General features: G+C 47.7%; 30 protein-coding genes and 3 tRNA genes. 21 read left to right on the forward strand and 12 right to left on the reverse strand.

Annotated elements, in window-relative coordinates:
- Both J0895_RS15945 and J0895_RS15950 read left to right on the forward strand, forming a co-directional pair.
- Window positions 1-2,006, forward strand: a 2,006-nt coding sequence (locus J0895_RS15945) for a CHAT domain-containing protein (RefSeq protein ID WP_207089032.1), incomplete at its 5' end; no start/stop codon positions are given.
- Window positions 2,007-2,194: 188 nt separating this feature from the next.
- Window positions 2,195-3,535 carry an adenylate/guanylate cyclase domain-containing protein gene (locus J0895_RS15950; protein WP_207089033.1) on the forward strand — a complete coding sequence of 447 codons (1,341 nt, stop codon included), beginning with the start codon at window positions 2,195-2,197 and terminating at the stop codon, window positions 3,533-3,535.
- 32 nt (window positions 3,536-3,567) lie between these two features.
- Here the strand turns inward: J0895_RS15950 and J0895_RS15955 are convergent, their stop codons facing one another.
- Both J0895_RS15955 and J0895_RS15960 read right to left on the reverse strand, forming a co-directional pair.
- A complete protein-coding gene (locus J0895_RS15955; protein ID WP_207089034.1) occupies window positions 3,568-7,476 on the reverse strand; it encodes a PAS domain-containing protein in 3,909 nt (1,302 codons plus the stop codon).
- Window positions 7,477-7,772: 296 nt separating this feature from the next.
- Entirely contained in the window at window positions 7,773-8,564 is a 792-nt protein-coding gene (locus tag J0895_RS15960; protein ID WP_207089035.1) for a class I SAM-dependent methyltransferase, read from the reverse strand.
- Window positions 8,565-9,290: 726 nt separating this feature from the next.
- Here J0895_RS15960 and J0895_RS15965 point away from each other — a divergent pair.
- On the forward strand, window positions 9,291-12,434 hold the full coding sequence (locus J0895_RS15965) for a two-partner secretion domain-containing protein (RefSeq protein ID WP_207089036.1): 3,144 nt from the start codon (window positions 9,291-9,293) through the stop codon (window positions 12,432-12,434).
- Between the two features lie 378 nt (window positions 12,435-12,812).
- Here the strand turns inward: J0895_RS15965 and J0895_RS15970 are convergent, their stop codons facing one another.
- The 4 genes from J0895_RS15970 to J0895_RS26435 form a co-directional block, all read right to left on the reverse strand.
- On the reverse strand, window positions 12,813-14,267 hold the full coding sequence (locus J0895_RS15970) for a DEAD/DEAH box helicase (RefSeq protein ID WP_207089037.1): 1,455 nt from the start codon (window positions 14,265-14,267) through the stop codon (window positions 12,813-12,815).
- Between the two features lie 372 nt (window positions 14,268-14,639).
- Window positions 14,640-15,995, reverse strand: a complete 1,356-nt coding sequence (rimO, locus tag J0895_RS15975) for a 30S ribosomal protein S12 methylthiotransferase RimO (RefSeq protein ID WP_207089038.1) — start codon at window positions 15,993-15,995, stop codon at window positions 14,640-14,642.
- 519 nt (window positions 15,996-16,514) lie between these two features.
- Window positions 16,515-16,694, reverse strand: coding sequence for a hypothetical protein (locus tag J0895_RS15980; RefSeq protein ID WP_207089039.1), 180 nt, complete (start codon window positions 16,692-16,694; stop codon window positions 16,515-16,517).
- 184 nt (window positions 16,695-16,878) lie between these two features.
- Window positions 16,879-17,007, reverse strand: a complete 129-nt coding sequence (locus J0895_RS26435; RefSeq protein ID WP_277989851.1) for a hypothetical protein — start codon at window positions 17,005-17,007, stop codon at window positions 16,879-16,881.
- Window positions 17,008-17,419: 412 nt separating this feature from the next.
- Here J0895_RS26435 and J0895_RS15985 point away from each other — a divergent pair, with 412 nt between their 5' ends.
- The 4 genes from J0895_RS15985 to J0895_RS16000 all read left to right on the forward strand — a co-directional run bounded on the left by J0895_RS15985 (window position 17,420) and on the right by J0895_RS16000 (window position 19,455).
- Complete coding sequence (locus J0895_RS15985) at window positions 17,420-17,560, forward strand: hypothetical protein (protein WP_207089040.1); 141 nt, start codon at window positions 17,420-17,422, stop codon at window positions 17,558-17,560.
- Between the two features lie 420 nt (window positions 17,561-17,980).
- Complete coding sequence (locus J0895_RS15990) at window positions 17,981-19,123, forward strand: hemolysin family protein (protein WP_340643534.1); 1,143 nt, start codon at window positions 17,981-17,983, stop codon at window positions 19,121-19,123.
- Between the two features lie 100 nt (window positions 19,124-19,223).
- Window positions 19,224-19,308: transfer RNA gene (locus J0895_RS15995), tRNA-Tyr, on the forward strand.
- 75 nt (window positions 19,309-19,383) lie between these two features.
- A tRNA-Thr gene (locus J0895_RS16000) sits at window positions 19,384-19,455 on the forward strand.
- 143 nt (window positions 19,456-19,598) lie between these two features.
- Here J0895_RS16000 and J0895_RS16005 read toward each other — a convergent pair.
- A tRNA-Arg gene (locus J0895_RS16005) sits at window positions 19,599-19,672 on the reverse strand.
- Window positions 19,673-20,736: 1,064 nt separating this feature from the next.
- On the opposite strand from J0895_RS16005, the gene J0895_RS16010 reads away from it, so the two are divergent.
- The 3 genes from J0895_RS16010 (at window position 20,737) to J0895_RS16020 (ending at window position 23,581) form a co-directional block, all read left to right on the forward strand.
- Window positions 20,737-21,405: an Npun_F0813 family protein gene (locus tag J0895_RS16010; RefSeq protein ID WP_207089042.1), complete on the forward strand. Its 669-nt coding sequence runs from the start codon at window positions 20,737-20,739 to the stop codon at window positions 21,403-21,405.
- A 135-nt stretch (window positions 21,406-21,540) separates the two neighbouring features.
- Window positions 21,541-22,530 (forward strand): hypothetical protein, encoded by a 990-nt coding sequence (locus J0895_RS16015; protein ID WP_207089043.1) that lies wholly within the window; start codon window positions 21,541-21,543, stop codon window positions 22,528-22,530.
- A 208-nt stretch (window positions 22,531-22,738) separates the two neighbouring features.
- Window positions 22,739-23,581: a transposase gene (locus J0895_RS16020; protein WP_207089044.1), complete on the forward strand. Its 843-nt coding sequence runs from the start codon at window positions 22,739-22,741 to the stop codon at window positions 23,579-23,581.
- A gap of 20 nt (window positions 23,582-23,601) precedes the next feature.
- Here the strand turns inward: J0895_RS16020 and rsmI are convergent, their stop codons facing one another.
- Window positions 23,602-24,471, reverse strand: a complete 870-nt coding sequence (gene rsmI / locus J0895_RS16025) for a 16S rRNA (cytidine(1402)-2'-O)-methyltransferase (RefSeq protein WP_207089045.1) — start codon at window positions 24,469-24,471, stop codon at window positions 23,602-23,604.
- A 133-nt stretch (window positions 24,472-24,604) separates the two neighbouring features.
- Between rsmI and J0895_RS16030 the strand changes: the two genes are divergently transcribed.
- From J0895_RS16030 to J0895_RS16040, 3 genes are all read left to right on the forward strand, one after another.
- Window positions 24,605-25,504 (forward strand): sugar kinase, encoded by a 900-nt coding sequence (locus tag J0895_RS16030; protein WP_207089046.1) that lies wholly within the window; start codon window positions 24,605-24,607, stop codon window positions 25,502-25,504.
- A gap of 90 nt (window positions 25,505-25,594) precedes the next feature.
- Window positions 25,595-26,074 carry a hypothetical protein gene (locus tag J0895_RS16035; protein ID WP_207089047.1) on the forward strand — a complete coding sequence of 160 codons (480 nt, stop codon included), beginning with the start codon at window positions 25,595-25,597 and terminating at the stop codon, window positions 26,072-26,074.
- Window positions 26,075-26,589: 515 nt separating this feature from the next.
- The gene (locus J0895_RS16040; protein WP_242541360.1) at window positions 26,590-27,483 is read left to right on the forward strand and encodes a 3'(2'),5'-bisphosphate nucleotidase CysQ family protein; all 894 of its coding nucleotides are present in this window, start codon (window positions 26,590-26,592) and stop codon (window positions 27,481-27,483) included.
- A gap of 78 nt (window positions 27,484-27,561) precedes the next feature.
- On the opposite strand, the gene J0895_RS16045 is transcribed toward J0895_RS16040, so the two are convergent.
- Together J0895_RS16045 and cdf31 are read right to left on the reverse strand one after the other, a co-directional pair.
- Complete coding sequence (locus J0895_RS16045) at window positions 27,562-28,212, reverse strand: class I SAM-dependent methyltransferase (protein ID WP_207089048.1); 651 nt, start codon at window positions 28,210-28,212, stop codon at window positions 27,562-27,564.
- Between the two features lie 488 nt (window positions 28,213-28,700).
- Window positions 28,701-29,633, reverse strand: a complete 933-nt coding sequence (gene cdf31, locus J0895_RS16050) for a CDF family zinc efflux transporter Cdf31 (RefSeq protein WP_207089049.1) — start codon at window positions 29,631-29,633, stop codon at window positions 28,701-28,703.
- Between the two features lie 123 nt (window positions 29,634-29,756).
- Between cdf31 and J0895_RS16055 the strand changes: the two genes are divergently transcribed.
- The 8 genes from J0895_RS16055 to J0895_RS16090 all read left to right on the forward strand — a co-directional run bounded on the left by J0895_RS16055 (window position 29,757) and on the right by J0895_RS16090 (window position 41,029).
- Window positions 29,757-30,116, forward strand: a complete 360-nt coding sequence (locus tag J0895_RS16055; protein WP_207089050.1) for a hypothetical protein — start codon at window positions 29,757-29,759, stop codon at window positions 30,114-30,116.
- Window positions 30,117-30,246: 130 nt separating this feature from the next.
- A complete protein-coding gene (gene rfbF / locus J0895_RS16060) occupies window positions 30,247-31,017 on the forward strand; it encodes a glucose-1-phosphate cytidylyltransferase (RefSeq protein ID WP_207089060.1) in 771 nt (256 codons plus the stop codon).
- Entirely contained in the window at window positions 31,008-32,009 is a 1,002-nt protein-coding gene (locus tag J0895_RS16065) for a GDP-mannose 4,6-dehydratase (protein ID WP_207089051.1), read from the forward strand. Before rfbF ends, J0895_RS16065 begins: the two co-directional genes overlap by 10 nt.
- Complete coding sequence (locus tag J0895_RS16070) at window positions 32,006-33,247, forward strand: class I SAM-dependent methyltransferase (protein ID WP_207089052.1); 1,242 nt, start codon at window positions 32,006-32,008, stop codon at window positions 33,245-33,247. The genes J0895_RS16065 and J0895_RS16070 overlap by 4 nt, the downstream gene beginning before the upstream one ends.
- A 32-nt stretch (window positions 33,248-33,279) precedes the next feature.
- Window positions 33,280-33,813, forward strand: coding sequence for a dTDP-4-dehydrorhamnose 3,5-epimerase (gene rfbC / locus J0895_RS16075; protein WP_207089053.1), 534 nt, complete (start codon window positions 33,280-33,282; stop codon window positions 33,811-33,813).
- Window positions 33,810-34,718: an NAD-dependent epimerase/dehydratase family protein gene (locus J0895_RS16080; protein WP_207089054.1), complete on the forward strand. Its 909-nt coding sequence runs from the start codon at window positions 33,810-33,812 to the stop codon at window positions 34,716-34,718. Before rfbC ends, J0895_RS16080 begins: the two co-directional genes overlap by 4 nt.
- Window positions 34,719-34,732: 14 nt before the next feature.
- Complete coding sequence (locus tag J0895_RS16085) at window positions 34,733-35,506, forward strand: cephalosporin hydroxylase family protein (protein WP_207089055.1); 774 nt, start codon at window positions 34,733-34,735, stop codon at window positions 35,504-35,506.
- Window positions 35,507-35,524: 18 nt separating this feature from the next.
- Window positions 35,525-41,029, forward strand: coding sequence for a glycosyltransferase (locus J0895_RS16090; RefSeq protein ID WP_207089056.1), 5,505 nt, complete (start codon window positions 35,525-35,527; stop codon window positions 41,027-41,029).
- 380 nt (window positions 41,030-41,409) lie between these two features.
- On the opposite strand, the gene J0895_RS16095 is transcribed toward J0895_RS16090, so the two are convergent.
- A complete protein-coding gene (locus tag J0895_RS16095) occupies window positions 41,410-41,697 on the reverse strand; it encodes a DUF3288 family protein (protein ID WP_207089057.1) in 288 nt (95 codons plus the stop codon).
- 26 nt (window positions 41,698-41,723) lie between these two features.
- A complete protein-coding gene (locus J0895_RS16100; RefSeq protein ID WP_207089058.1) occupies window positions 41,724-44,117 on the reverse strand; it encodes a tetratricopeptide repeat protein in 2,394 nt (797 codons plus the stop codon).
- Window positions 44,118-44,245: the final 128 nt, after the last annotated feature.

The following is a 44,245-nucleotide window of genomic DNA, read 5'->3' on the forward strand; positions in this document are numbered from 1 at the left end:
AGGCGAACCCAATTACAAACCGGATTATTGGGGAAATCTTATCGATTAGCAGCGATCGCCAGCGTCTGGAATATATGCAACAAAACTATTGGCAGTTAGAGGCATTTCTCTCTCTCATCACTCAATACTTTCCCCAGGATGCCCCTGCGAAACAAGCGGGGTTGGATTTGGTGTTGCGGCGCAAGGGGTTGGCGACGGAGGCGGGGTTATTGATGAGAACCCTGATTCTATCCGGACGGTACTCTCACCTCAAATCTGAATTGGAGAAACTCGGACAATTAATTCAGCAAGTGGGTGCTTTTACGTTGAAAGTACCGTCACAACCCGCACAATACTCCGCTTATCAGCAACAATTGGCCCGGTTTAAGCAAGAACAAGAGGATGTGGAACGATCGCTGAGTCGTCAAATTCCCGAAATGAATCTGCAATCTCAATTAGATTCTGCCAGTCGTGAGGCGATCGCTCAATGCCTGCCGGAAGGTGCAACTCTGGTGGAGTTTGTGCGGGTGAAGGTCTGTAATTTCCATGCAGTGAGAGCGAATGGAGATAAACTATGGTTTCCGGCGCGGTATCTGGCGTTTGTGTTGTCCTCCGGGGAGTCTGATTCGGTGGAAATGATTGATTTAGGGGAGGCGGAGGAAATCGATCGCCTCTGTCGGATATTCCGTCAGTCGGTTTCGGGAGAGGAACAGTCTAACTCGGATCGGGATATTGCTTTGCCCACCTCGAAGGCCAAAACCCCCGTGGAGGAAGCACCTAGCCCGGTCCTCCCCCTCATCTACACCACCCCGGAAGGGCAGGATTTGTATCAAAAACTGATTGCCCCCCTGAAACCCTATCTGCAACCTCACCAAACCCTATATATTGCTCCCGATGGGGAGTTGAACACCCTACCGTTTGGGATTTTATCCGAGAATGGTTCAGCATATTTGATGGCAGAATATGCGTTGCGGTATGTGAATGTGGGACGGGATTTGCTGCGCTTCCAGGTCCAGATTCCGGTGCAATATACAGAATCTTTGGTCATTGCCAATCCGGATTATAATTTACAGGGGGATGATGTGGCGAGTCCCCCTGGCAATGATGAAGTGCGATCGCTCTCTCGGGAGTTGGGACGCGGTTCGGGGGACGCATTCGAACCGTTGCCAGGGACGCAAATTGAGGGCAGTCGCATTGCCAAATTGTTGGGGGTTCCTGTATATACCCAGGCGCAAGCGGTGAAGTCGTTGCTGTCTCGATGCCACTCCCCGGAAATTGTCCATATTGCCACCCACGGCTATTTTCTACCCATTGACCAAACTCCCCCGGATGTCAGGGGTTTTGGGGGTTTGCCGACCATTGAGATGGTGGGAGTCGAATCCGATGGAATGGCGATGCAACAGGGGAGACGCTTACATTTACAGGGATTACAGGACCCGATGAGGCGATCGGGGTTGGCGTTTGCTGGGGCGAATACGGTGTTGCAAGAACGGTTGTTGCCGGGAGATGCGGAGGATGGGTTGTTGACGGCACAAAATACCGTTAAGGTGGATTTGACGGGGACGCGGTTGGTGGTGATGTCTGCTTGTGATACGGCGTTGGGAGATCAGTCCATTGGCGAGGGGGTACTGGGTTTACGGCGATCGTTCATTCTGGCGGGTGCAGAAACGGTGGTGATGAGTCTGTGGAAGGTTCCCGATGTGCCAACGGCGATTTTAATGGAACGATTTTATCACAATTTGTTCGAGACGGATTTGGGTCGCACTGTGGCATTGGAGGAGGCACAAGAGTATCTCAAAACTATCCAAGTTTCACAATTGCGGCAGGAGTGGTTAACTCCGGAGGCGATCGAGCAAGTTGAACAAGTGAGTTATGACAGTGCACAAGAGTTACAGGAATTAACCACAAAACCGGATGATTTTATGCCCTTTACAGGAACAAAATATTGGGCGGCATTTGTTTGTATTGGGAATCCGAGTCCCTTTCCTAAATCCACATCCCTTTCCCTACCTCTGAACCCAATTTAAGTGGGATGTTTGTACGGTTTGTGTCCCGAATCCCGTTGTTTTTCCTGTAGAATCCTCCACCTCGAATCCGTGAGGAAGGGTCGGTTCAGAATAATGCTACACTCAGAGATTAATCACTGGGAGCAAAATGTGGCAAACTCAGGAGAACCGATTGGCATTCAAGTCTCTAAACCGGATGGCAAACACCCATGCAGCACGACTTTCTTGAAAACAACCCGGTAGCGTCCCTGCTGACCAAGGTGTTCAAGTCCCCCCTCTCTCGCGATGCCTCCCACAATGCTGAATATGAGGCATGGCGGGACCGTTTCATGCGGAAGCGTCTGGATGTGGGATTGTGGATTGGATTGATGGCTTTTTTGAGTTCCAGTCTGCTGCAAGTGAGCAATTGGTTCTTCCGTCCAGAGGAATTTCAGGCGGCATGGTTGCGATCGCAGGTGAGCATCGAACTCAGTTTACTGTTATGCCTCTTACTTCAGCATAGCAAATTAGGTCGCCGCTATCCCAGTTTAGTCTTTCTTGCCTTTTATTGGTCGGTGACGATTGTTTCCCAAGTTCAGGGTACTTTGTCCGGAGTTGCTAAACCGGATATCTTAGTTTGGACAATTATGTTTTTTGGTCAAGCAACATTTACTCCGGTGCGTTGGTATCTCCATCTGATGGCTCAATTAGGAGTATTTTTGTACTATCTGGGGGTGAATTCTGCATTCGGCGTAACCTTAAGTACCCCAAGCAATTGGTTGACCCCTTCCGTGATTATCTTGTATTTTTTCTGGGTTTGTTTTATTGGTACGTTGTCAGTTTATTTATATGAACAATTACAAAAGGCTGAATTTAAAGCCCGGTGGGATTTAGAGGATGCTTATGCTCAACTAGAGGAAGAACAAAAACTATCAGAGAGTTTATTACTGAATGTTTTACCCCACTCGATCGCCACTCGGTTGAAACAAAATCCCAAAAATTTGGCGGATAGTTATACCAATGTTTCAGTTTTGTTTGCGGATATTGTCGGGTTTACGGAACTTTCTTCCCATATTTCTCCTTGGGAGTTAGTGGAATTGCTCAATCAAATTTTTTCAGCTTTTGATGCCTTGGCGGAGTTGCATCAGTTGGAGAAGATTAAAACCATTGGTGATGCCTATATGGTAGTTTCTGGACTGCCAGAACCTCGGGATGATCATGCTCAAGCGATCGCAAATATGGCCTTGGATATGCAGCGGGCGATCGCCACTTTTAATGACAAAACTGGGCAGAATTTTCGCATCCGCATTGGCATCGCCACGGGTCCGGTGATTGCCGGGGTAATTGGCATTAAAAAATTTATTTATGATTTGTGGGGAGATACGGTTAATCTGGCCTCTCGCATGGAATCTCATGGGATTCCCGGGGCGATTCAAGTGACTCGGGAAACCTATCTCTTCCTGAAAGATGAGTATTTGTTTCAGGAACGGGGGAAGGTTTTTATTAAGGGCAAAGGAGAAATGACGACCTATTTATTGATGGAGAAAAACCGTAACCCTTCCCATTCTTAGTTATTCCAGAGTTGGGGGATTTATCCCAATTATTAAGTCTTCCAAAGTTGTCCTACGACTTCTATCAAATGTCTGGGGTCAATGGGTTTGGGAATATGCATCTGAAATCCGGCAGCGAGGGCGAGAATGCGGTCTTCGGTGCGAGTATAAGCGGTGAGGGCGGCAGCGGGAATGTTTCCGCCTTGTTCTGGGGGTAAGGTGCGGATTTGGCGAATTAAGGTATAGCCATCTTCTCCAGGCATTCCAATATCACTCAGGAGAATGTGAGGTTGCATTTCTTGGAGGAGGGCGATCGCCTCAGCGGTAGAAGCAGCGGCAAATACCTTGACACCATACTGTTCTAAGGCGGCGATTAAAAACTCCCGAGTGTCGAATTCATCATCCACAACCAAGATTTTTAACCCCGAGAGTTCCGAGGTTGACCGATCGCACTCAATGGATGAAGACTCAAAACAGGGGTCGGCGATCGCATCGTTGGTATCTTGTAAGCAGAGAAATTGCACCACAAAGGTGGAACCCTTTCCAAGTCCGGGACTATCGGCAAAAATATGGCCGCCATGCAGTTCGACGAGGTTACGAACGATCGCCAACCCGAGTCCTAATCCCCCATGCGATCGCGTGGTTTTACTATCCGCCTGCCGGAACCGTTCAAACATATAAGGCAAAAATTCCGGTTCAATGCCGATTCCCGTATCAATAATCCGGATTTGTATCCAGTTTTCCACCCGTTCTAGGCAAATCTCCACTCCTCCGCCTTCTGGGGTGAATTTTACCGCATTTGACAGCAGATTCCAGACCACTTGTTGGAGGCGATCGCCATCTCCCGACACCAATCCCACTCCTGAATCCAGGGTCGTAATCAGCTTGATTTTTTTAATCTCTGCCGTAGGACGCACCGTATTGATGGCCGCTTCAAGTGGGGAGATTAATTGCAATGGACGCAGGTAGAGGCGAATTTTGCCGCGAATGATGCGCGAAATATCCAGGAGGTCTTCGATTAACTGGGTTTGTATTTCGGCATTACGTTCGATAGATTCGAGGGCCTGAGCCATTTTTTCCGGGTTGAGTTTGCGGCGACGCAGCAGCCGAGACCAGCCTAAAATCGCATTCAAGGGCGATCGCAACTCGTGAGATACAATCGCCAAAAATTCATCTTTCATGCGACTGGCGGCTTCTGCCTGCTTGCGGGCTTCCTGTTCGCGCAGGAGCAACTCCTCGCGCTGGCGTTCGGCTAACTTGCGATCGCTAATATCATAGAACATCACCACCCCCGCGACAATTCGTCCTGCTAAATTTTTCACGGGTTTAGCACTCAGGCACAAAATCTGAGAGTGACCATTAGTGAGAGGAATTTCGATTTCTTCATCAATCACCGTCTCATCCAAGGCGATCGCCCGAGACAGGGGAAATTCTTGCAGTTGATAGGGTCGTCCATCGGGATGCAGTCCTTGGAACAGGCGATAATCTTCTAGGTTATGTTCTTCGGCGATCGTCTCATTCCAAATCGCTTGTGCTTGCTTGTTACTCAGTAGAACTTTCCCGGAAGGCGCTTCAGCAACGATCGCACCGGCAGGCATTTGTTGCAGGACTGCTTTTAACAGTTGTTGCTCAAATTCTAGTTGTTTGAGGAGGCGATCGCGTTCTTCCTCGGCCTTTTTCCGTTCGGTGATATCCAGCAGTACGCCCCCCATCCGAACTGCGGTCCCCTGATCATCATAAAAACCTCGACCTTTAGCTGCAATCCAACGTACCGATTTTTCCGTTCGGATAATCCGATACTCGATGTCATAATCCGCCTGATCGGTAATCGCACGTTGTACGGCCCGATCCACCCGGTCCCGGTCCTCGGGATGCACGCATTCAATAAACCGAGCATATTGAATCACCGTCGCGGGTAGGTCCAGTCCAAATATGTCAAAAAATCGCCGGGATACAGAAATTTCTTCCGTGTCTAAATCGTAATCCCACAAGCCTAATTTTGCAGATTCCAAAGCGAGTCGTAGTCGTTCCTGGTTGCGATCGGATGTGGCCCGAGCGATTTTATATTCCGTGATATCACGACTGAGAGACAGGACCGATTCTACGGCACCATCTCGATCAAATTCCGGAACTAAGCGAGACTGATAAGATCGAGTTACCCCTTTGACATCAGTTAAGTCACATTCGATTTCCCCTTCCTCTCCTGTGGCAAAGACTTGGGCGATCGCCCCTTGGCACTCTGCCGACTGGGTTCCGGGAAAGGCGAGTTCCGAGTTACTGGTGCTGAGAAACTCTTCTGGCGATCGCCCAGTGACTCTATATATAGCTTGGTTGACATACAAAGGACGCATTTTGCGGTCAAATCGGGCAATGATATCCGGTGAATTTTCCGCCAATGCTGTAAATTCTCGTTCCCGTCGGTAGAGTTCATCTTCCACTTGTTTGCGTTCAGTGATATCGCACCAAGTTGCCATAAATCCATCTCTAAATGCCACGCTTCGGATATCAAATGCTTTGGTGACTCCCGTTGTTGTCGTGAGATTTTCGTCCACAAAGGTAAAGGAATTTTTGACCAAGGGTTGTCTGGTTTCAACGACTTGGCAATATTCGTCGAAAAGTCCGGTGGTTCGGTGTCCAGGAAATAAATCGCACAGTCTTTTTCCTTCTTGTTCTTCCCGAGTCAATCCATTGTTGGCACAGGTTGCGGCATTCACATATTCAATACAAAAGTCTATAATTTTTCCCGATTCATCCCGGACTGACGTATAGATTCCAAAACAATCCAGCAAGTTTTCCACCGAAGTCCGGAAGAGTTCTTCGCGTTTTTGTAATTCGGTTTCGGCTTTTTTGCGATCGCTGATATCAATGGTTGTCCCAATCACGCGCACCGCTTTCCCCGATTCATCCCGCAGAATCCCCCCGCGATCGCATACATTCAAATATCTACCATCTTGGTGCCGAATGCGATATTCTATATCAAACCGATTGTCATGTTCTAACGCCTTATTCATAGCAATCCAGGCCGGTTCCCGGTCCTCGGGATGCATCAAAGAAAGCCACCAGTCCGCATCTTGTCCCTCAGAAGCTAAGGGATAGCCTAAGAGTTGGCTGATGCTTTCACTCAGAACCACCTGCTGAGTCTCCAAATGCCAGTAATAAATTACACAATTGACCGCATTTGAAGCCCGTTGATACCGCTCATTAGCCTGTACAAACTCCTGTTCTATCTGCTTGCGTTCAGTGATATCTTCAACAATTCCGGCAACTCGATACACCTCTGCTGTGCGATGTTTGCGAATTGGAAACGTCCGCGATCGCACCCAGCGAACAGTTCCGTCCGGATGAATCATGCGATATTCTTGATGATATTCCCCGCTTGAGTAGTTGGCTAAAGCCGTTGTGACGCGATCGCGGTCCTCGGGATGTATTCCCTCCAAAAACGAGGACGGTTCCTGATACAAACTCTCTAGCGATCGCCCCCACATATTTTCATATTGAGGACTGACATAAAAAATTTCGGTTTTCTCCGGGTCACTCATCCAAATCAGGCAATCCGTATTTTCAGCAATTTGTCGGAATTCTTCCTGAGTATTTTCTAACCCATGAGCAGACAATTCGGCATTTTTTCGGGCGGTATAAAGTGCCGCAATTAGCCAACTAATTGCTCCTCCTTCTATCAAAAATATCCCCAAGGCTAAAATTTGCCCGGGACTATGTCCTCCGAAGGAATAAAACGGGAATAAAAAGAAATATTCACCGCAAGCTGCGGCTAAGATTGTAGCCAATAATCCAGCCCGAAATCCTCCATACCAAGCACTCACTGCCACCGTAGCGCTAAACAACAAAAATGGGTTGTTTGTCATGAGTTCTGAAGAAATTAACCACTTCAGTATCAAAGACAAAACTACCGTTGCCACAGCAAAACTATAGCGCCGGATCGGAGAGCGTGATTGTTCCAACATTGATTTCCTCGCTAAGGGGACACGAGTCTTTTGAATTAAGACCCCATTGCTTTAATTAGATGACTCTCTAAATATTTTACCGACTCGGAAAATCAAGAGAAATCCTGATATAACAGGCGTGACTGGGGTGAGTCCCCATCGCCACCTATTTTGGCAATTATAGCGGCTTTTACTCCCATCTAGGACTGATTCCGACTCAGAATTTCCCAGGCATGAACCGGGTGATTACCACTGGGGTTCTGATCCGCTTCTCCTAACGGGGTCTCTCCCTAGCCTAGTCCCTCTCTTCTGTCGCCTTAAATGGATTGACAAATCCCCCCAAATACTGCAAGTCCATAGTGCTTCCAAGGGATAGCTACGGTGGCAAAATCTGCCGATTTCAATAAGTCCACCTGTTCTAACACCGTCGCCAAGCAATCGGGACCAGAGTATCCCTGGGGAACGGTTTTACCACATTTAGCTCGTACTTTTTCCAAGGTGATTCCCTGTGCCGTGACCCCCTCCTCTCTGACTGCCTGATAAACGGCCTCTAATGCTGGAGTTTCCGATAGTACCGGGTCAGCATTCCAAAAACATCCCCCTGGGGACAGATTTTGACGCACCCATTTAAATAGTTTTAATTTGACGGGATCACTCAGATGATGAATCGCTAACGAAGAGGCACAGACATCAAATCCCTGATGCGGTGCAATTCGCACATTTAAGGTCGCTAAATTTCCAAAATCTGCCTCAATCCATCGCACCCGTTCCCCATAGCCTGCTGCTTCAATTTTATCTTGACAAGCACCCAACATTCGGGGGGAATAATCCACCGCCACTAACTCCGCATCGGGACAATGAGCCAACAGTTTCAGGCTGAGTTCTCCGGTTCCACAACCTAATTCTAAAATTCGTTGGCTGGTAACCGGAATGCAACGCAATAACGCTGCTAACAATTCATCATAAATCGGTAAGAGTTGGCGAATGCCACTATCAAAATCAGCAGTATTCGCAAAAACTTCCCCGGGATAAATTTCCGGTCTAGGGTCAAGAGTTTCTAAACTAATCTCACTGGGGTTTTCTTCTGAAAGGGGAGTCTCAGAACTCATTAAGGGTTTCCTACTTATAAAGTTAGATAATTCCCACAATTTTATCATGATGTTGCCCCAGTTGTGGACAAAGCATTTTTAGAGGCGATCGCCTCTAAAAATGGGAGATTTGGGGAATTTAAGAAAGCGGTATCCTAACCGGAACTCCCGAGGACAAGGTACAGTAAAAGTGACACCGGACAAAAACCCAGTTTGTATTCCCCAGACTGTACCGATGCCCTAGAGTGAATCCGGGCGGGCGATCGCCTAGCTTCCCTCTGGGCTCCAGTGATTCTACGGAGTCGTTACAGTCTGGGGAAAACAACCGGGTTTCTTGCTATAGCAATCCTTGCGTGCCGTTGTGGAATGCCCTCACCCCTTTCTCGTCGGCGGCCCAAAGGGGGAGAGGGGAGCTATATATGTCATAAATCATTTAGGATTGCTATATATAGAGCGTCTCAAATCATTCGGCCCCTAAAATTAATCCGTTGGATCATCTGGCGACTAACTACTTATCCCTCGCCAAATGCTTCCACTCCTTTGCTCTTTTATCCAATTCCTACAAGACTCGCTAGATCTCGACTTGCTTTGCACCAGATCAGGGCCAGAAACTGGGTAACAGTCCCCTGGATTGAATCCGGTAGCGGCATCCTCTTCAGCCATCCCAAAACTAACCCGTTCCCACACCTTGCACCCAACTTGTGATACCCTAGAGCATAACATCTGGCCTGTCACTTTTGGATCATTATGTTGTCTGCAATTCGGCTGGTTAAACCCACCCAACACTGGCAAATTAAATGGTTGCTCTTACCGTTTTCCCTTGGCCTCTTCTCCTCCCCCAGCAGCGCTCAAATTGTTCCCGATACAACGCTTCCGGTGAATTCTATCGTCACCCCAAACGGCAGTCGCCAGGTGATTACGGGCGGCACCCCTGCCGGGTCCAATTTGTTCCATAGTTTTACTGAATTTAGCGTACCCACAGGCGGGACCGCCTATTTTAATCAGGGGAATAGTCTTCAAAATATCTTCACCCGAATCACCGGAATTAACCCCTCGAATATCGATGGAATTCTCCAAGCCAATGGCAGTGCTAATCTATTTTTATTAAACCCTAATGGAATAATATTCGGAACGAATGCTCAATTAAATATTGGGGGTTCGTTTTTTGCCAGTGCCGGGGACCGGATCCAATTTAGCGATCGCACGGAATTTCCGGCCAATCCCGGGGACAACCCCCCCTTATTAACCGTGAGTTCACCGATTGGGTTGCAACTCGGCACCGACCCGGGGAACATTACCCTAAACGGGACGCGCCTAGAAGTCCACCCCGGCCAAAACTTAGCCGTAGTCGGGGGCAACTTGGCGATCGCCGGCGCGCAACTGACGGCACCCAGTGGCACAATCGACCTCACCGCCCAAAATATCGCACTTTCAGCCGGTGCATTGCTAGATGTGAGTGGCGAAGCTGGAGGAAAAATCCAAATCAGGAGTGGAGAACTCACTCTCACAAACCAATCCCGGATTGTAGCCGATACCTTGGGGAACGGAACCGGCAGAGGCATCGAAATCACCACAGACCGACTGCAATTGAGCGATCGCGCCTTCATTTCCGCCTCCACCTTTGGCAGTGGCAGCGGAGGTAACCTCACCATCCAGGCTACGGAGTCAGTCACCCTCACGGGCAATGATAACTATGAAACCAGTCTGAATCAGATTTTTAACCAAGAAATCACCAAACCCAGCGATATTGGCACCGGACTGTTTGCCCTCACTTTTAGTCAGGGACGCGGGGGCAACTTAACCGTAACCACTCCTATTGTCAACCTCTCTAACAATGCCTATTTTTCTACCGCTACCTTCGGGTCCGGTCCCGGGGGGAATTTCACCGTGAATGCCCGGAACATTCACCTAATAGAATCCCAGTTTTTGGCGGATAACTTTGGGGATGGGGATGCCAGTCAAGTGCGGGTGAATGCAGAAACCCTCCGCCTAGAAAATGGCGGGGCGATCGGCACTTCCACCTTGGGTGAAGGGGTAGGTGGAACCATTGATCTGAATATCTCGGACTCCTTTGAAGCCACCGGAACCACTGCCACGGGTCGATTTAACAGCGGCATCTTTGCCAAAGCCTATGCCAATGCCACCCACCCGGCTGGAAATATTAATATTCAAACCGGACGCTTAACCCTGGGTGGCGGTGCACATATCACCGCCACCACATTTGCCGTCGTTGATGGGGGAATTGTGAACATTAACGCCTCAGCAATAGAACTGAGGGGAATCAGTCCCGATGGCGCTTATATTACCAGTATCGAAACCCAAAGCCAAAATGCGGGTGGTGCTGGGGACCTAACGATTCAGACTGATTCCTTGATTGTCGCAGATGGGGCGATGATTTCCACCTCTGCCTTAAAAACTGGAGATGGCGGAAACCTAACCCTGCAAGCCTCAGACTTTGTAGAACTCACTGGGTCCGGAACCTTCAACTTAACAGAACGAATTCTCGAACAAGCCTTTGAACCTTCACAATTACAGGATGGATTATTTACAGCCAGTGCCGGTAGTGGAAATGCCGGAAATCTCACCTTAAGAACGGGGAGACTCAGCCTCACGAATCAAGCTCACATTGCTACCAGTACCCTCAATCAGGGAAGCGGAGGGACTCTCACTATCCAGGCCCGCGATCGCATTTCTCTCCAGGAGGCTTACTTAGTCACGGGGACCGCCGGGACCGGGCAAGCGGGGGATATCTTAATTGAAACCAGTGAGCTAATCCTGCTCGATCGCTCGGAAATTATCGCCTCAACCATCGCCACCGGATCCGGGGGAAATATTCAGGTCAACGCATCAGAGTCGGTGCAACTCCAAAACCAATCCTCAATCATTTCCACCAGTGAAGGACCCGGAAATGCTGGTTATGTCCTCATCCAAACTGGTCAATTCCGGGCAGAAAATCAATCCTTTATCTCCACCTTCACAGATCAAGAGGGAAATGCCGGTTTTTTGGGAATTGTCGCCGGTGAGTCTGTGGAACTCCTCAATAATAGTGCCTTAGAAACCACAACTGGAGGAATCGGTGATGCCGGATTCTTGCAAATTCAGACGCGATCGCTCACCCTGGACAACAGTAGCATCACCGTCAGCGCTCAAGGGACGGGAGAGGCTGGTAATCTTAACATTGCCACCGATCGCATGAGTCTGAATAATTCAGTTTTGTTGGGAATTGCCGCATCCGGTCGCGGCGGTAATGTTCAATTAGAGGTTAACGAACTCCTGACTCTGCGACAAGGGTCTGCTATTTCTGCCGAAGCGTTAGGGACTGGGGATGGCGGCAATGTGGCAGTCATCACCGATGCGATCGCCTTACTAGAAAATAGTCGCATCAGCGCCAATGCGGTACAAGGCATGGGCGGGAATATCCAAATCTTCAGCCAAGCTCTGTTTGAGAGTCCCGAGAGTCAAATTACCGCCAGTTCTAACCAAGGCATCGATGGCGTGGTTTCAGTCAACACCCCGGATCTCCAACCCACCCAAGGGTTAATTGCTCTCCCCTCAGAAATTGTCAACATCACCAATCTGGTCTTTGAAAAGTGTGGGATTGGCACATCCCAGAATGAGTTTATTGTCACGGGACGCGGAGGATTACCCCCCAATCCCACGGACCCCTTCAATGGCGATCGCGTCCTGGAAGATTTGGGAACCCTGCAAAGCTATCCGGATTTACCCCGACAGCAGTCTACCGGCGCGAAGATTCCTCCAACTCCTCCCTTAGTAGAGGCCAATACCTGGGCGATCGCCCCCGATGGTCAACTCATCCTCACCACTGCACCCACTCCTCACCACCCCGGCGATCGCTGGGATACCCCCGCGCATTGTCATCCCCGTTCCTAAAAGGGCGATCGCCTCTACTAGCGTATCCCGTTCCCTACTTAACAACTTCCAACCTGGAAACCACTTCCGGGGTGAGATTCAACTGCCCCAAAACCTTTGAGTCCTGACCTTTCAATTAGGATGGCAAGGGGTGCATCCCTTTGCCTGGGAGGGTCAAAAGCCGCCATCAACCCCCGGGATGGGGACGGCCCTAAAAAAAAATATGGCCGGTTGCATTCTCAAAATGCTCACCAGCCAGTCAGGTTCTATTAAACTGTGGAGAGGGGTTGCTCCGGCGATCGCCAGATAATCCCCTCATTAACGTTAGCATTGAATCGCTGGCTAGAGGGAGACCCAGACCAATGGTCCCGGTTCATTCCCCCTGAGCAGCACTACCCTCTACTGACGTTCGCCAATTGGCTCACGGGAAGAAGAGTTACGAGGTTTTGAGCGCTTGACCGGCTTCGTGTAGGACCGCGATGAGCGATCGCGGTTGTCATAGCGCTTGTCAGAATAGCTATCCATTTCCTCCGGCGCATCTTCCGTCATATTGTCCGCCCAATTGGGACGAGTGCGATCGTAAGCCATTTGCAGGGCTGCCGCGGCGATCGTGTGGGGGTCATATTCTTCGCTCAGTTGAGCGACGATGGGCAGGAACGAAGCAAGACGCTCGCCACTGAGGATTTCCCGCACTTGAGATTGCAGTTTTTCCAGATGCCGCGCCTCAATTTGAGAGCGGGTAGGAATCGAGCGAATCTTCAGAGTTTGACGCAGATGCCGCTCAATTTGTTGGAGCTTGCGCCGGTCAAACGGCTGAATCAGGGAAATAGCAGTCCCTTCGCGACCGGCGCGGCCCGTGCGTCCGATCCGGTGGACGTAGCTTTCCACTTGATCCGGCAAATCGTAGTTAATGACATGGGTCAGGTGATCCACATCTAAACCCCGTGCAGCAATATCCGTAGCGACAATCCAGCGCACCTGTTGCTTGCGGAAGCGATCGATTAAGCGTTCCCGCTGGGACTGGTTGAGGTCGCCGTGGTATTCATCCACGCTGTGACCGGCCCCTTGCAGTTGGCTAGTCAGTTCAGCAGCGGCCCGACGGGTGCGGACGAAGACGATCGCCGTTTCCGGGTCTTCCAATTCTAAAATTGGCAGTAAGGCCCGAGATTTCGACCAGCCGCGAGGGACCATGTAGATTACTTGGTCAATCTGCTTCGGCGTCGATTTCTGTTGGTCAATCCTCACCGTGACCGGATCGCGCATGAACTTATTCATCAGCTTACGAATGGAGGGTTCCATCGTAGCGGAAAAGAAAGCCGTCTGACGGTCCTTCGGGGCGCGATCGAGGATTTTTTCCACATCGTCAATAAAGCCCATACTCAGCATTTTGTCCGCTTCATCCAGGACGAGATGGGTGAGGGTGTCCAGTTTGAGATGTCCACGGTTGAGCAAATCCAGAACCCGTCCGGGAGTGCCGACGACAATCTGAACTCCCCGTTCCAAGCGCTGAATTTGGCGCTCAATGGAGGAACCACCGTAAACCGCAAAGATCCGGACCCGGCGATCGTCGGTTAAGTCGCGAATTGCATTACTGACTTGGATCGCCAGTTCCCGAGTTGGGGCCAGAATCAGCGCTTGAACATTCTTGTCGTTAACATCCATCTGCTCCAAAATGGGCAGAGAAAAGGCCGCAGTTTTGCCCGTTCCAGTTTGGGCTTGTCCCGCTACATCCTGTCCCGCCATCAGTTTGGGAATGGCTTGTTCTTGAATGGGGCTCGGTTCAGTAAACCCAAGTTTTTCTAGCTGTTGTACGCGCTCTTCTGAAAGACCTAAACTTTGAAATGAAACAGTCATTTATTCTCCTAAAACGTTTGAGTTTGGTGCGGCATGAGTGCCGCTAATACCAGTTCTCGTTTTTGATGCTACATGGGGTTGCTCTTAGATATTGGGAGCTCGGACAGATACGCTTTCGATGTAGAGCATAAAAATAGAATTGGTATTGATGCTAATTGAGATTAGCCGATGTTGAGGGTTACGTCTGATTTGCCTGATATTCACAAGATTTGTAAAGAAAAGGCACGGTAGAATCGGGCTTTCTGTCTTCAGGCCCGGGCCACCGATCCGGGGGCGGTATTGAACGAGCTTTTAAATTGCAGAGGATCTCAACATATCTGTTAAAGACCATACCAAAAACTCTCCCAAACTTCCCCAGAAAATCTCGATTTCTTAACCGAGGGCAATTGATTCCCGTTGCACTAGGTCAGCTACAGTTGCAACATGACCGTAGAGGTCGTAAACGTCCGCACTGGCGATCGCCACCGGCACCCTCGAACCGAGACGGGCATTTCCCCGAACATAGACCAACCCATCCACTTCAGGCGCAAATCGCGCCGATCGGCCTATCAACTCCCCAGTCTCGGGGTGTTCTTGTTCGATTAATACGTCTACAACCTTACCGATTTCCCCTTGATTCTTCTTCAGTGAAATCGGCTGCTGCAATTCCATCAAAGCATCCCGCCGTTCATCCATCACCTCTTGCGGGAGTTGATTCGGCAGCGTATAGGCGGGGGTTCCTTCTTCCGAGGAAAAGGTGAACACCCCTACATGATCGAACTCATGACGTTGAACAAACTGATACAGATGCTCAAAATGTTCGTCAGTTTCGCCGGGGAATCCCACGATAAAGGTCGTTCGCAATACCGCATCCGGCACCGCTGCTTTAATTCCCTCGATAATCCGATCATTGACCCCCGCTTGCCAGGGCCGATTCATTGCCCGCAACACTTCCGGATGGGAGTGTTGCAAGGGTAAATCTAAGTATGGCAGCACGTTGGGGGTTTCCCGAATCGCCCGCAGCACTTTAGGAGTCAGTCCCGTAGGATAGGCGTAGTGCATCCGAATCCAGGGGACATCTACCTCGCCCAATGCCCGCAGCAGTTCCGCCAATCTGGGTTCGCCGTATAGGTCTAACCCATAGTTGGTGGTAATTTGAGAAATTAAAATAATTTCTTGGACGCCCTCGGATGCCAATTGCTTGGCTTCGGTTACGATGGACTCAATGGTGCGCGATCGCTGGTTTCCCCGAAGATGCGGAATGATGCAAAATGCACAGCGGTAATCACATCCCTCCGCGACCCGCAGGTACGCTACACCTTCGGTAGTCGTCCGGTAGCGCGGTGTCGTCTCATCGGCGATATAAGTCGGTTCTGCGGAAATCTCTGTGACTCGCTCGCCGACTTCGACCCGTTCAATCACTTCTACGATTTTATTATAATCCCCGGTTCCCACAACTGCAACTGCTTCGGGCAGTTCATCAAACAGTTGTTCCTGGAAATGTTGCGCCATGCATCCAGTAATGACGATTTTTTTCTTCGCATGAGCTAGTTCTACCAGCGTCCGGACTGACTCTTCCCGAGCCGATTCAATAAAACTACAAGTGTTGACGATGACGTAATCTGCTACTTCTTCATCGGTATCGACCGAGTAGCCTGCTTGTACCAACAGGCCCAGAATATGTTCGCTGTCAATGCGATTTTTCTCGCACCCTAGATGAGATATAGCAATGGTTGGCTTGTTGCCCATGCAGTTATTGCTTCGAGTTATTGTAATGGTGCTCCGTAGAAGAAGCGAGTTTCGCTCCTGATCGTCAGTTTTATCAAAATACAGTATAGCCGCTTTTTCTACAAGTTTTCCCAATCGAACTCCTGGGGCTAGGGGTAAGGGTCCTGATAAAAGGATTCCTTATCCTTTCGGTTCTGGCTTGGGGCCTGTTGGATTTAAGGCTCCCGTTGTGGAGACGGTCGGTTGCACAGTTAGCAGCTTGTATCTCGTGTCAATGTACTATAGCATCTAACTGCTGTAATCAGGGCATCTTCCCAATAAATTCCTAATCCCGACTCCATTGACTCGATTTAAGGGGGAGGCGTAAGTGTAAGGAACTCCTCTCTATCTTACTCAATTTTTGGAAGGTAATGCTCTTTCTTGGCAGGGCCTTACCTGAATTCCCCCTCCCAGAAGGCGCAGATGAGTCCGTTCTGAAATAGTCACCAACTGAATTGATTAGACTCCCAATTGTCAGCATTCCATCATCCAGTATTCCCGTTATTTTTCCATCAGGCCAACATTGATCCAGCCCCAGAAAATCCGCATCCGACTCGGGGCGATCGCCGCTTCTACCCAGATTTTCCCGTTGGAAAACTCTTCTTTGATCCAGAGTCCCCACCTAGAAAAACACCGATAGCCGTCTGTTTTAACCTCAAACTCCCCAGACCTACCGCGCATCTTACGCTATAAGATTGAATCTCGTAACAATCCGGATAGTCAAGGGATTAATTTTCCCTCTACATAGCCTTAAATATTAACTCGCTATCGATGCTTTTTTGCAGAGAGTTTAGATTAAAATAGAACACAGTCGAAAAATTTTCCCCCGGCTATAAAGCCTCATTTCGGTAAAAAAAGGACGACTCTACAAGAGCCAATGTTGATGAGTTAGCCCGATTAACCCCAAAACCGGGATACTGAGAGTCTCCCAATTGGGTAAATCGAGGATGACTGAAAGGCGATCGCAGGACTTACGCAGATTGTGATAATTCATGCTAAATGTAGAGGCGAGCAAGCGAATCGCCTCTACATTTAGGGTTTAGTGTTAAAGATTGCGTAAGTCCTGGATCGGTGAAAATCGGCTTGAAACAGTCCGACTCGACTCGTCAAGCGTTCCTAACCCTAACAAGGATGTTCAGACGGGGAAACAAATCTGGGAATCGGGTCATCGGTGCTTTTTCAACATCCAGAGTGATCGCCCCCTTCGAGAGTCTTCCTCCCGGGGAGTCTCCCCAGTTACAATGATTAGGGAGAAAACCCGATCCCAGACTCCAGAACGGGGAGAAATGCCAAATCTGCTCTCCCTAGAGTCAGCGACCCTCTGTCCGGGATTTTTAATAGAAACAGAGGGTAGGGATTGATCGAACGTTTAATCTTTGTTGTGCCTGAGCCAGGAGCGTAGCGCTATGTCAGACTTAAATCGTGGAATTATGAAATTTAAAGGGGCCGACAGCCCATTGCTGGTCGGGTTTTCCTCTGTGCTGATTTTAGGCGGCATTGCCTTTTTAATTTGGTGGGGGCTGCAATCGGCCTACAGTTTCAACTAGACAGGGACATCGAGGCGATCGCCCAGATTGGTCCAGTCTACCCTAAGCCTTCAATTTAATATGGGGCTAGGGTTTGGAAATCAGGGTCTGATAGTCCTCCCCGGATCGACAGGGAGGGGACCCCTCCAGTCCCCTCCCCAAAACACAGGGGCGGGGACCGGACGTAAATTAGGGGTTTTTTTATTGAAAAAAGCCTCAAATTGAGAGCAGGCCAAGATTTCACTGCGCGATCGCCCAATGAGATCAACCCCGACTCCCTCCGGCAAAAAGGGGCGGACTTTTGTCCCCTGGATCAACCGGACTGCTTTGACAATCAGATCCGATGGGAACGTTATTATGGGCATCAAGAGCGAACTTGACAGCCTAATGATCACAACGCTCTGGATCCATTTTATTTTACCTAATTACTTCTGCCCCATCGTGATTTCTTCACCCCTTTCCCATTCAGTTTTAGCGGTTTCTCAACTGCAACCCCTGTTAGGAAATATTTGGCTTGATGTCGGGGTCCTGATGTTCATGCTGGTCCTCTCCGCCCTATTTTCCGGTTCGGAAACAGCTATTACCGCCCTCGATAATCTGAAACTGCGATCGCTCATCAAAGAAGAAGGGGACCCTCACCGCATCTTTACCCTGGTTCTGCACAAGCGCACTCGCTTTATCACCACCCTCCTCGTCGGCAACAACCTCGTCAATAATTTTTCAGCCATTTTGACCAGCAATCTGTTTGCCTTATGGTTGGGAAACGCTGGATTAGGAGTAGCAACAGCCGTCGTCACCCTGTTAGTCCTGATTTTTGGGGAAATTACCCCCAAATCTTTAGCGATTAACAACGTAATTCCCTTTTTTAAGCTGGTTGTGCGACCGATCTACTGGTTGTCCCAGGTGCTTTCCTTCTTTGGGATCGTGCAGTTGCTCGAAAAAATCACCCAAGTGATGATTCGTTTGGTTCAGGGGAATAACGTTCAACAAGGCGAATCCTTAACCGATCTCCAACTCATGATCGAAATTCTCGGGGGTCGGGGTCAATTAGACTTGTACAAGCATCAGTTACTCAACAAAGCCCTGATGCTGGATAGTTTAAGCGCCCGGGAAGTCGTCAAACCTCGGATTGAAATGCGAACGATTTCCCATGAGGCGACGTTACAGGATTTGGTGGATTTGTGTTTAGAAACGGGATATTCGCGGATTCCTGTCCAGGAAGAATCGAAGGATCGAATTGTGGGGATCGTTCACCTCAAGCAGGCGATCAAGCAACTTCGAGTCTGTCAACAGGAGGGAATCGAGAATGGGGGAGTGACCCTGGCGATGGATCCTCCGGTTTATGTCCCGGAGACCAAACGAGTAGCGGACTTGCTTAAGGAGATGTTGCAACAGCGCCTGCATATTGCGATCGTTGTCGATGAGTATGGGGGAACCGTCGGGTTGTTGACCCTAGAAGATATTCTCGAAGAACTCGTCGGGGAAATTTACGATGAGAGTGATTTGGACAACCGCACCCACCGCAAGGGGGTCGTCAATGCCTTTCCCATGAGTATTCGCAGCAAACGGGGGAACGGTCGATGAGCTATTCGAGTCAGGGCCAAACCCGAGCTTAAAAAAAAGTTTGCTTAAACTCTTGACTTCTGTGAGAGTTCTGCTAGTATTAGTAATTGTGGACAAAAAAGGGTCGATGCCCGAGCGGTTAATGGGGGCGGACTGTAAATCCGCTGGCTACGCCTACGCTGGTTCAAATCCAGCTCGGCCCACCACAATTCATTCAAGGTTCTAATGTAAATGGTCAAGAAATCATGACCGAGTAACCCCTTGAAGATTGAATGTTGTCTGCCCGTGTAGCTCAGTGGTAGAGCACACCCTTGGTAAGGGTGAGGTCACGAGTTCAATCCTCGTCACGGGCTTTTGAAGGTGAAAATAAACAAAAAAGGGTCTAAGACTTGAGATATTGTTAGACCCTTTTTTGTTTGATAACAATTAGGGCAAGAGGGGCGATCGCCACTATTGCCCCTGATTTGACCAATCGGGAAACCCCCGAGCCGAGAAACGGGTGCGGCAGGACTCGAACCTGCGACCAACGAATTAGAAGTTCGCTACTCTATCCACCTGAGTTACGCACCCACATAACGGTTATGGGAAAACCCCGATTGAGTTTCTGCTTTGGAGCCAGTCTAGTAGACTATCCAACCCCAAGAGACTGCAAGGGTTCATTTCTGTATTTTATCAAACAACCGGGTATTTGCATAGCTGCTTTCGTAGCCGATTGGGTTTTTTCTATTCAAAAGTCCGCCGATCGCCAGAAACCGCGTCAATGAATCTCAACGGTTTGCTTAAAAACTCTCCATTGTTCGGGAGTGTTTCGGCATGGTGTTCCCAGGGGAACCCGAAATCCTAGTCCGGGGGTTAGGCTATCATCGACTCCCATAGTCCATTCCATTCCACAATCGGGAATAACAAGCTTGGGGTTTGTGCGGATAAGGCATAGAGTAAGATAAGGGTTAGTCAGGGCGTTGAATTACGTCGCCAGGGAAGTAAACTACCCAACGCTGACTGAGTACAGTACAGCGCGAGGCTCTTAAAGCCTAATGTTTACCAGACTCAGGCGTGTTGATTTACTACGTTAGAGGCAAGTGTTCAAGCTCTTACCTACAGATGCGTAGCTAGTCTGTAGCTACTAAAACTTAAAGATTAAACAGGCTTATTATTGGGTTAAACCAGTGTCTTTAAGGTAGTACCGACCTCTAACAAAGGCGCAAGCTAACTTCACCCCAGAAATGGTCCGGCTCAATAGAGCAAAACCGTTATGCGGACTTCGGTTGTCAGATTTCAGTTCGTAACTGCCGATCGCGAAAGTAGATTGCAATACTACAAGGGATTAAGCAACTCCAAGGCGGTAATGGTCTGATTAATTCATGGAGAACAATCTTTATGCAGCGTAAACCTAGCCCCTCCTTGACTCTCACCGCTAATTGTAGTACCAGTATAGCGTCCGTCTCAATGAGGGAAGAAAGATGAGCAAGACTTGCCGAGTTGCGGTTAACTGCGTGAGTCAGACTAAACTAAAGCCAAAGTGTGGTTCAACTTAATCTTGAAACCAAGCAGGCCGACAAACGAAACTCTCGCTTTTCGCCATTTCCATTGAACCGACAGCACCCACAGGCCACGAGGACTCAATTGGCAGCGTCATGTTTATTCTGAAACGGCAGGATGTTGAAATAACGGGTATTCAGCACCCCAAAACGGGTCAACAAATACCGATTTTGAACTATCAAGGTCAGACCTTTCGCTTAATTAACGTGTTCAGCGCTCAACAGGCGGATGAGGCAAGGGCCTTTTGGAGGGACCTAACGGATAACCGTGGGAAAGCTTGCGTACTGCTTGAAGAGACTGATCGATACAGTGTTTGGGGCAAAATCCGTCTGGACCAGCTAACAGAGGATGCTCATGGAGGGGTAGCAGCAGCGCCCCTGTACACCCAAGCCTGTCTTTTAATGTTACAAGCGGTTTTCTTTGACATAGAAGACCTGCTGGGCAATCGGCAAGCGAGTTCATTTGAAAAGGACATTGCTGAGACCTTTAAAAAATGGCGCTTCCCTCAAGCGGAATCACCGGATGCGGTCAACCAGTTGCTCAATATGGACCCCTTGGGCGGCGCGCAAGTCCCGTCTTGGCAAGAGCATCATTTGAATACCTTGTTGCAAGAACTCTATCGCTTGGGCAAAGCCTATTTTGGGAATACCAGCTTTGTAGAACGAGCCTTAGATATCTTGGAAGATATGCCCTCTGGGGAACGCAAGCAGTTTAGAGATTGGCTTGGACAATCTCCCCTCGGTGAGATGTGGTCCCTATCTTGAAAGAGGGTTCTTTCAAGTGGGTTGGGTGTTCTTGTCGTTAACAAACGGCTCTCTAGGCAAGCCCTTGGCCGTTTCTACGTTTAAGAAAGTCCTAGACCCCAAGACCGATGCCCCGTTAGCAATTTGGGAATTTCTATGCGAACGACTTCAGAAAAGTTAACCAGTTCTCAACCCTTGTTTGCAGCTCAGACCCTGGTGATTGCCGGAATCGCCTGGGCTGTTTTAGCGTTGTTGTTTTTTTTGTTATTTAGCGTACCCGAAGCTCCTGGAATGGGGAGACCCTTGTGGTACTCAATCGGTACGTTAATATTTGAATTAGCTGCTTTCTTGGGCGCTGCAATTCTCTGTTTTAGAAATTGGCGCGCTCCTCAAATTGTCAGTGGACGGAATGTCTGGCTGGCGCTTGGGATTGGAATGCTGTGCTATTTTCTAGGCGGCGTGTTATTTGGCTTATGGGAGTTGTATTGGAATCTTGCCCCGGATGTGTCTTTGGGGGATTTCTTTTACGCAATTACCTATATTTCCCTAACCGTTGGGATGGTTCTGGCGGTCTCAGGCCGCAAGCTGAATTTAGAAATTTGGCAGTGGGCCGTCCTCGGGGCGATCGCCTTGGCCGGGATATCCTTAGCGTACTGGCTGGCAGTGGCTGAACCGATTGATTTGCCGGAGGCAGCCTCACCCCTGGCGATCGAGCAGGTTGAGCCATCAGCTACCGGCTCCGGGACCTCGGCTCCTGCTCCGGCCTCCAGCACCCCGCAATCGGCTCCGGGCTTCATTTTGGCCATTGACCAAGCCCTAACTCCGGTGGCTTACTATGTGAATTTGTTCTATGTGATCATGGACGTCTTGCTCCTGATCCTGGCAACAGCACTGTTGTTAGCCTTTTGGGGAGGACGCTTCTCTCAGTCTTGGCGGATGATTGCGGCGGCTACTTTTTCACTCTATATTGCCGATATGTGGTTTAAGTACGCCGATGTCTGGGTCGCCAACTATGAAAGTGGCAGTCTTTTGGAAGTCTTCTGGGTTTTCAGTGCCGTTTTGTTCGGCATTGGTGCAGTCTTGGAATACGATATCTCTACTCGTTCTCGTTCTCGGGGGCGTAGAAGAGGCGGGTCCTCAGATTGACCGAACCCATCTGAATCCCCACTCCGACTCGGCTGAAATCCCTTGTCCGGAACGAGGCTACTCTATAACTCGCCCCCAATCGAACAATGGCATGATATTCTAGTCCTCCCCCATTCAGACACTGGCCGCGCTAAGATGGCGCTCATCCCCCTTAAGCGCGTTCAATCCCTCCGACTCTCGTCCAAATGTTTACCCCCGATGATGCGGCATGAGTTCTCGAAAACTATCTGAATCTGACAAAAGCGACATTATCGACCTGTATCGACAGCCCGGAGAAACAACTTTAACCCTGGCAAGTCGTTACGGTGTCAGTAGCTCGACAATTAGCCGCATCCTCAAAAGCACGTTATCTGAAGAGGAATATGAATCCCTCATCCAACAAAAGCGCTCTGGTCGCTTCATTCCGAGCGATCCAGACCCCCTGGATGAGAAAGAGGAAGGCGAGCAGTTTCTAGCTGATCCGCGTCAAAAACGCATTCGCCTCCGTTCCGCTTCGGATGCTGCTGAGGAAGAAGATAAAAACGAGCTTGAACTCCCAGTGTCAGGCTTTAACGATCGCTATCCCAGGATCGAAACTAGCGCTCTCCAGGAAATGTTGGGAGAAGACATCCTGGATGAGGACGATGAGGACGACGAATTAGAGGATGATGAAGAATTAGAGGATGAGGACGATGAGGACGACGATGAGGAGTGGGAGGATGATGAACCCCTCTTGCGGCGAGTTCCGCCTCGGACCTCTACTGTCGTTGAAGTCTTACCCCTAGCAGAAGCTGAACTTCCAAAAATCTGTTATGTGGTTGTAGACAAAGGGGGGGATTTAATTACTCGCCCTCTCAAAGAGTTTGCCGAACTCGGACAAATTCCGGCTCAAGAGTCTTATGAAAGAACTCTGCCGGTTTTTGACAATCACCGAGTCGCTCGTCGCTTTTCAGCCCGAAATCAACGGGTGATTAAGGTTCCCGATGGCCGGATGCTGCAAAAAACTAGCGTTTATTTGCAATCTAAGGGAATTACCCGTTTACTGATTGATGGTCAAGTTTACTCTCTGTAGCTGTCCCGAGGCCCTAGGGTTTACAGGTCCTCGGCATTGGGCTGATCTAGGCCGATCGCCAGTTGATAAATCTGGCGTCGGGGAAGGTCGGTTTCCTGCGCCAACTGCCTTGTGGCTTCGGACCGGGTGAGTCCCTGGGCGATCGCATTTTGTAATGCAGCTTTGAGGGTCTCTTCTGAAAAAACGGGGGTTGAGCGATCGCCCCCGTCAATGACTAAGGTAAATTCTCCTTTGGGTTGACAATTGTCGTCATAATGTGCTATAGCCTCGGCAATTGTTCCCCGCCAAAACTCTTCATGGAGCTTGGTTAACTCTCGCCCTAACACCAAGGCGCGATCGCCCCCCAATATTTTCTCTAAATCTCGTAATGTTTTCCGCAACCGATGGGGCGCTTCATAAAGCACCATTGCCCTTGTCTCTCCCTTTAACCCCTGCAACTGCTCCTGTCGTTCTTTTCCCTTGACCGGCAAAAACCCCTCAAAGGTAAATCGAGAGGCAGGTAAACCCGCTGCACTAATGGCCGTAATGCAGGCACTGGGTCCGGGAATTGGCACTACCACAATTCCTTTTTCCAGACAAGCTTTGACGAGTTCATATCCGGGATCCGAGATTCCGGGCATTCCGGCATCGGTAACCAGGGCGATCGCCTGACCCTCTGCTAACCGATTTACTAATTCTGGAATTCGCTGTTGTCGGTTATGTTCGTGATAGCTAATTTGCGGTGTTTTAATTTGAAAATGATGCAACAATTTTCCCGTGTGCCGGGTATCCTCAGCGGCGATCGCATCAACTTCCTGCAAAATTCTGACCGCCCGGAATGTCATATCTTCCAGGTTCCCGATGGGCGTTCCCACAATATAAAGTGTGCCTAGTTTTGAATCAATTTCCATGAATAACGGACTAAATTTTTCCCAATTTTAATCTGGACAAAATACCTAACGGATAAACTTAAACTCCGGTGGCGGATTCCCGAGTCATCCGCATCTCAATTCATGATAAAGTATGAAACTCCAGAGATTTTGAATGGAAGAATCAGCAGCCTTGAACCCAGATGACAAAACCCTGAAAAAACAAGGATTGTTTGTCGGATTAGTCACCCTGGATGTGATTTATTTAACCGCAGGAGTGCCTCAAAACAATCAGAAAATTGTGGCGACTGACTCGATGATTAATGCTGGGGGACCGGCAACCAATGCAGCGATCGCCTTTAGCTATCTCGGCAATCACTCGACCCTCGTCGGGGCGATCGGGCAACATCCCCTAACGGCCATTGTTTATGAGGAATTAGAGCAGTATGGGGTGGCGATCGCCGATTTAGACCCTCAGCGCACCGAACCCCCACCACTGTCTTCCATTATCGTCACTGAAGCAACCGGCGATCGGGCTGTTATTTCCATCAATGCCACAAAATCTCAAATCCTGGGCGATCGGCTACCCCTTGATTCCTGGTCCAAGTTTAACATAGTCCTGACTGATGGACATCAAATGTCCGTCAGTCAACGGATCGCCCAAATCACTCATGCCCAAACCATCCCCATCGTCCTGGATGGAGGAAGCTGGAAACCCGGATTTGAAAACCTTCTCCCCTTTATAAATTATGCCTTATGTTCCAGCAATTTTTATCCCCCAAACTGCCACAATTCCTCCGAAGTTTTCACCTATCTTGCCAACCGGGGAATCCCCCATATTGCCATTACTAACGGGGAAAACCCCATTCAATACCTCAGTCAGGGTATCCCCGGTTGGGTAGAAGTTCCTAAAGTCAAAGCCCTTGATACATTAGGAGCCGGTGATATTTTTCATGGTGGATTTTGTCATTATATTTTACAAGAAACATTTCCCCAGGCTTTAGCTTCTGCGGCAATCATTGCCTCCGACGCTTGTCAAGGATTTGGGACACGCCACTGTATGACCCTTACTTAAAGCGGGTCTAAACCTATCTCTTTAGAAGGATTTGAAGACCCATTTAATTGATTAAAATTAATACCAAAAGCCGGTTAAGGAAGCTAAACGATGCAAACCCGAGAACAATTCCTGCGGCTCTCTCCTCGTAATCCGTGGATTGGTTGGGGATTAGGAGTCTTTTACTTAAGCTGTGCCTGTCTGTCACTGCTCTTGATTCCGGTTGGGACCGCGATGATTTGGATTGCGATGACCAGTCCGTTACTGATTATTGCTGATGAATTATGTGCTGCTATAGAAATTAGTCCTAGCCAAATTGTGCGGCGCAGTCCTCTGAGTCCGAGACTGATTATCCCTTGGGTTGATGTCAAACGAGCTATCTTAGTGTCTAATCGGAAAAACAATCGGTTAGTGTACATTCAAGCCCGGGAACCGTTACGGTATTCTATTTCTTTTAACAGTAAGCAAAAAAAATTTAGAAATGGATTGCGCGTGCTTTTTGAAATTGCCGAAGTGAATCGGATGGATATTGAAATTAAAGGGTTATCCCGTCGTCGAGATTGGAAACAGTGGGCTTACCTAGAAAATTGAAGGGATTAAGATTAAGCCGTCGTGACTTTTTAGATAATCTGGTTTTTCAAGCCTTCTTTAGAAAGATTAGACTGGCACAGCCGTTACCCATCCCCTCGATCGCTTGATAGAAAGTCGGGGCAATTTATCTGGGTTCCGCTACCCCTGGGGTTATATAGCGTCTACATGAATGGTCACAATGATTTAGACTGGCCTATATATTTCCCCAGCTTATGAGGAAGTGCGCGGAGAGTCGATTTGTACTTTTCCCGATAGAGGGTTTCAGGAGATTCTTCAAGTCACTTCAAGAAAACAGTTCATCTATCGTGTAGGGAATCAGTGAAATTACTGAAAAATTGTTAGAAATCAGAGCGAATGTTAGCAAGTCTTGTATCAAGAAAACATGGGTTAAGTTAGGATAGAGAGGTCAGCTTAAATTTAAGACCAAAGATAAGCGGGCCTTTTTAAAACTATAAAAAACCCGGATAAATCATAAGGAGAGGGTTTTAAAGTTAGGCTAATTACCCGAGAGAAAAATGAGCAAAAGCAAACAGTTAGGAGCAGCGATGAGGGACAATCGCTTAGAGAAATTGGAGGAGATAGGAGCGATCGCCCGGATGATTGGTTGGGGGAGTGCGGATATTCTGACCTATTATCATACCGATGCGGCAGGGAAACTGAAGGTGAGGCAAAAAAAAGAAGGTCCCGTCACTAATGCCGATGTAGCGGCGAACGAGTATATCTTGCAAAAATTACGGATTGCCTTTGGCAGTCTGGAGTTTGGGTATCTGAGTGAGGAAAGTTATGAATCCCATGCCAATGGCGATCGCCGGAATCACCAGTGGGTTTGGATTATTGACCCCATCGATGGAACCCGCGCCTATATTCAGCAAAACCCTAACTATGCGGTGCATATTGCCTTAGTCCATGAAGGGCAACCCGTCGTGGCAGTGGTGGCAGTCCCTTCAGCCCAGAAATTATATTACGCCCAGCGTGGAGGGGGAGCCTTTGTGGAAAACCGTTCCGGCGATCGCACCCCCGTGAAAGTCTCCTCGCGCGATCGCCTCGAAGACTTATGCTTGCTGACGCGACGGACCCGCAAAGGCGAGAAACTGGACAAACTATTGCAACGGTTACCCTGCCAAACCCAACAATATATGGGGAGTATCGGGTGCAAAATTGCCGCCATTGTGGAACAGCAGGTGGATGGGTTTATTTCCCTCTCTGGCAGAGGTGCCCCCAAAGATTGGGACTTTGCGGCCCCGGAGTTGATTTTGACCGAAGCAGGGGGCCAGTTAACCTTTATGGATGGGACCCCTTTGCGCTATAACCAAAAAGATGTGAATCAGTGGGGATGCGCGATCGCCAGTAATGCTCATTGCCACGAAGCATTATGTCATCAAGTCCAGAAGATTTTGGCCTCACTCTAACGCAGCATCTGTCTGATGTCATCTAACCGAGTACAGAACAAGTAGAATCTGATGATTTGGCAAATCTGACGGATTCAGTTATTCGGGTAAACGATGGGCGATAATCGCATAAAAGGGGTCGCCACCGCCCATGCCCATAAACTGCAAGATAGAAGGGAGATCGGACTTGCGAGTCATCGCTTCCGGGTTAGAAAACCCTTCTACTGCCTTAAAGTAACGTTTCACCAGCGTAACGCGAGACCCTTCGTTACCCTCGCGCCATGCTTGAATCGCTTTCTGATAAAACATTCGATTGGAAAAACTAATAATGGCGATTCCCCCCGGTTTCAGGATGCGGTGAATTTCGCTAAATACCACTTCAGGATGTTGGATATATTGGACCGAAACCGCATTCAGGACCGCATCAAAACTTTGGTCTTCTAGGGGGAGGTGGGGATTGTCATTGAGATTTTGGACAAAATAATGGTTAAGACGACGATTTTTGGCTAGTTCCTCTTGATTGAGACCATGACCTTCGACATGAGCAAAGGTCATCTCTGGGGGAAGATGGGAGACCCAGGAACTCATCATATCGAAGATGCGGTGGTTGGGTTTGAGGCGATCGCGATACAGATGGGTCAGTTGGTCGATGAATCCCTTATCCACATGGGTGACGAACCGGGGGAGGGAATAAAAGAGGCGATCGTCGGATTCATCCAGTTTCGTGCGTTGGGTCGGTTGTAACAACATAGAGACAGGGGGCGGTTAGCTTGAATTTATTCTTATTGTAAAAAAAATCAAGAAATATAAAGCAGAAGAATCAGTCAACTTTCCCCATACCTTGAGACAGAACATCGGACAAATTCAAGACTCGGTGGGCCAAGACCTAGTATAGCGAACCTAAATCAGTTGTGGAAGAAGACCTCTCCCCCAACCCCTCTCCTGCTCCTTGCCGGATGTTTTGGGCCACCTTATGTTGGGGCAGAGGGCTTTATTCCACAACTGATATAGGATTGCTATAGAAACCCGATTTTTGAATAAATATCTCCATGAGAAACAACCCACTGCTGTAAAAAATCGGGTTCTTAGGGTCAGTCCTAGTCTGAGTGGAAACCCTTGATCTGTTGTGGAAAACTGCCATAAATCTGTGGAAAACTATTATAAATCTGTGGAAAACGACAGATATTTCAACCGAGATTTTCAACCGAGGTTATCCCCTTGAGGAAGAAGTCCGCCCTTTATTCAAGGGGGTCAGGAGATTCCGGCGCATAGCTAATCTCCGGGGATTGATATCTGGGAGGTTCGATGTGAATCAAAATTCGGGCCGGGGAAAACCGCCCTTGTAAACGCGCTTCCACTTCCTCAGTAATGGTGTGGGCGGTTTCTACATCATTGGCATCAACAATCAGATGCATTTCAATAAAAACCTGACGTCCGACCACACCGCGAGAGGCAATATCATGGCAGTTGAGCACGCCGGGAACCAGCATCGTAATTTCGTGAATGGCCTCCGGGGCGATCGCCATTTTATCCAGCAACCAGGGTAAATTATCCGCCAACACCTCCCACCCACTTCTAAACACCAATAAGGCCACGGGAAAGGCTAACATCACATCCACCGATTGCAACCAGGGCCAGCGATCGGCAAAGGTAATCGCAATTAACCCCGCTATCACGACAATTGTCACCCAAACATCGCTCATGGTATGTTTGGCATCGGCAATCAGAATACTGCTACCAATTCGCTGACCAATGGTCCGTTCATAAAAAGCTACAAAGATATTGATTCCCAACACAACCAGCAAAATCCACAGTTCTCTGGAGGAAACTTCCACCGGGGTTCCACCCCCGAATAAAAGGCGCTCGATCGCACTGCTGAGAATTTCAAAACAGGCCACCCCCAAAAAGGCGGCAATCCCCAAGGCCCCGACTGCATCAAACTTCTGATGTCCATAAGGATGTTCGCGATCGGGATCGGGAGAGGCGAAATGATTTGTCACCAATCCCAAAATATTATTGGCACTATCGGTTACGCTATGCAACGCATCGGCCAACAAACTCAGGGAACCCGTCAAAGTCCCCACCACCCCTTTAATTCCCAACACGACTAAATTTAAGCCCAGGGTAATCAGGAGTACCCGGCGAACTTCAACCCGATTATCTGTAGCCATGAATCTTTACCTTATGCAACCTACAAAAATTGTAGGCCATTCGGTTTCTGTGGAAGTTCACAGATCGAAATGTCCCCGTTCCCCCTTACCATAAAGAAACCGAATATTAAAAGTAGATTCCTGATGTCTGGTTCTCAACTCACCCTAAATTTAATCGAGGGTTCCGTCTCGTTTCGGTTTTCTCCCGAAGCAGCGCGGGACTTGCAGGCGGCAATCAACGACCTGATGCAGCAGCTTAAAGCGGTGGCCTCTAAAGCAACTCCCGGTGCAGGTGCTGGCAAACCCACCCCCCAGAAACCGATGGAATATCGTTCCACTGGGGATGTGTTTTTAGAAATTTTCTGCAATCCGAATATTTACCCCACCCCCTTTGCCGCCAAGGTGTTGATTACCCTGCGCGACGATCGCATTCGCCTGAGTACCGAAGCGGAACTCACCCGTTTAGTCGAGGACATCAATCTGTATTTAGAACAGGTGGGTTAATTCCCCTGTGTCTGAACCGCAGCTTGGGAAAGCCGTGGAAAACCCGCAAGGCGATCGCCTCCCCAGGTTTCCCAAACCCGTTTTTAACCTGACCGTCCGAACTCATGGATTTTTAAACACAGTAGATTCGATGCAAGTCGTTATTCTAGCGGGGGGTCTAGGCACACGCCTCGCTGAACAAACCGAAGTCAAGCCTAAACCCTTGGTCGAAATTGGGGGCCGACCTATTCTTTGGCATATCATGAAACTCTATGCCCATTATGGGTTTAAGGAGTTTTTTATTGCCTTGGGGTATAAAGGGGAAGCCATTAAGCGTTATTTCCTAGATTACTATCCTCTAAATGGAAATATGACGGTTAATCTGACTCAAGGTCAGGTTCAGGTTCATAACAGTGAATCGGAAGATTGGACCGTGAATCTGATTGAAACCGGACTCGATACCCTCACCGGAGGGCGAGTCAAGCGCTTACAACCTTGGTTGAAAAATCAACCCTTTATGGTTACATACGGGGATGGGGTTAGTAATATTAATCTCAAAGAATTATGGGCTTTTCATCGGTCTCAAGGACGACTGGCAACCTTGACTGCGGTTCGTCCTCCTGCCCGATTTGGGGGGATTATTTTTGAGGGAAATTTGGTGGCAAAATTCACGGAAAAACCGCAAATTGGCGAAGGTTGGATTAATGGAGGATTTTTGGTCTTAGAACCGGGGATTTTTGATTATTTAGAAGGCGATCAAACCAGTTTGGAAGCTGAAGGATTGGAACGGTTAGCAGAAGCGGGTCAGTTAGCCGCTTATCGCCATGACGGCTTTTGGCAATGTATGGACACGCTTAGGGATGTGCGGCTGTTAGAAAGTTTGTGGGAAGGGGGGAATCCACCTTGGAAGGTATGGGATTAAATGCAAGGGGCGATCGCCGATTTTGGCAGGATCGTCCCACTTTGATTTCCGGGGCCACCGGCCTCGTTGGCGGTTGGGTGGTGAAGCAATTACTCGACTTAGGCGCGGATGTGGTTTGTCTGGTTCGCGATTGGGTTCCTCAAAACGAACTGGTTCGCAGTCAGAGGATTGAACAGGTCAAAATTGTGCGGGGAAATATTCAGGACCAGTCGCTGTTAGAACGAGCAATGGGAGAATATGAAATTGATACCGTGATTCATTTGGCCGCGCAAACGATTGTGGCGATCGCCAACCGTAATCCTATCTCTACCTTTGAGTCGAATATTGCCGGTACTTGGTCGCTTTTAGAAGCTTGCCGCCATAGTCCCACGGTGAAGCAAATTGTCCTAGCTTCATCGGATAAAGCCTACGGCGAAGCCCAGCAACTTCCATATAATGAAGAGACTCCTTTAATTGGGCGTCATCCCTATGATGTCAGTAAATCCTGTGCGGATTTAATCGCCCAATCCTATGCTAAAACGTATGATTTACCCGTAGTAATTACCCGATGTGGAAACTTTTACGGTGGCGGAGATTTGAATTGGAATCGCATTGTCCCGGGAACAATTCGGGCCGTGTTACGAGGCGATCGGCCTATCATCCGTTCCGACGGTCAGTATATCCGAGATTACTTCTATGTAGAAGATGGGGCCGCTGCTTATACTCTGCTGGCTGAAGAACTCTCCCACAACCGGGATTTACGGGGTCAAGCCTTTAATTTTTCCACGGAAACTCAACTCACCGTTTTGGAATTAGTCCATCAGATTTTAACCTTAATGGGTTGCGACTTAGAACCGGATATCCGAGGAGAAGCTTCTAATGAAATTCGCCATCAATATTTAAGTGCATCCAAAGCTAAAAAAATATTGAATTGGCAACCTTTGTTCTCCCTCAAAGAAGGATTAGAACGAACCATTGATTGGTATCAAATATTTTTGGGGGTTGGCAGATGAGCAGTCTATTAAATCCCTGTCGTTCCTGTGGTAAAACCGGGCTAAAATTGATTCTGTCTTTGGGTGAAACTCCCTTGGCGAATCGGTTGCTTACCTCAGACCAAGTGACGGAACCGGAACCGAAGTATCCCCTAGATTTGGCATTTTGTCCCCATTGTACTTTAGTCCAAATTACCGAAACTGTACCCCCCGAGCAGCTATTTCGGGACTATGTTTATTTTTCTTCCTTTTCCAATACGGTGTTGGAGAATGCCAAAAAGATTGCGACTCGATTAATAGGCGATCGCCACTTATCTCCTGATAGTTTGGTCGTAGAAATTGCCAGCAACGATGGCTATTTACTTCAGTATTATCATCAACAGAAGATTCCCGTCCTAGGTATTGAACCAGCGGTCAATATTGCTACCGTTGCCCAAAATCAACGAGGAATTCCTACTCTGAGTGAGTTTTTTGGAGAAACCCTCGCCCAAGAACTCAAACAACAGGGAAAACAAGCCGATCTCATTCATGCCAATAACGTTCTCGCCCATGTCCCGGATTTGAACGGCTTTGTTGCTGGAATTAATATCCTCCTGAAAGAACATGGCACAGCGGTGATTGAGGTTCCTTACCTCAAAGAATTAATCGATCGCGTCGAATTTGATACCATCTATCATGAACATCTCTGTTACTTTTCTATAACCGCCATAGACTGCCTATTTAAGCGACAGGGATTAGTGATTGTAGCGGTTGAAGAACTCCCAATTCATGGGGGTTCGTTGCGACTATTTGTAGAGAAAGAACGAACAGGGATAAATCGGCGATCGGCTCAAGTTTTGGACCTTTTGGAAGCCGAAAAGAATTGGGGAGTTAATCAGTTCAAATTTTACCAGGGTTTTAGGCAAAATATCGAAGACTTGCGTCAGAATCTTCTCAAACTCCTGGGTGAATTAAAAAGTCAAAACAAAACAATTGCCGTTTATGGAGCATCGGCTAAAGGCAGCACCTTACTCAACTATTTTGGAATCGATAAAAATCTCGTCGATTTTGTCGTAGACCGTAGTAAAATCAAACAAGGTCGATACACGCCCGGGACTCATTTACCGATTTATGATCCAAAAAAATTACTAGAAGTGATGCCGGATTATGTTTTACTTTTAACCTGGAATTTTGCCGATGAAATCCTAGAGCAACAAGCCGAGTATAGGCAGCTAGGTGGTCGCTTTATTGTACCTATTCCTGATGTTAAAGTTTTTTAATCATCAACCGGGAGAAAAATAGAAAACATCCCATGATTTTTAGAGAAACAAAACTAGAGGGCGCATGGATTATAGAACCGGAACGGTTAACAGACGAACGGGGATTTTTTGCTAGAACTTGGTGTCAGAGAGAATTTGAGGAGCGTGGGTTACATTCTGGCCTCGTTCAGTGTAATACTTCTTTTAACTCCTTGTCGGGAACCCTGCGCGGGATGCATTATCAAATCCATCCTCATGGCGAAACCAAATTAGTCCGATGTACTCAGGGTGCAATTTATGATGTAATTATCGATATGCGTCCTACATCCCCCACCTTTACCCAATGGATTGGGGTAGAACTCACCGCAGAAAACCACCGAATGCTTTACATCCCCGCAGGATTTGCTCATGGATTTCAAACCTTAGTTGATCAGACCGAAGTTTTTTATCAAATGTCAGAATTTTATCATCCAGAAAGTGCTAGAGGGGTTCGATGGAACGACCCCACCTTTTCAATAAAATGGCCGAATACTGATAATTTAATTATTTCTAGTAAAGATAACGACTATGCCAACTTATCCTTATGAAAAAAGTATTAATAACAGGAGGAAGAGGATTTATAGGACAGCACTGTTTGCCCTTATTGTTAGCCAAAGGCTACGAAGTTCATGCCGTCTCTTCACAACCTGTCAATCAATCTAATTCAAAGGTTTACTGGCATCAAGCGAATCTATTAAAACCCGAAGAAGTATCCCGGTTACTTTCCCAAATTAAACCCAGTCACTTATTACATTTTGCCTGGTTTGCGATACCCGGGAAATACTGGACTGCCTTAGAAAATTTTAAATGGGTAGAAGGGAGTTTAAATTTATTACAAGAATTTGCCCAATCGGGAGGACAAAGAGTGGTCATGGCCGGGACCTGTGCCGAGTACAATTGGGACTATGGATACTGTTCTGAAAAAGTGACTCCCTTAGTCCCTAAAACCTTGTATGGAGTGTGTAAAAATTCGCTTCAGAGTATGGTAGATGCCTTTGCTCAACAAACTGGAATCAGTAGCGCTTGGGGACGAATATTTTTTGCTTATGGACCTCATGAATATGGCGATCGCCTCGTTCCCTCCGTGATTCGTTCCCTGTTGCAGAGAAAAACTGCACCTTGTTCTCATGGGAACCAAATCCGAGACTTTCTCTATGTTCAAGATGTAGCCGATGCCTTTGTCACCTTATTAGAGAGTCACGTTTCTGGTGCGATTAATATTGCATCCGGTCAACCCGTTGCTTTAAAGGATATAATCTACCAGATTGGAGAAATCCTGAATGGCTCAGAGTTGATTGAACTGGGAGTCCTTCCCACCTCTACTAACGATCCACCCCTGTTGATAGGGGATATGCGCCGTTTAAGGGATGAGCTTTGTTGGCAACCCAAATTTAATCTAAACCAGGGATTAAATGAAGCAGTTACCTGGTGGGAAAAGCAGATAGAAGGATAGAAAAAGGTAGACCAATGAAATTGATAATAGATACGAGCGAAAAAACATTAACCCAAGAAATAGACGGCCAACAAGTCTGCCTGGACCTATATTCTAAAGAGGCCTTTGAACTGATTTCTCAGCAATGGGTAAAAGTGGGATGGAATCAAAAATATCCTTATACTTTTAGCTGGATGGGAAGACCGATTATCCAACTCCCCGAAGATATGATCCGCATTCAAGAAGCAATCTATCAAGTGCAACCGGATGTTATTATAGAAACCGGAGTAGCACATGGGGGTTCTTTAATTTATTATGCGAGTTTGTGTAAGGCGATCGCTCAAGGGAGAGTGATTGGGATTGATATCGAGATTCGACCCCACAACCGCAAGGCGATCGAAGCTCATGAACTTTTCCCTTACATTACCTTAGTAGAAGGTAACTCCATAGAACCGGAGCTCGTCCATCAGGTTAAATCCACCGTAAAACCGGGAGAGACGGTGATGGTTATTCTCGATTCTTGCCATACAAAAATGCACGTTTTAGCCGAGTTAGAAGCCTACTGCGACTTAGTAACTCCCGGGTCTTATCTCGTGGTAACCGATGGAATTATGCAAGAGTTGAGTGATGTACCCCGAGGTCAAGCAGACTGGAGTTTTGATAATCCAACAGCAGCAGCAGCAGAATTTGCTCAACAGCATCCTGAATTTCTATTAGAACAACCGGAATGGCTGTTTAATGAAAGTGAATTAACGGAAAATGTTACCCATTGGCCCGGTGCTTGGTTGCAGAGAAAAGAATCAATTTAAAAAAGAGAGGGAAACCCGATGAAAGAGACTCAACCTTTAGTCAGTATTGGAATGCCGGTTTATAACGGCGATCGCTACCTACGTTTGGCTTTAAATTCCCTATTAGCTCAGGATTATCAACAATTTGAAATAATTATTTCAAATAATGCTTCGACGGATTACACCGCTAAAATTTGTCAAGAATATGCAGTAAAAGATAGCCGTATTCACTATGTTAGAAACCTGCAAAATATTGGATCTACAAAAAATTTTAATCAAGTTTTTGAACTATCTAAAGGTCAATATTTTATGTGGGCAGCCCATGATGATTTATGGGAAAAGACCTATTTAAGGAAAGCCGTTAACAAATTAGAAGAAACGCCCAACGCTGTATTATGCTGCTGTGATGTGGTATTTATTGATGCACAGGGAAGCGTCATCCACGAGTGGACAGCTAATCCTAAAAAACAGAATATCGAAACTTTGGGAATGAACGTGGTGCAAAGAAGTCACCAACTCATTGCTAAAGCCGGGTGGTACACGATTTATAGTTTAATTCGTAAAGAAGCATTAATCAAAACAAATTTATTTTTAGAAGAGTATGGACCCGATGTCATTATCTTACAAGAACTAAATTTACTCGGCGAATTTGTAAAAATCAAAGAGCCTTTATTTTTTTATCGACTCCATGACCACCAAGACCAGACCGAAAAATACCAGAGTCAAAAGCAACAAGGAAAAGCCCCCTATTCAAATTTAGTCAGAAACCTTTTAAAAACTATCTGGAATTCTCAGTTAGAAGAGGCAGTAAAACAGGAGATAAAAACAGATTTTATCGAAACCTTGTGCTTTCACAACCCGGATTTACTAAATCTGATAGCCGATGAACAATCATTTTCCATCCAATCCTCACTGACCTCAGAACCACTTAAAGAGTTTATGGCAACCCTGCTAGACCCTGAGACGCTACTCACCCCAGATAGAACCCACAGTGATTTAAAAACTCAGGCCAAAAAAAGAGCAATTGTTGCCTATCATAATCATGTTTATCCCCCGCGCTATGCCTCCGATCGCCGCTGTTTGTCCGTCATCCAAGCGTTGCAGCAATTAGAGTATGATGTAACTTTGTTTAGTTCCAACTTGTTTAGCAATATCCCTTGGGAAGAAAAAAGCATTAACCGCCTAGAACAGGAGGTGGGAATTAAGGTTGAAATTCACTATGTTACGGCCAGCGATCGCCAATTTGTTGAGGAAGAATTTAAAAAAGCAGGGGGACGGCAATGGTGGAATATGTATTCCCCGGGTTTGCGGGAACAATTTCGACAGCTTTTTACTCGGTTACACCCTGATTTAGTGCTGATTAATTATGCATTTTGGGGAGAATTGGCGATCGGCGATGAATTTAAGTCGGCGGTGAGAGTAATTGATACCCTGGATTTGTTGAGCTTAAATCAAAAAATGGCCGCCTTAGTCTCTGAATTTATAAATAAACGGCCAACTGAACCAGATTTTTTGAACGAAAACTTTTTCTCGAAATATTCCCTCCCTGTCGATCCAGAAGAATACAAACTCTATGATTGCTACGATTTTACAGTAGCCATTAATTCTAAAGAAAAAACTCTAATCCAAGAAAACACCACTTATACAAAAGTTCTGCATTTACCCTTTGCCTTGCCGGTTAAACCCCTTAACAATACTTACGGAAAGAATCCGATCTTTGCGATTGGCCCAAATCCTTTTAATTACCAAGCCTATATATATTTTGTTCGCAAAGTCCTGCCTAAGATTTTAGCTCAAATTCCAGAATTTGTACTGAATGTCGTTGGGGATGGATGTAAAATTTTAGCCCCGACTCAGGGAATCCATTTACTGGGTTTCGTTCCGGACTTAGAACGGCTTTATCAAGAAAGCCCCTTTGCAATCTGCCCCATGATTGGAGGAACCGGCCAACAACTCAAAGTGCTAGAGGCAATGGCTCATGGTTTACCCGTTATTGCCCTAGAAAATGTTGCCGAACGATGTCCTATCGAACACCAAATCAATGGCTTAATTGCTAAAAATGCTGATGAATTTGCTCAATATACCCTAGAATTATTTCGGAACCCAACTCAGTGCCGTATTTTAGGAGAAGCGGCACGCCAAACGATATCAGAAAAGTTTTCGGAACAAATATTAGTAGAACGCATGAAAGAAATAACCGATCGCCGTCCGGTCGAATTATCAACTCAAAAAATCACCGCCATCGTAGACGGGGTATTTTATCAAATCAACAATACCGGAATCGCTCGCGTCTGGACCTCTCTATTGCAAGAATGGGTCAAAACTGGATTTGCCAAGCAAATCTTATTTTTAGACCGCGCTGGAACTGCGCCCCGGATTCCCGGTATCAAATATTTATGTCTTCCCCCTTACGATTACAATAATACCCACGCCGATCGCAACTTACTACAACAAATTTGTGATGAAGAAAGCGCTGATATCTTCATCTCCACTTATTACACCACTCCCCTCTCCACACCCTCAGTATTTATGGCCTATGACATGATTCCAGAACGGTATTCAACCAATCTGAATGCCGCCATGTGGCGCGAAAAACATCAAGGCATTCGTCATGGTTCGGCTTATCTTACTATTTCTGAACAAACTGCCCGGGATTTGGTTGAATTTTTCCCCGCAATTCCTCGCGATCGCGTGACGGTTGCTCCTTGCGGCATTCAGCCGGAATTTATGCCGACCCCTCCGGCAGAAATTACCGCCTTCAAATCAAAATACCGCCTCTCAAAACCCTATTTCCTCTGGGTTGGTAGCCGCACCAATATCAACAACTACAAAAATGCCATCTTATTCTTCCAGGCATTTTCTCAACTCCCAAACCGCCAAGAATTCGACATTCTCTGTGTGGGTGGAGAAGCCCAATTTGAATCCGAATTTCAACCTTACGTTACCGATACTCTGGTTCATCTATTTAAATTGAGTGACCCAGAATTGCGACTGGCTTATTCCGGTGCTACGGCTCTAATTTATACCTCTAAATATGAAGGCTTTGGCTTGCCAGTCCTAGAAGCAATGGCTTGTGGATGCCCAGTGATTACTTGTCCCAATGGTGCGATTCCCGAAGTTGCGGGACAAGCAGTTATTTATGTCAAAGACAACGATATTTCTGGTCTGGTCAAAGCCATGCAGGAGATTCAAAACCCCGAAGTTCGCAATCCCTTAATAGCGGCAGGATTGCAACGGCATCGGCAATTTTCCTGGGAAAAAATGGCAGAAATTGTCCGTTCAACCCTAGTGGCTACAGCACAGAACCAACCGGACAAGGCGATCGCCTCTCCCTCTTACCGGATACCCTCAGAACCCACTCCTTTAACTCATCTCCAGCAAACCCGCCAACAACTGGCCCAGCAATGGTTAAATACTCCCGAAGAACAGTTACAATCCGCCTATTTAGGTGAACTTGGTAAAGCCCATAAAGCCCTCCTAGAGAGTAGCATTAAACATCACGCCCTTACCCCATCTGAACAAGCACTAATCCGCCAAATTTCTGGTGGAATTGTCTGGGGATTTGATGCACCCAATGCCCTGCAATCCTTCATTGCCGCTACCCTCTATTGCTATCCCCATCAACTCCAGATTCCCTACACCAATGCACCGATTACCAAATGGTTCGCGCAGGATTATCTCAAATTTATGTTTGCCAGTCCTACCCTGTTCCATGAAATCGGAGAAGTCGAACAATACTATCGCTATTTCCAAGGTTGGTTAGAATATATCCATCAGAAAATATTCAACAATCCCGACTCACCCCTCTGGCAAAGCGTCGCCGAGTTTTTCACCCAGGGAAATGCCAACTTTGCACCCCTTTACTTCACCCATGCTAACCCGAAATCTCTTTACAGTCAGCGGGCAGACATTATTGAATTTGCCCTCAAAAATCGGGGATTTCAAGTGGATTATGTCTTCCCCACCCGTTCGGCTAATCGCCTCAAAATTCGCCTGGGAATTTTGAAAAATCATTTCAATTCCGCCACTGAAACCTTAGCAACTCTGCCCGTTTTTGAACATTTGGATCGCCAGCGGTTTGAGATTATTCTCTATGCCAATCAGGTCAATGGCAGCCAACTCGAATGGTATTGTCAGAGTCGGGCCGATCGCCTCGTGAAACTGCCAGAAAACCTCCGTGAACAAGTCCAAACCCTCCGCAACGATGACTTAGACATCCTCTTCATCGGCACCAATATTACCGAACTCAATAAACCCTTAACCGCCCTCGCCCAACACCGCCTCGCCCGAGTTCAAGTCACCTCCATTGCCTCCCCTGTCACCACCGGCATTCGCAATATCGACTACTATATTGCCGGCAATTTAACTGCACCTACGACCACAAACTCAGAACAATACCGCGAGAAACTGGTCAATATTGACGGTTCTGGATTATGTTTCCGGTTCCCCTTCCCAGAACCCGCATCCACCGTTAATCCCACTCGTGCAAGCTGGGGTGCAACGGAGCAAACTGTGGTGTTTATGTCCGGTGCCAACTTCTATAAAGTGATTCCCGAACTCACGGAAACTTGGGCCAAAATTATCGCTGCCGTTCCCAATTCTATTTTGGTATTGTATCCCTTTGGTCCCGCCTGGAGTTCCAATTATCCGGCGATGCCGTTTTTGGAACGAATCCACCGAATTTTTGCCCAGTATGGTGTCGATAAACGGCGGTTAGTTGTGATTAATACCCTGCCGAGTCCAGCGGATATTAAAGAATGCGTCAAACTGGCCGATATTTATCTGGATTCCTATCCCTATAGTGGGGCGACTTCTTTGTTGGATCCGTTACAACTTGGGATTCCGGCGATCGCCTGGGAAGAAAATAGCTTAAAGTCTCGCCAAACTTCTGCACTCTTGCGGGAAATCCAACTGGCTGATTTAATTGCCCAGGACGAATCAAGTTATATCCAATTGGCGATTAAACTCGCAACAAACCCGCAACTCCGCCAGCATTATCGCCAACAAATCCAGCAACAAATGCAGCAGAATCCTCCCTTTTTAGATAGTGCTGCTTACGGCAATAAAATGGGAAATTTGTTTGAGCAATTGTTTCTAGGGGGACAGACTTCTGAGGCAATAGCGAGTGCTACACCCACCCCCACTCCCTCGACACCTGTCTCTGTTTCTCAGGAATTTCTCAATCGCCTGATTGGTTGTGCCAATCTCTATTATATTGACCCGTCTGATGAATCCATTCAACGGGAATTGCTCCAATTGCGGCGAGAATTTGCTGAGTTGTGGTTGCAGATACCCAGCGATCGCCTACGCGAATACTATACCAATGACCTAGGTAAAGCTCATCAAAGTGTCTTGAATAGTGGCATTCAAAATCAGCCCTTACCAGAGACAGAACAGACATTTGTCCAGGAGTTAATAGCTCAAATAACGCCGGGACTAGATGCGCCCTTGGCAATGAATGCAGTCCTAGCCGTTCTGTTATATCAGCAGCGCGATCGCCTCCCCCAATTCACCCAACCCTTACCCGATTGGCTGAATGGTTAATCGGAATTAATGGTCCCCCACTCTAGAAACCGGGTTTCTGCCACAATTTTGGCTTCGTTATCATAAATTCATGAAAGAAACCCGGTTTCTGACCCTTGCGGTAGCAGCAAGAAACCGGGTTTCTGCGATAATTTTGGCTTTTTATCATGAATTGATGAAAGAAACCCGGTTTCTAAACCCCCGCAGACGGGAGCATCTCAATTTTGCCTAAAAACCGATCTGACTTCTTTCTCCCCCTTCCCTTGAAGGGAAGGGGGCTGGGGGGTTAGGTCTCTTTTCCCGGTTTCTGACCCTTGCAGTAGGAGCAAGAAACCAGGTTTCTGCTAAACTTGTTGCCTTGTTATCATGAATTGATGAAAGAAACCCGGTTTCTGTACCCTCTACATCCAATCTTCGCTATCACTATCCTGCGCTCGATAAACTCGCCCTTTCCGGTGAATTTCGCGGGTTTTTTCAAATAAATCCTCTTCAGTCATATTCCAACGGGATAACACATTTTCGATGTCACTCCAGACATCCCGCGAACCGGGAAATCCTCGATATCGAATTCGTAATCGAGCTAATTCCGCCAGATTATATTCGGTTAAATCCCCTGCTAAAATTTTATCCAGTGTCTCGCGGTCCTTACGAGATTGGGGATGTTGCTGTTCCGGGTTGAGTTCAGCCATAATTCTAAAAATTATCCTTGATTGAGTTAATTGATACGGATTTGCTGTTTTCTTAGCGCTTTAAAAATCCCATACATATCTTGAGCAAATTTAGCCGGATTCCACAAAGGAGATAGGTGTTTGGGTTGCTTAGACCGGATTAATTGATGGCGGATGTCTTGCCGAATTTTCAACTCCTGACCCAACCGAACTCCCCACTCAATATACTCGTCCCAACTCCAGGCAATTCCACTCTCAATGCCTAGGGTATTGAGAAAAGAATATCCCATCCTCGCCAGACAGAGTTCTCCCACTCGGGTGACGAGGGGTAGGTTAAACCACAAGGCTTCTAGGGTATGAGTGCCGCCATTATAAGGATAGGAATCTAATAAAATATCCGCACATTCGTAGATGTCCCGGTGCTGTTCTTCCGTGGGCGTTCTTGATATTAAAATAACCCGACTGCTGGGGACTTCTAACTCAGTACAGGCTTGTTTATAGAGTTCCAAAATAGCCGATCGCTCTCCTTCTCCTTTATGCATTAACACGCTATTGGGAACCTGCTTCAGGATTTGAATTTGGGCTAAAACCAACTCACGATTCAGTTTTTTACCCGGGGCGACACAGAGATAGGCAATCTGTTTCCAACTGATTCCTAGGCTCAACCGGACGACTTCTCGCTCGACGGATTGACGCTTAAATCCGGAGACGGCCACAAAAGAATCGGGCATCCGAATTAACTGCTCAATGTAATCGGCTTCAATGCCTGGGGGATGAGTGTGCCGATCGCCTAAAAAGTAATGGGCTGAAGATAAAAACGGTGCGTCAAATCCTAGCCACGATAAGCAAATCGGGGCCGGTTGACGATACAAAATTTCTAGCTGCTCGGAACAGGTGACTGAATCTAAATCAACTAAAATATCAATTTTGTCCCGGCGGATTTGCTCAATAATCTCTAATTGAGCAGCTTCAAAATTAGCACTTTGCGGGCGATAAAATTGGGTGGCTAGGTTCTCGAACTCTTGGGTTTTATCATCCCTGGCTTGAGATTGAGTCACATAGAGATAGAGTTCAGCAGAAAGCCCAGATAACTCGCGGAGAATATCTGCGCTACACCATCCGATGGAATGGCGGCGCCAATGCGGGGAGAGGAAGCCGATTTTGAGATTGGCGGGATGGGGGAGATGGGGGGATGAGATTGGTTCTTTGTTGAGGCGGGCTTGATTTTTAGAGCCCAGCAGTTTCGCTAAGGTTAGATTGGCCTCTCGATCATCTCGGAGATGGGGTTGAGAAAACATCAGCCGAGAATAAAGCAAGGCGATCGAGTCCAAGTCTAGGCGATCAAGGTCGGACTGAAGCTGTGTTTCTAGGGTAAGAAAGGTTTCCCGGGCTAATTCGCTGTATCCCCCATGTAAACATAAGGAGAGATAGGGCAGGGCGGCTAACAGTCGAGTGGGGCCTTGGGCGCGGCTTAAATAGTCTTCGGCAGCTTGTCGCAGGGAGTCAAAGTCGATGCCGAAGGGGTCTCGGGACCGAATTAGATAGAACAAGGCATGATGTGCCGCGATTAAGTCTGGATCAAGGCCGATCGCCTCCAGAAAACAGTCCACCACCCCGCGCCATTCTGACCCACTGAAATTTTGATGCTGATGCCCTTGTTGTAAAAGGGCCGTCCCTAAATTGTAATGAATCCCTGCTAACTGGGGGCTGAGGGTTTGGGCAGTTTTGAGGACCGCAATCCCTGACTCTAAGGACCCCTGTTGGATCAGGGCGTTGCCGAGATTAGAATGCGCTTGGGAAAAGTTGGGTTGTAGAGCGATCGCCTGTTGGTAGTGGTGAATCGCCGACTCAATTCGTGTCAGTGCTAAGAAGGTATTTCCGATTTTTAAATGCCGTTCTGCGGTTCCCATGTCCGGTTGGAGCAGTAATGCTTGTTGCCAGGACTCCACAGCCTCCCCTAAGCGGCCTAAATCGTGATAGAGGGTCCCGAGATTCCAGTGAATGCCCGCTTGGGAGGGCTCCAGGGCGAGGGCTTTTTGGTAGCAGGCGATCGCCGCTTCAGACTCCCCCCGACGATAGTAGAGGCTGCCCAGATTAGCATGAGCTGCCGCAAACTCCGGCAGAATCTGCACCGCCTGTTGGTAAGCGCGTTCCCCTGCGGCCCATTTTTCTTGGGATTGCAGGATATTGCCCAGGGTTTTGTAGGTCTCCGCTGATTGAGGGTCCAGTTTGAGCGCCCCTTGACAGTGGGCGATCGCCTCAGTCAATTGGCCCTGTCGCCAATAGAGGTCAGACAGTTGGCAATAAGCTTCAACCTCATCCGGGTTAAAATTCAGGGCTTCTTGATAAAAGGCGATCGCTTCAGAATACTGCCCCTTTGCTTTTAACTGATGGCCGCCCTGGAGCCAAACCCCAGCTTTTTCCAGATCAATCACAGACATCTCCCTGATCCCCACGGATTTTCGGTCTTGACTCCCATAGCAATCCTAAATCAAAACGGCTCCGGGCCTCTACATTGCCTTCTGCCCTAGATGTAGATTGCATCGTCCCGCTCCAAAGTGAGCGCTAG

The sequence above is a fragment of the Phormidium pseudopriestleyi FRX01 genome (assembly GCF_017313335.1).
Classification (GTDB): Bacteria; Cyanobacteriota; Cyanobacteriia; order Cyanobacteriales; family Laspinemataceae; genus Laspinema; species Laspinema pseudopriestleyi.

Coding starts and splice junctions, on each gene's coding strand:
- J0895_RS15950 (WP_207089033.1), top strand. CDS start 2,195: ATGCAGCACGACTTTCTTGAAAACAACCCGGTAGCGTCCCTGCTGACC.
- J0895_RS15955 (WP_207089034.1), bottom strand. CDS start 7,476: ATGTTGGAACAATCACGCTCTCCGATCCGGCGCTATAGTTTTGCTGTG.
- J0895_RS15960 (WP_207089035.1), bottom strand. CDS start 8,564: ATGAGTTCTGAGACTCCCCTTTCAGAAGAAAACCCCAGTGAGATTAGT.
- J0895_RS15965 (WP_207089036.1), top strand. CDS start 9,291: ATGTTGTCTGCAATTCGGCTGGTTAAACCCACCCAACACTGGCAAATT.
- J0895_RS15970 (WP_207089037.1), bottom strand. CDS start 14,267: ATGACTGTTTCATTTCAAAGTTTAGGTCTTTCAGAAGAGCGCGTACAA.
- rimO (WP_207089038.1), bottom strand. CDS start 15,995: ATGGGCAACAAGCCAACCATTGCTATATCTCATCTAGGGTGCGAGAAA.
- J0895_RS15980 (WP_207089039.1), bottom strand. CDS start 16,694: ATGCGCGGTAGGTCTGGGGAGTTTGAGGTTAAAACAGACGGCTATCGG.
- J0895_RS26435 (WP_277989851.1), bottom strand. CDS start 17,007: ATGAATTATCACAATCTGCGTAAGTCCTGCGATCGCCTTTCAGTCATC.
- J0895_RS15985 (WP_207089040.1), top strand. CDS start 17,420: ATGTCAGACTTAAATCGTGGAATTATGAAATTTAAAGGGGCCGACAGC.
- J0895_RS16010 (WP_207089042.1), top strand. CDS start 20,737: ATGTTTATTCTGAAACGGCAGGATGTTGAAATAACGGGTATTCAGCAC.
- J0895_RS16015 (WP_207089043.1), top strand. CDS start 21,541: ATGCGAACGACTTCAGAAAAGTTAACCAGTTCTCAACCCTTGTTTGCA.
- J0895_RS16020 (WP_207089044.1), top strand. CDS start 22,739: ATGAGTTCTCGAAAACTATCTGAATCTGACAAAAGCGACATTATCGAC.
- rsmI (WP_207089045.1), bottom strand. CDS start 24,471: ATGGAAATTGATTCAAAACTAGGCACACTTTATATTGTGGGAACGCCC.
- J0895_RS16030 (WP_207089046.1), top strand. CDS start 24,605: ATGGAAGAATCAGCAGCCTTGAACCCAGATGACAAAACCCTGAAAAAA.
- J0895_RS16035 (WP_207089047.1), top strand. CDS start 25,595: ATGCAAACCCGAGAACAATTCCTGCGGCTCTCTCCTCGTAATCCGTGG.
- J0895_RS16040 (WP_242541360.1), top strand. CDS start 26,590: ATGAGCAAAAGCAAACAGTTAGGAGCAGCGATGAGGGACAATCGCTTA.
- J0895_RS16045 (WP_207089048.1), bottom strand. CDS start 28,212: ATGTTGTTACAACCGACCCAACGCACGAAACTGGATGAATCCGACGAT.
- cdf31 (WP_207089049.1), bottom strand. CDS start 29,633: ATGGCTACAGATAATCGGGTTGAAGTTCGCCGGGTACTCCTGATTACC.
- J0895_RS16055 (WP_207089050.1), top strand. CDS start 29,757: ATGTCTGGTTCTCAACTCACCCTAAATTTAATCGAGGGTTCCGTCTCG.
- rfbF (WP_207089060.1), top strand. CDS start 30,247: ATGCAAGTCGTTATTCTAGCGGGGGGTCTAGGCACACGCCTCGCTGAA.
- J0895_RS16065 (WP_207089051.1), top strand. CDS start 31,008: ATGGGATTAAATGCAAGGGGCGATCGCCGATTTTGGCAGGATCGTCCC.
- J0895_RS16070 (WP_207089052.1), top strand. CDS start 32,006: ATGAGCAGTCTATTAAATCCCTGTCGTTCCTGTGGTAAAACCGGGCTA.
- rfbC (WP_207089053.1), top strand. CDS start 33,280: ATGATTTTTAGAGAAACAAAACTAGAGGGCGCATGGATTATAGAACCG.
- J0895_RS16080 (WP_207089054.1), top strand. CDS start 33,810: ATGAAAAAAGTATTAATAACAGGAGGAAGAGGATTTATAGGACAGCAC.
- J0895_RS16085 (WP_207089055.1), top strand. CDS start 34,733: ATGAAATTGATAATAGATACGAGCGAAAAAACATTAACCCAAGAAATA.
- J0895_RS16090 (WP_207089056.1), top strand. CDS start 35,525: ATGAAAGAGACTCAACCTTTAGTCAGTATTGGAATGCCGGTTTATAAC.
- J0895_RS16095 (WP_207089057.1), bottom strand. CDS start 41,697: ATGGCTGAACTCAACCCGGAACAGCAACATCCCCAATCTCGTAAGGAC.
- J0895_RS16100 (WP_207089058.1), bottom strand. CDS start 44,117: ATGTCTGTGATTGATCTGGAAAAAGCTGGGGTTTGGCTCCAGGGCGGC.